55 protein-coding genes and 2 other annotated features (2 of these 57 running past the window's edge) are annotated in these 57,671 nt (G+C 37.3%); of the genes, 51 read left to right on the top strand and 4 right to left on the bottom strand.

What is annotated here, in order from left to right; translation table 11 throughout:
* The 11 genes from leuC to MKX78_RS17205 form a co-directional block, all read left to right on the top strand.
* On the top strand, positions 1 to 620 hold the end of the coding sequence (leuC, locus tag MKX78_RS17255) for a 3-isopropylmalate dehydratase large subunit (RefSeq protein WP_095372364.1). Its footprint begins 796 nt before the window's first position; only the last 620 of its 1,416 coding nucleotides appear in the window; the start codon falls outside the window, past its left edge; its stop codon occupies positions 618 to 620.
* A 12-nt stretch (positions 621 to 632) separates the two neighbouring features.
* Entirely contained in the window at positions 633 to 1,217 is a 585-nt protein-coding gene (gene leuD, locus MKX78_RS17250; RefSeq protein ID WP_307312701.1) for a 3-isopropylmalate dehydratase small subunit, read from the top strand.
* Positions 1,218 to 1,375: 158 nt separating this feature from the next.
* Positions 1,376 to 2,392 carry a tetratricopeptide repeat protein gene (locus MKX78_RS17245; protein WP_307312702.1) on the top strand — a complete coding sequence of 339 codons (1,017 nt, stop codon included), beginning with the start codon at positions 1,376 to 1,378 and terminating at the stop codon, positions 2,390 to 2,392.
* 158 nt (positions 2,393 to 2,550) lie between these two features.
* Positions 2,551 to 3,837, top strand: coding sequence for a trigger factor (gene tig / locus MKX78_RS17240; protein ID WP_095372367.1), 1,287 nt, complete (start codon positions 2,551 to 2,553; stop codon positions 3,835 to 3,837).
* Between the two features lie 448 nt (positions 3,838 to 4,285).
* The gene (clpX, locus tag MKX78_RS17235; RefSeq protein ID WP_095372368.1) at positions 4,286 to 5,551 is read left to right on the top strand and encodes an ATP-dependent protease ATP-binding subunit ClpX; all 1,266 of its coding nucleotides are present in this window, start codon (positions 4,286 to 4,288) and stop codon (positions 5,549 to 5,551) included.
* Positions 5,552 to 6,220: 669 nt separating this feature from the next.
* Positions 6,221 to 7,903 (top strand): ATP-dependent protease LonB, encoded by a 1,683-nt coding sequence (lonB, locus tag MKX78_RS17230; protein WP_095372369.1) that lies wholly within the window; start codon positions 6,221 to 6,223, stop codon positions 7,901 to 7,903.
* Positions 7,904 to 8,149: 246 nt separating this feature from the next.
* Entirely contained in the window at positions 8,150 to 10,477 is a 2,328-nt protein-coding gene (lon, locus tag MKX78_RS17225) for an endopeptidase La (RefSeq protein ID WP_095372370.1), read from the top strand.
* The gene (gene yihA / locus MKX78_RS17220; RefSeq protein WP_095372371.1) at positions 10,474 to 11,055 is read left to right on the top strand and encodes a ribosome biogenesis GTP-binding protein YihA/YsxC; all 582 of its coding nucleotides are present in this window, start codon (positions 10,474 to 10,476) and stop codon (positions 11,053 to 11,055) included. The genes lon and yihA overlap by 4 nt, the downstream gene beginning before the upstream one ends.
* A gap of 456 nt (positions 11,056 to 11,511) precedes the next feature.
* Positions 11,512 to 12,294, top strand: a complete 783-nt coding sequence (locus tag MKX78_RS17215) for a transporter substrate-binding domain-containing protein (protein WP_095372372.1) — start codon at positions 11,512 to 11,514, stop codon at positions 12,292 to 12,294.
* Between the two features lie 90 nt (positions 12,295 to 12,384).
* Entirely contained in the window at positions 12,385 to 13,035 is a 651-nt protein-coding gene (locus MKX78_RS17210) for an amino acid ABC transporter permease (RefSeq protein WP_095372373.1), read from the top strand.
* Between the two features lie 16 nt (positions 13,036 to 13,051).
* Entirely contained in the window at positions 13,052 to 13,789 is a 738-nt protein-coding gene (locus tag MKX78_RS17205; protein WP_307312704.1) for an amino acid ABC transporter ATP-binding protein, read from the top strand.
* 80 nt (positions 13,790 to 13,869) lie between these two features.
* Here MKX78_RS17205 and MKX78_RS17200 read toward each other — a convergent pair whose 3' ends face one another.
* Positions 13,870 to 14,352 carry a LiaI-LiaF-like domain-containing protein gene (locus MKX78_RS17200; protein WP_095372375.1) on the bottom strand — a complete coding sequence of 161 codons (483 nt, stop codon included), beginning with the start codon at positions 14,350 to 14,352 and terminating at the stop codon, positions 13,870 to 13,872.
* Positions 14,353 to 14,590: 238 nt separating this feature from the next.
* On the opposite strand from MKX78_RS17200, the gene hemA reads away from it, so the two are divergent.
* The 10 genes from hemA (at position 14,591) to MKX78_RS17150 (ending at position 28,102) form a co-directional block, all read left to right on the top strand.
* Positions 14,591 to 15,931: a glutamyl-tRNA reductase gene (gene hemA, locus MKX78_RS17195; RefSeq protein WP_322909645.1), complete on the top strand. Its 1,341-nt coding sequence runs from the start codon at positions 14,591 to 14,593 to the stop codon at positions 15,929 to 15,931.
* A 15-nt stretch (positions 15,932 to 15,946) separates the two neighbouring features.
* Entirely contained in the window at positions 15,947 to 16,780 is an 834-nt protein-coding gene (locus tag MKX78_RS17190; RefSeq protein WP_095372377.1) for a cytochrome C assembly family protein, read from the top strand.
* A gap of 37 nt (positions 16,781 to 16,817) precedes the next feature.
* Positions 16,818 to 17,753, top strand: a complete 936-nt coding sequence (hemC, locus tag MKX78_RS17185) for a hydroxymethylbilane synthase (RefSeq protein WP_095372378.1) — start codon at positions 16,818 to 16,820, stop codon at positions 17,751 to 17,753.
* Positions 17,750 to 18,511, top strand: a complete 762-nt coding sequence (locus MKX78_RS17180; protein ID WP_307312709.1) for a uroporphyrinogen-III synthase — start codon at positions 17,750 to 17,752, stop codon at positions 18,509 to 18,511. Before hemC ends, MKX78_RS17180 begins: the two co-directional genes overlap by 4 nt.
* Before the next feature lie 19 nt (positions 18,512 to 18,530).
* On the top strand, positions 18,531 to 19,511 hold the full coding sequence (hemB, locus tag MKX78_RS17175; protein ID WP_095372380.1) for a porphobilinogen synthase: 981 nt from the start codon (positions 18,531 to 18,533) through the stop codon (positions 19,509 to 19,511).
* A 16-nt stretch (positions 19,512 to 19,527) separates the two neighbouring features.
* A complete protein-coding gene (gene hemL, locus MKX78_RS17170; protein WP_307312711.1) occupies positions 19,528 to 20,814 on the top strand; it encodes a glutamate-1-semialdehyde 2,1-aminomutase in 1,287 nt (428 codons plus the stop codon).
* Between the two features lie 367 nt (positions 20,815 to 21,181).
* Entirely contained in the window at positions 21,182 to 22,285 is a 1,104-nt protein-coding gene (spoVID, locus tag MKX78_RS17165; protein WP_095372382.1) for a stage VI sporulation protein D, read from the top strand.
* A gap of 110 nt (positions 22,286 to 22,395) precedes the next feature.
* The gene (gene ysxE / locus MKX78_RS17160; protein ID WP_095372383.1) at positions 22,396 to 23,463 is read left to right on the top strand and encodes a spore coat protein YsxE; all 1,068 of its coding nucleotides are present in this window, start codon (positions 22,396 to 22,398) and stop codon (positions 23,461 to 23,463) included.
* 309 nt (positions 23,464 to 23,772) lie between these two features.
* Positions 23,773 to 24,009 (top strand) — a binding site (T-box leader).
* Between the two features lie 76 nt (positions 24,010 to 24,085).
* The gene (locus tag MKX78_RS17155; protein WP_341051693.1) at positions 24,086 to 26,731 is read left to right on the top strand and encodes a valine--tRNA ligase; all 2,646 of its coding nucleotides are present in this window, start codon (positions 24,086 to 24,088) and stop codon (positions 26,729 to 26,731) included.
* Positions 26,732 to 26,803: 72 nt separating this feature from the next.
* Complete coding sequence (locus tag MKX78_RS17150) at positions 26,804 to 28,102, top strand: bifunctional folylpolyglutamate synthase/dihydrofolate synthase (protein WP_095372385.1); 1,299 nt, start codon at positions 26,804 to 26,806, stop codon at positions 28,100 to 28,102.
* A gap of 126 nt (positions 28,103 to 28,228) precedes the next feature.
* Here MKX78_RS17150 and MKX78_RS17145 read toward each other — a convergent pair whose 3' ends face one another.
* On the bottom strand, positions 28,229 to 29,767 hold the full coding sequence (locus MKX78_RS17145) for a PilW family protein (RefSeq protein WP_307312717.1): 1,539 nt from the start codon (positions 29,765 to 29,767) through the stop codon (positions 28,229 to 28,231).
* A gap of 60 nt (positions 29,768 to 29,827) precedes the next feature.
* Here MKX78_RS17145 and MKX78_RS17140 point away from each other — a divergent pair, with 60 nt between their 5' ends.
* From MKX78_RS17140 to pheA, 29 genes are all read left to right on the top strand, one after another.
* Positions 29,828 to 30,193 (top strand): type IV pilus modification PilV family protein, encoded by a 366-nt coding sequence (locus MKX78_RS17140; RefSeq protein ID WP_307313720.1) that lies wholly within the window; start codon positions 29,828 to 29,830, stop codon positions 30,191 to 30,193.
* The gene (locus MKX78_RS17135; protein WP_307312718.1) at positions 30,184 to 30,576 is read left to right on the top strand and encodes a hypothetical protein; all 393 of its coding nucleotides are present in this window, start codon (positions 30,184 to 30,186) and stop codon (positions 30,574 to 30,576) included. Before MKX78_RS17140 ends, MKX78_RS17135 begins: the two co-directional genes overlap by 10 nt.
* A complete protein-coding gene (locus tag MKX78_RS17130; protein ID WP_307312720.1) occupies positions 30,573 to 31,742 on the top strand; it encodes a hypothetical protein in 1,170 nt (389 codons plus the stop codon). Before MKX78_RS17135 ends, MKX78_RS17130 begins: the two co-directional genes overlap by 4 nt.
* Before the next feature lie 13 nt (positions 31,743 to 31,755).
* On the top strand, positions 31,756 to 33,444 hold the full coding sequence (locus tag MKX78_RS17125; protein WP_307312721.1) for a GspE/PulE family protein: 1,689 nt from the start codon (positions 31,756 to 31,758) through the stop codon (positions 33,442 to 33,444).
* On the top strand, positions 33,410 to 34,450 hold the full coding sequence (locus tag MKX78_RS17120; protein WP_341051685.1) for a type IV pilus twitching motility protein PilT: 1,041 nt from the start codon (positions 33,410 to 33,412) through the stop codon (positions 34,448 to 34,450). The genes MKX78_RS17125 and MKX78_RS17120 overlap by 35 nt, the downstream gene beginning before the upstream one ends.
* On the top strand, positions 34,443 to 35,645 hold the full coding sequence (locus MKX78_RS17115; RefSeq protein WP_341051683.1) for a type II secretion system F family protein: 1,203 nt from the start codon (positions 34,443 to 34,445) through the stop codon (positions 35,643 to 35,645). Before MKX78_RS17120 ends, MKX78_RS17115 begins: the two co-directional genes overlap by 8 nt.
* A 109-nt stretch (positions 35,646 to 35,754) precedes the next feature.
* Positions 35,755 to 36,228: a prepilin-type N-terminal cleavage/methylation domain-containing protein gene (locus MKX78_RS17110; RefSeq protein WP_095372393.1), complete on the top strand. Its 474-nt coding sequence runs from the start codon at positions 35,755 to 35,757 to the stop codon at positions 36,226 to 36,228.
* Positions 36,229 to 36,246: 18 nt separating this feature from the next.
* Positions 36,247 to 36,990: a prepilin peptidase gene (locus MKX78_RS17105; RefSeq protein ID WP_095372394.1), complete on the top strand. Its 744-nt coding sequence runs from the start codon at positions 36,247 to 36,249 to the stop codon at positions 36,988 to 36,990.
* 22 nt (positions 36,991 to 37,012) lie between these two features.
* Positions 37,013 to 37,942, top strand: coding sequence for a type IV pilus biogenesis protein PilM (pilM, locus tag MKX78_RS17100; protein WP_157733923.1), 930 nt, complete (start codon positions 37,013 to 37,015; stop codon positions 37,940 to 37,942).
* Positions 37,943 to 38,506, top strand: a complete 564-nt coding sequence (locus MKX78_RS17095; protein WP_095372396.1) for a hypothetical protein — start codon at positions 37,943 to 37,945, stop codon at positions 38,504 to 38,506. It abuts the gene before it with no gap.
* A complete protein-coding gene (locus MKX78_RS17090) occupies positions 38,503 to 39,186 on the top strand; it encodes a hypothetical protein (RefSeq protein ID WP_095372397.1) in 684 nt (227 codons plus the stop codon). Before MKX78_RS17095 ends, MKX78_RS17090 begins: the two co-directional genes overlap by 4 nt.
* Before the next feature lie 149 nt (positions 39,187 to 39,335).
* Complete coding sequence (locus MKX78_RS17085; protein WP_341051680.1) at positions 39,336 to 40,274, top strand: SPOR domain-containing protein; 939 nt, start codon at positions 39,336 to 39,338, stop codon at positions 40,272 to 40,274.
* 247 nt (positions 40,275 to 40,521) lie between these two features.
* Positions 40,522 to 41,112, top strand: a complete 591-nt coding sequence (locus MKX78_RS17080; RefSeq protein WP_095372399.1) for a Maf family protein — start codon at positions 40,522 to 40,524, stop codon at positions 41,110 to 41,112.
* 18 nt (positions 41,113 to 41,130) lie between these two features.
* A complete protein-coding gene (gene radC, locus MKX78_RS17075; RefSeq protein ID WP_095372400.1) occupies positions 41,131 to 41,820 on the top strand; it encodes a RadC family protein in 690 nt (229 codons plus the stop codon).
* 163 nt (positions 41,821 to 41,983) lie between these two features.
* Complete coding sequence (locus MKX78_RS17070) at positions 41,984 to 43,006, top strand: rod shape-determining protein (RefSeq protein ID WP_095372401.1); 1,023 nt, start codon at positions 41,984 to 41,986, stop codon at positions 43,004 to 43,006.
* 98 nt (positions 43,007 to 43,104) lie between these two features.
* On the top strand, positions 43,105 to 44,001 hold the full coding sequence (gene mreC, locus MKX78_RS17065; RefSeq protein ID WP_341051678.1) for a rod shape-determining protein MreC: 897 nt from the start codon (positions 43,105 to 43,107) through the stop codon (positions 43,999 to 44,001).
* The gene (gene mreD, locus MKX78_RS17060) at positions 43,998 to 44,516 is read left to right on the top strand and encodes a rod shape-determining protein MreD (RefSeq protein WP_095372403.1); all 519 of its coding nucleotides are present in this window, start codon (positions 43,998 to 44,000) and stop codon (positions 44,514 to 44,516) included. The genes mreC and mreD overlap by 4 nt, the downstream gene beginning before the upstream one ends.
* Before the next feature lie 263 nt (positions 44,517 to 44,779).
* Complete coding sequence (gene minC / locus MKX78_RS17055) at positions 44,780 to 45,457, top strand: septum site-determining protein MinC (RefSeq protein ID WP_095372404.1); 678 nt, start codon at positions 44,780 to 44,782, stop codon at positions 45,455 to 45,457.
* A gap of 1 nt (position 45,458) precedes the next feature.
* Positions 45,459 to 46,262: a septum site-determining protein MinD gene (gene minD, locus MKX78_RS17050; RefSeq protein ID WP_095372405.1), complete on the top strand. Its 804-nt coding sequence runs from the start codon at positions 45,459 to 45,461 to the stop codon at positions 46,260 to 46,262.
* Between the two features lie 440 nt (positions 46,263 to 46,702).
* Entirely contained in the window at positions 46,703 to 47,485 is a 783-nt protein-coding gene (locus MKX78_RS17045; RefSeq protein WP_307312739.1) for a M23 family metallopeptidase, read from the top strand.
* Complete coding sequence (locus tag MKX78_RS17040) at positions 47,478 to 48,344, top strand: M50 family metallopeptidase (protein WP_095372407.1); 867 nt, start codon at positions 47,478 to 47,480, stop codon at positions 48,342 to 48,344. Before MKX78_RS17045 ends, MKX78_RS17040 begins: the two co-directional genes overlap by 8 nt.
* A 17-nt stretch (positions 48,345 to 48,361) precedes the next feature.
* Positions 48,362 to 49,804, top strand: coding sequence for an Rne/Rng family ribonuclease (locus MKX78_RS17035; protein ID WP_341051676.1), 1,443 nt, complete (start codon positions 48,362 to 48,364; stop codon positions 49,802 to 49,804).
* Positions 49,805 to 49,859: 55 nt separating this feature from the next.
* Positions 49,860 to 49,939: a sequence feature (ribosomal protein L21 leader region), on the top strand.
* A 13-nt stretch (positions 49,940 to 49,952) separates the two neighbouring features.
* On the top strand, positions 49,953 to 50,261 hold the full coding sequence (gene rplU, locus MKX78_RS17030; RefSeq protein WP_095372409.1) for a 50S ribosomal protein L21: 309 nt from the start codon (positions 49,953 to 49,955) through the stop codon (positions 50,259 to 50,261).
* Between the two features lie 12 nt (positions 50,262 to 50,273).
* Positions 50,274 to 50,603 carry a ribosomal-processing cysteine protease Prp gene (locus MKX78_RS17025; RefSeq protein WP_095372410.1) on the top strand — a complete coding sequence of 110 codons (330 nt, stop codon included), beginning with the start codon at positions 50,274 to 50,276 and terminating at the stop codon, positions 50,601 to 50,603.
* A 12-nt stretch (positions 50,604 to 50,615) separates the two neighbouring features.
* Positions 50,616 to 50,909: a 50S ribosomal protein L27 gene (rpmA, locus tag MKX78_RS17020; RefSeq protein ID WP_009333115.1), complete on the top strand. Its 294-nt coding sequence runs from the start codon at positions 50,616 to 50,618 to the stop codon at positions 50,907 to 50,909.
* 266 nt (positions 50,910 to 51,175) lie between these two features.
* Positions 51,176 to 51,718: a sporulation initiation phosphotransferase B gene (locus MKX78_RS17015; protein ID WP_095372411.1), complete on the top strand. Its 543-nt coding sequence runs from the start codon at positions 51,176 to 51,178 to the stop codon at positions 51,716 to 51,718.
* Between the two features lie 110 nt (positions 51,719 to 51,828).
* Positions 51,829 to 53,118 carry a GTPase ObgE gene (obgE, locus tag MKX78_RS17010; protein ID WP_095372412.1) on the top strand — a complete coding sequence of 430 codons (1,290 nt, stop codon included), beginning with the start codon at positions 51,829 to 51,831 and terminating at the stop codon, positions 53,116 to 53,118.
* Positions 53,119 to 53,143: 25 nt separating this feature from the next.
* Entirely contained in the window at positions 53,144 to 53,599 is a 456-nt protein-coding gene (locus tag MKX78_RS17005; protein ID WP_095372413.1) for an ACT domain-containing protein, read from the top strand.
* A 341-nt stretch (positions 53,600 to 53,940) separates the two neighbouring features.
* The gene (gene pheA / locus MKX78_RS17000) at positions 53,941 to 54,810 is read left to right on the top strand and encodes a prephenate dehydratase (protein ID WP_307312752.1); all 870 of its coding nucleotides are present in this window, start codon (positions 53,941 to 53,943) and stop codon (positions 54,808 to 54,810) included.
* Positions 54,811 to 54,873: 63 nt separating this feature from the next.
* On the opposite strand, the gene MKX78_RS16995 is transcribed toward pheA, so the two are convergent.
* A complete protein-coding gene (locus MKX78_RS16995; protein WP_095372415.1) occupies positions 54,874 to 55,419 on the bottom strand; it encodes a transcription repressor NadR in 546 nt (181 codons plus the stop codon).
* Positions 55,420 to 55,483: 64 nt separating this feature from the next.
* Positions 55,484 to 56,608 carry an IscS subfamily cysteine desulfurase gene (locus MKX78_RS16990; RefSeq protein WP_341051674.1) on the bottom strand — a complete coding sequence of 375 codons (1,125 nt, stop codon included), beginning with the start codon at positions 56,606 to 56,608 and terminating at the stop codon, positions 55,484 to 55,486.
* Between the two features lie 213 nt (positions 56,609 to 56,821).
* Here MKX78_RS16990 and nadB point away from each other — a divergent pair, with 213 nt between their 5' ends.
* Positions 56,822 to 57,671: the 5' portion of an L-aspartate oxidase gene (gene nadB / locus MKX78_RS16985; RefSeq protein ID WP_307312755.1), read on the top strand. It continues 722 nt past the right edge of the window; 850 of the gene's 1,572 nt are visible here — the first part of the coding sequence; its start codon is at positions 56,822 to 56,824; its stop codon lies beyond the right edge, outside the window.

Raw genomic sequence — 57,671 nt, 5'->3', positions numbered from 1 at the left:
CGGATGAAGATGCAACTTATGATCGTGTGATTACTATTGATGCAGCTAATATTGCCCCAATGGTTAGCTGGGGGACAAACCCAGCGATGACATCTAAAGTTACTGATTCAATTCCTACATCAAGTGATTATGAAACAGCCGTGGAAAAGAAATCACTTGAGAGTGCGCTTAAATACATGGGACTAAAGGAAGGACAGAAAATAGAAGATATTCAGATTCAACATGTATTTATCGGTTCTTGTACCAATTCACGACTAGAAGATCTACGTGAGGCTGCTTCTGTAATCAAAGGCAATAAAGTTCATCCTGATGTGCGTGCACTAGTTGTGCCAGGTTCACAAACGGTCAAGTCGCTTGCAGAAGAAGAAGGTCTGGATGAAATTTTTAGAGAAGCTGGGTTTGAATGGAGAGATTCGGGTTGCAGTATGTGTTTGAGTATGAATAATGATATTGTCCCTAGCGGTGAACATTGTGCTTCCACATCTAATCGGAATTTTGAGGGTCGGCAAGGATCTGGAGCGAGAACTCATTTAGTCAGTCCAATTATGGCTGCAGCAGCAGCTATTCATGGTCATTTTGTCGATGTTAGAAAAATGGTTGAAAGACAACCAGTAAGATAGGGAGCGGAGTAGATGACTGGATTTAAAACTTTAAAGGATAAAGCGATTGCTTTTGACCGTGCCAATGTAGATACAGATCAGATTATTCCTAAGCAATTTCTAAAACGAATTGAAAAAACGGGCTTTGGTCAATTTTTGTTCTATGACTGGCGTTATATGGCAGATGGTAGTTTAAACCCAACATTTGAATTGAATCAAGATGAAAATCAACATGCATCGATTTTAATTGCAAATGAGAATTTTGGTTGTGGGTCATCTAGGGAGCATGCACCATGGGCCCTCCTAGATTATGGGTTCAAAGTGATATTAGCACCATCCTTCGCAGATATATTTCATCAAAATTGCCTGAAAAATGGTGTGTTACCGATTGCGTTACCAAAGGAGCAAATTGTGCAATTACTTGAAAAAGGCAAACAACAGCCTTATCAATTAGAAGTGAATCTAGAGAAGCAAACGATTGGTGATGAAGCAGGGTTCCAAGTATCATTTGAAATTGATGCTTATTGGAAAACGATGCTAATGAATGGGTGGGATGAGATTGAAATTACCTTGCAATTAGATGATCACATCACTGCATATGAACAAGCATTAAGATAGTAAATAAATCATTACTTGTGAGCCCGTATGCATTGTATATAGGGCTCATTTTTTATGAAGTTTTTCCGCTGAACCTCTCAATCGCACAATCCTTTTGCATTTTTCTCTTTTCATGCTACACTTACCTCTAAATAAGGAATTAAAGGGACGTAGGCAAAATGACAAAACATAATCGTGATGACAAAAAAAATAAAGTGATTCCCTTTCCCTTTTTAGATAGACGTTTATTAGAGAAAGGGTTAGAGGCTTTACACCGTAGGGAGTTTCAAGAGGCAGTAGATTTCTTAACAGAAGCTTCAGAGCTAAATGATAAGGATGAAGATATTCAAACGGGTCTTGTGCTTGCCTTTTTTGAATCAGGTCAATTACAACATGCGCAAAAACAAGCGGAATACATGCTCCATAATGGGATAGGTGACTACCTTCAAGTGGTAGATATGTATTTGATGATTTTAGTACAATTACATCGCTACGATGAAATTGTGACCACTATTGAATACTTATTTGAAGAGAACAAAGTACCTCATGAAAAATTTGAACATTTTAGTCGGTTATTAGAATTCAGCCGTAGAATGGCTGAAGCAGACATAAAATCCAGTGAGGTAGAGGACGGCTCGGAAAATCACCTACAGCTTTTTGAAATAAAAGATCAACAAGAGCAGATGATGCTCGCTAAAGAATTGGCAGAAAAGAATATTGTGCATAATGTAAAAGAAATCCTTTCCTATTTACGATCTGAGGAGGGACATCCCTTTTTTAAGACATTACTTCTCGATGTGTTAAAACAGCATCTATATAATAAGGAAGTTATTGTTGAAAAAATGGGTAATATAAAAAGTTTTGTTCCTGCACACTTGCCTGACTTTGAGCATTTCCAACAAAGGATTGAAATGCTCAAAGTGTTAGAAGAGAAAATGGAGCAAGATGACCCCATTTTACTTGAACATGCTGCATCTCTTGTGAACCGTCATTTATTTCTCATGTATCCGATAGAATTAGAACCTTTTTCTATTGAAACATGGTCTGCAGCTTATCATACTCTTGCGATTGATTACCTAGGGATGGACCTTGCTGTGGATGAGATGCTTGAGAAATATTGTGTCGAAGAAGAGGATTATCATGCAGCTATTACTTATATTGAAGCAATAGAAGAATTTTCTTATCCTAAAATATAGTCTCATTGTTGAAAGCTAGAGACGTTATGTTATAATATAATGGTTGTATTATGTGGATAGAAAGCTGATTCACCTTATATAAATGAATAATCGATTAGACATATTCATTCTATTTGCTGTGAATGAAATGATCATAGATTTTGGAGGGAAATAATAGTATGTCTGCTAAATTTGAAAAGTTAGAAGGGAACCAAGGGGTTCTTACAATTGAAGTAGATGCAGAGAAGTTAAACGAAGGTTTAGACGCTGCATTTAAAAAAGTAGTTAAACAAGTAAATGTTCCTGGCTTCAGAAAAGGTAAAATGCCTCGCAGCCTATTTGAAAAACGCTTTGGTGTTGAGTCTTTATACCAAGATGCAGTAGATTTTCTTTTACCAGAAGCGTATGCAAATGCAATTGATGAAACAGGCATTGAGCCAGTTGATCGTCCTGAAATCGATGTAGAACAAATCGAAAAAGGTAAAGCGCTTATTTTCACTGCGAAAGTAACTGTAAAACCTGAAGTAGAACTTGGCGAATATAAAGGCCTTGAAGTAGAAAAATTCGATACAGAAGTAACGGATGAAGATGTAGAAAACGAATTAAAAGGCCTACAAGAAAAACAAGCTGAGCTTGTTGTTAAAGAAGAAGGTACAGCAGAACAAGGTGATACAGTTGTTATCGACTTTGAAGGTTTCGTTGATGGAGAAGCATTCGAAGGTGGAAAAGGTGACAACTTCTCATTAGAACTTGGTTCTGGACAATTCATTCCAGGTTTTGAAGAAGAATTAATTGGTGTTTCTGCTGGTGAATCTAAAGAAGTAAATGTTACGTTCCCAGAAGAATACCATGCTGCTGAGCTTGCGGGTAAAAAAGCAGTATTCAAAACGACTGTACATGAAATCAAAACAAAAGAACTTCCTGCATTAGATGATGAATTCGCTAAAGATGTAGATGAAGAAGTTGAAACATTAGATGCACTAAAAGAAAAAACGAAGAAACAACTAGTTGATAGTAAAAACCATGAAGCAGAGCACCATGTGCGTGATTCTGTAGTAGAAAAAGCAGCAGAAAACACAACAATTGATATTCCAGCTGCAATGGTTGATACTGAATTAGATCGCATGATGCAAGAATTCGAACAACGTTTACAAATGCAAGGTATGAACCTTGAGCTTTATTATCAATTCTCTGGACAAGATGAGTCTGCATTACGTGAGCAAATGAAAGTTGACGCAGAGAAGCGCGTGCGCATTAACTTAACTCTTGAAGCAATTGCTGCTGCAGAAAACATCGAAGTTTCTGAAGATGAAATAAACGAAGAAGTAAATAAAATGGCTGAAATGTATAATATGACAGCTGAAAATATTCAAATGGCGCTGGGTGGTAGCCTTGATGGTTTACAATCTGATATTAAAGCGAAAAAAGCAATCGATTTACTTGTAGAAAATAGTAAAACTGTTTAAAATGAATATAACAAAGTAACGGTAGCAACCCGGAACTTACACATAACAAGGCGCGATCACATCGTGCCTTGTTTTCTACAATTTAAGATATTACATAATAGCAGTACGGCAAAAGCAGGATACCTTATCACATACATAACTGCCTGAAAAAAATTCCACTTATGGATGGGCATAAAAATGGACATGCTTATGGAAGTACAAGTTTTATTGAGTGATTTCCTTCTGCGAATCATGAATAACGTATTACGTACATAACTTAGAGGTAAGTGTTATTATTTCCTGTCTTTTGCTGAAGTGTGTTACAATGCAATACATAACTTAAAGGTTAGTTTTTATCAAGCGTTTTTAATAAGAACTGGCGAGTGAATTGGCTCAAATATTTAGCTAATGATAAACAAAAGTTCGCAGAAGATATATCGCTTAGAAGTTTGATCAAGGGGTGAAGGATTTGTTTAAATTTAATGATGAAAAAGGTCAATTAAAGTGTTCCTTCTGTGGGAAAACACAAGATCAAGTTCGTAAGCTAGTAGCTGGTCCTGGTGTTTACATTTGTGACGAATGTATTGAATTATGCACCGAGATTGTGGAAGAAGAACTTGGAACAGAGGAAGAAGTTGAATTTAAGGATGTGCCAAAGCCGTCCGAGATTCGCGACATTCTCGATGAATATGTAATTGGTCAAGACCAAGCAAAGAAAAACCTAGCTGTGGCAGTTTACAATCATTACAAACGAATTAATTCGAACAGTAAAGTAGATGATGTAGAACTGGCAAAAAGTAATATTGCAATGATTGGGCCAACAGGAAGTGGTAAAACATTACTAGCCCAAACATTAGCAAGAATTCTAAATGTACCATTCGCAATTGCAGATGCGACTTCGTTAACAGAAGCAGGTTATGTTGGTGAAGATGTTGAGAACATTCTCCTAAAGCTTATCCAATCTGCTGACTATGACGTGGAAAAAGCTGAAAAAGGAATTATTTATATCGATGAGATTGATAAAGTGGCCCGTAAGTCAGAAAATCCGTCGATTACAAGAGATGTATCTGGTGAAGGTGTGCAACAAGCATTATTGAAAATTCTTGAAGGCACTGTTGCCAGCGTACCTCCACAAGGTGGAAGAAAACATCCGCATCAAGAATTTATTCAAATTGATACGACGAACATTTTATTTATTTGTGGTGGTGCCTTCGACGGTATCGAACAAATCATTAAACGCCGTTTAGGTCAAAAAGTGATCGGTTTCGGTTCGGATAATAAGCAGAAAGAACTTGAACAACATGAGTTACTATCTAAGGTTTTACCAGAGGACTTATTGCGTTTCGGTTTAATTCCTGAATTTATTGGTCGTCTACCGGTTATTGCAAGCTTAACACCATTAGATGAAGAAGCATTAATTGAAATTTTAACAAAGCCGAAAAATGCTTTAGTAAAACAATTCCAAAAAATGCTTGAATTAGATGATGTTGAGTTAGAATTCGAGGATGAAGCACTAATTGAAATTGCTAAGAAAGCAATTGAAAGAAAAACAGGTGCCCGTGGATTACGTTCAATTATTGAAGGAATTATGCTTGATGTCATGTTTGATTTACCTTCTCGTGAAGACATTAAAAAATGTATCATTACAAAAGATACAGTCCTTGAGAATGGTTCACCAAAGTTATTACTTGAAGACGGTACAATTGTGAAAGAAGAAAGAAAAACGTCTGCATAAGTTTGAAAGGAACTAAACTACGGTTTAGTTCCTTTTCTATTACCTCCAGCAAAAAGGTTGAAGGGATAGAGAAAAAAGATAAGTGATTTCGCCCCATTATGGAGTAAACGGTAGTTGCTCGTAGTTGTAGAGTGGAAATCGCAAAGATAGCAGGGGTAAGTCGATTAGCTCGTGTAGAAATGTTCAAAGATAGCAAAACAAAGTCAATTAGCTCGTACATCCAAAAAGAAAATACCAAAGATAGCAGAACAAAGCCGATTTCCTCGTACATCCAACGTGAAAACCACAAAGCTAGCAGAGCAAAAACAACTCACTCGAAAAAGAGGACCCCAAAAATACCTTTCAGTCAAGATAAGCTGTGTGTTCTTTTAACGTAAAATAGGAATTCATCAAAAATAGTAAAACTTGTTAATTATCGTACGATTGAGGTTTATTACTCTAGGTAAAGTAGAAGATGAAAACAACCACTTTTTTGTGTAGCTCAATCACAGCTTAACAAAAAGTAAAACTTATTTTCATTGATTTCCTTTTTTACTAAATAATTCGTCTATAATAAATGCTAAAACAACCATAAGCTTCCTCTTATTGAATTTAAAATTCTTGTTTATTCCAACTTTGCGCAGGAGATACTATCCATTAACAGCAAGAAAATGTTCAGGAGGGAATAGGATGAGTTGGACGGGAATTGCATTGTTTGTACAGCTATTTTTTGGGATTGTTATTGGGCTTTATTTTTGGAACTTACTTAAAAACCAACGTACTCAAAAAGTCTCTATTGATAGAGAGTCTCGTAAAGAAATGGATCAATTAAAGAAGATGAGGTCAATTAAACTGTCAGAACCTCTGTCAGAGAAAGTTAGGCCAGCGACCTTTGATGATATTGTAGGTCAAGAAGATGGCATAAAATCACTTAAAGCGGCACTTTGTGGACCAAATCCCCAGCATGTCATCATTTATGGGCCTCCTGGAGTAGGTAAAACAGCTGCAGCCAGATTAGTATTAGAAGAAGCAAAGAAAAATCAAAAATCACCATTTAAACCATCCTCCGTCTTTATTGAACTAGATGCGACAACCGCTCGTTTTGATGAGAGAGGAATTGCAGATCCACTTATTGGATCTGTACATGATCCCATTTATCAAGGGGCAGGAGCGATGGGGCAGGCAGGAATCCCACAACCAAAACAAGGAGCAGTCACAAATGCCCATGGTGGGGTCTTGTTTATAGATGAAATTGGAGAGTTACATTCTATTCAGATGAATAAGTTGTTAAAAGTGTTGGAAGATCGCAAAGTATACCTCGAAAGCGCTTATTATAATGAGGAAAATATGCAAATTCCTTCTCATATACATGATATCTTTAAAAATGGTTTACCGGCAGATTTTCGGTTAGTGGGTGCCACTACAAGAACACCTAACGAATTGCCTCCAGCTATTCGTTCACGTTGTATGGAAGTGTTTTTCCGGGAATTAACAGAAGAAGAAATCGCAGAAGTTGCTAAAAAAGCAGCCGATAAAGTGAACTTAAAAATAAGTGAACAAGCTTTACAAACATTAGCATCTTATGCAAGAAACGGTCGTGAATCAGTCAACTTAGTACAAACGACAGCGAGTCTAGCAATACAAGAAGAGCGCGATTATATTAAGGACGAAGATGTCGAGTGGGTGATTCAATCAAGTCAGTTAGTGCCGAGAATGGAAAGAAAAATCGGAGAAACAGCAAAGGTTGGTTTAGTTAATGGCTTGGCTGTTCATGGACCTAATTCTGGTGCTTTATTAGAGATTGAAGTTACTGTGATTCCTGCTAAAGAAAAAGGATCAATTAATATTACAGGAATTGTAGAAGAAGAAAGTATTGGCGGACAAGGAAAATCGATTCGAAGAAAGAGTATGGCACGTGGCTCAATTGAGAATGTGATTACAGTTCTTCGCTCAATGGGCGTACCTGCAGATGATTATGATATTCATGTGAACTTCCCTGGTGGTGTACCGATTGATGGCCCATCTGCTGGGATTGCAATGGCTACAGGTATATATTCAGCTATTTATAAACATCCGATAGACAATACAGTGGCAATGACAGGAGAAATTAGTATTCATGGTGCCGTTAAGCCTATTGGCGGCGTATATCCAAAAGTAAAAGCTGCTAAAAAAGCTGGAGCAAAAACCGTTATTATCCCTGAAGAGAATATGCAATCGATATTAAATGAAGTGGAAGGAATTCATATTGTTACCGTTAAAACGTTGAATGAGGTGTTCGAGTGCGCCCTCCACAAAGAATATCAACATGAAAAGCCGTTAATTTCACCACTAGATGCGTCAACGATTGATCTTGCTAAAAAGGAAAGTATGTAAGGTAATAACTTCGGCAACAACTGCCGGAGTTTTTATTCCTTTCGTTTTAAAGTCCTATAAATAGGGAATGAAATAAGTAATTGTCAAGCGAGAAATGAAGAAAACAAACAAAACGGTTGTACTTTTTAACTCTTTTAGCAAAGGAACTAGATTAAAAAAGTCGACACTGTGAAGTAAATAAGATAAAATTGTACAAAGAAAATGAATTGAAATCTTGATACATATGCATTTTGGAGGTGCAAGTATATGACGAATAAGAAAGAGATCATCGTCCCCCTCCTGCCGCTTCGAGGTTTGCTCGTTTATCCTACAATGGTCCTGCACTTAGATGTAGGTCGTGATAAATCAGTACAAGCACTTGAAAAAGCAATGGTAGATGACCATTTAATCTTTTTAACAACACAAAAGGACATTTCTATAGATGAGCCTGACAGCAATGAATTATATCATTTAGGTACTCTTACTCGGGTAAAACAAATGCTCAAATTGCCAAATGGTACGATTCGTGTACTAGTAGAAGGACTTAAACGTGCAAAAATAGCAGAGGTTTTAGATGATGAAGACTATTTTTCAGTAAAAGTGGAAGCATTCGAAGAGCCTGAATCTCGCGATGTAGAAGACCAAGCATTAATGCGTACTCTTTTAAGTCATTTTGAACAATACATAAAAGTATCTAAAAAAATATCAACAGAAACATTTACATCTGTTACAGATATTGAAGAACCCGGTCGTTTAGCTGATATTATTGCTTCTCATCTTCCTTTAAAACTTAAAGAGAAACAGGAAATCTTGGAGACGATTAATATAAAAGATCGTTTGAATCGTGTGATCAGCATTATTCATAACGAAAAAGAAGTGCTTAATTTAGAAAAGAAAATCGGTAATCGGGTAAAGAAATCGATGGAAAGAACGCAGAAAGAATATTATTTGCGTGAACAGATGAAAGCCATTCAAACCGAATTAGGCGATAAAGAAGGTAAAACAGGAGAAATTGCAGATTTAAAAGCGAAAATCACAGAAGCAAATATGCCTAGTAATGTAGAAAATACTGCATTAAAAGAGTTAAATCGTTACGAAAAGGTTCCTTCTAGTTCGGCAGAGAGCTCTGTTATTCGTAATTATATCGATTGGTTATTAGCTATACCTTGGTCTAAAGAAACGGTCGATGATTTAAACATCAACAAAGCAGAGAAAATCCTTGATCGAGATCATTATGGTTTAGAGAAAGTAAAAGAGAGAGTGCTTGAGTATTTGGCGGTTCAACAGTTAACGAACTCTTTAAAAGGCCCTATCCTCTGTCTCGTTGGACCTCCGGGTGTAGGGAAAACAAGTCTCGCGAAATCAATCGCCTCCTCACTCAACCGTAATTTTGTCCGGGTATCTTTAGGCGGTGTCCGTGATGAATCAGAAATTCGCGGCCATCGAAGAACATATGTTGGTGCAATGCCTGGTAGAGTGATCCAGGGAATGAAAAAAGCAGGAACAGTCAATCCAGTATTTTTATTAGATGAGATTGATAAAATGTCTAATGATTTTCGTGGAGACCCTTCATCAGCAATGCTTGAAGTATTAGATCCTGAGCAAAATCATAACTTCAGTGATCACTATATTGAAGAGACGTATGATTTATCGAAGGTTATGTTCATTGCTACGGCTAACAATTTAAGTACAATTCCAGGACCATTATTAGATCGCATGGAAGTTATTTCAATTGCTGGTTATACAGAACATGAGAAGCTTCATATTGCCAAGGACCATCTTCTGCCAAAACAAATTAAAGAGCATGGTCTTTCGAAATCTCAATTGCAAGTGAGAGATGATGCTGTTCAAGGTGTTGTCCGTTATTATACAAGAGAAGCTGGTGTTAGGAGTTTAGAACGTCAACTGGCTGGTATTTGTAGAAAAACGGCAAAGATTATTGTATCAGAGACGAAAAAAAGAGTTGTAGTTACGGCGAAATCCCTTGAAGATTTCTTAGGTAAGAAACGTTTTAGATACGGCCAAGCGGAATTAGAGGATCAAGTCGGTATCGCTACAGGACTTGCTTATACAACTGTAGGCGGAGATACACTTCAAATCGAAGTCTCTTTATCAAAAGGTAAAGGCAAGTTAGTCTTAACTGGTAAACTTGGTGATGTGATGAAAGAATCCGCTCAAGCAGCTTTTAGTTATGTGCGTTCAAATGCGAAGGAATTAGGGATTGATGAGAATTTTCATGAGAAATTCGATATTCATATTCATGTTCCAGAAGGGGCTGTCCCTAAAGATGGTCCATCTGCAGGAATCACAATGACTACTGCACTTGTTTCAGCATTAACCGGTGTACCAATTAGAAGAGAAGTAGGAATGACAGGTGAAGTAACGTTGCGTGGTCGTGTCTTACCTATCGGGGGATTAAAGGAGAAATCACTAAGTGCTCATCGAGCGGGATTAACGAAAATTATCTTACCGAAAGATAATGAAAAGGATATAGATGATATTCCAGAATCGATTCGTGAGGAACTTTCATTTGTGCTTGTATCCCATGTAGATGAAGTGCTTAAAGCAGCGTTAGTAGACGGGGTGGAACAATGAAGGTTGTAAGTTCAGATATTGTCATCAGTGCCGTAAAGCCTGAGCAATATCCAGATGTAGAATTACCAGAATTCGCATTAGCAGGTCGATCGAATGTAGGGAAATCTTCTTTTATTAATAAAATGTTGAATCGTAAAGGATTAGCAAGAATATCTTCTAAGCCTGGTAAAACGCAAACATTAAACTTTTATCTTATTAATGAAATCTTACATTTTGTTGATGTACCAGGATATGGCTATGCAAAAGTGTCAAAAAAAGAAAGGGAAGCATGGGGGAAAATGATTGAGACATACCTCACTTCTCGAGATCAATTACGAGCGGTTGTTCTGATTGTGGATTTAAGACATCAGCCTACTAAAGATGATGTTATGATGTATGAATTCCTTAAACATTATGAGATTCCTTGTATCATTATTGCCACAAAAGCCGATAAAGTGCCAAAATCAAAATGGCAGAAACATATTAAAGTGACGAGAGAAACCCTTGATGTTGACTCTAGTGACTCCCTTATCTTATTCTCTTCAGAAACAGGAAAAGGGAAAGAGGAAGCATGGGCTGTTATTAAAGGATTGATGTAATCGGGTTCAAGGTTAAAATCAAACAAACATTTAAAAAGGCGAACAAACCGGACAAAGCCGGATTTGTTCGCTTTTTTTGTTAAAGATTTAATTCGCTATATCTTTCATCTTGGTAGTATTAATGGTTATCAAAATAAGTTAAAAGTTAATCATTTTTTGAGAAGTTTACGTTTATTTTTCTGAATTTAGGGAAATTAGACTATGTACGTGAATTTCGGTTTACATAATTTCACTTGTGAATCAAGTGAGCCCTTTTCCCGCTATACTTAGTAATAGAGATGATATAGGAGGATACATGTTTAATAAGGAGGATAGAGTATAAGAGGGATGTGTGAGACTTTCTTACAGTTTTATATCTCAAAATATCATAAAATATGAATTTTGAGAATAATTTGTAAGAGTGGTAAGGTTGATAGCGTATATGAAAAAAGAACATACAAGGGGGATATTTTACTAGTGAAAAAGATACTTAAAGGAATGATTGTTGCTGCATCTGTAGCTGTATTAGCTGCATGTGGCTCAAATGAAGAAGCGAGTAGTGGAGGAATGGATTTAGCAGAGGAAGGGAAATTCACTTATGCTTCATCGGGAGAATTTAATCCATTTAGTGTAACGCAAGATGATGGTTCAATGACAGGTTTCGACATTGAAGTAGCAGAAGCAGTTGCAAAAGAGCTAGGACTAGAACCAGTGCAGCAAAAATTTAAATTCGGTGGAATTGTTGAAGGTGTAAAATCAGGACGTTTTGATGCCGCTGTTGCTAGTCATACAATAACAGAGGAAAGATTACAAGCTGTTGATTTCTCGATTCCTTACTACTATTCAGGCCCACAAATTTATGTGAGACCGGATAGTGATGTAGAAACATTAGAAGATTTAGAGGGTCTTGAAGTAGCTGTAGCTAAAGGAACAACGTATCAAAAAACAGTATCAGAAGTTACAGATAATATTAAGTTTTATGATAGCGATGTCGTAGCACTCGAGGCTTTATCTAGTGGAAAGCATGATGCTGTAATTACCGATTTTGTTACAGGTAAAGAAGCGATCGGTGCGGGTATGAATATTGAGGGAAAACAGCTTTTAGAAAAAAGTGAGCAAGCGATTGCTGTAGCCAAAGACAATGACGAGCTACTTGAAAAAATTAACGATGCATTAGAGAAGCTTCATGAAGATGGAACCTTGACTGAAATTAGCAAGGAATATATCGGCGAAGATATTACTGTAGAATCAGAAGAATAATTTTCTGTTGGCGAATGCATCTCCGTTTATTGCGTGTGCATTCGCCTCTTCTATCTAAAGAGAAAATACATTTTACCTTAAGGAGGAAATATGGACATACTAACAACGTTTGTTGACACCTTCCCAATGTTTTTTGAGGGAATGCTCCTAACTTTTCAATTAACAATAGTCTCAATTTTTATTGCTATTTTTATCGGTCTCTTTTTTGCAATGTTAAAGATATCTAAAGTGAAAGTATTAGAGTGGGTTGCGGACCTCTATATCTTCTTAGTCAGAGGAACACCTCTCGTTGTGCAAATTTTTATCTTTTATTTCGGTTTAACTTCATTAAATATTTCCGGTTTTTGGTCCGTTGTTTTAGGTTTAGCCTTTCATAATGGTGCCTATATTGCAGAGATTTTTAGAGGAGCCATTCAATCTATTGAAAGTGGTCAAATGGAGGCAGGTCGATCCCTAGGGATGAGTGCAGGCTTAACAATGCGAAGAATTATTTTACCACAAGCAAGCAGACGTGCTTTGCCACCACTCGGGAACCAATTTATTATCGCGTTAAAGGATTCTTCACTAGCTTCGTTTGTAGGTGTCTATGAGCTCTTTAATATTGCCACAACACAAGGATCAATCAATTATGATTATATGACTTACTTATTGATTGTTGCCGTCTATTATTTAGTGCTTGTTCTTCTATTTACAGTTATTGTGAACCTTGTTGAGAAGAAAATGTCTAATAGTGAGCGATAGAAAGGGATGAATGTAGATGAGTGAATCAGTTATGATTAGTATAGAGAAATTAAATAAGTCTTTTGGTGATCTTCATGTATTAAAAGATATTGATTTTACAGTAAAAGAAAGCGATGTTGTTTGTCTAATAGGTGCCAGTGGTTCTGGTAAAAGCACATTACTAAGATGTCTTAACTTTCTAGAATTAAAAGATAGTGGAACAATTACATTAGAGGGTGAAGTAATAGAAAAGGACTCTCATGACTTAAATGAAATTAGACAGAGAGTTGGAATGGTGTTTCAGCACTTTCATCTTTTCCCTCATAAAACAGTCATACAAAATATAATGGAAGCACCGATGCAAGTGAAAAAATTATCGAAAAAGGAAGCAGAGGAACAAGCGTTAGTACTCTTAGATAAAGTTGGCTTATCGGATAAGAAAGATGTTTATCCATCTAAACTATCGGGTGGTCAAAAGCAGCGTGTTGCCATTGCGAGGGCATTAGCGATGAAGCCGGATGTAATGCTGTTTGATGAACCAACTTCTGCACTAGACCCAGAATTAGTTGGTGAAGTGTTAGCAACAATGAAAGAACTTGCTGAAGAAGGAATGACGATGATTGTCGTCACGCATGAAATGGGATTTGCGCGGGAAGTAGCAGATTGGGCAGTGTATATGCATGATGGTAAAATCGTTGAAGTCGGTCATCCTGAAGAGTTATTTAATCATCCAAAGGAAGAAAGAACGAAAAGCTTCCTAGATTCTGTTCTTTAAAAAGAGTTAATAATTAAAACGAAAAAACGAACATTTTCTTTGCAGATATGTTCGTTTTTTCAATGGAAGTTTCTAATAGATTATTTTCTTTTAATGAGGAAAAAGAGGCCAATGATAATAAAAATAGCAGGCCAGAATTTCGTTATGTATGAAATGATCTCACCGTAGCTACCTGCATATTGCGAAATTTTTTCATAAAATAATAAAGTAATGGCTAATACTAACATAAGAAACCCTTGCAAGAGGCCGTTGCCTGTTTTTAAGTAATATAATAAAAAGGCAAGGGCAATAATAAGGACAAAGGCACCAATATGATTAGGCCATATGCTTAAACGATCAACAATGATGAAATGTAAACCAAACCCAAAGAGAATCACACCGGGAAATATAGCATTATATTCTTTACCGCTATATGCTTGGATTAAAAAGGCCAAACCTGTAATAGCTAGTAATACTGGCCAGGTCAATAACGATTGTAAACTCTCAACCTGTAATTGCTGGATGAGAAAGAAACAGCCGTAGCCTACTAAGATAATACCGGCAAATAGTCGTTGACTTTTCATTTATTCACCACTTTCAGTTAGGTACACTTGAATATTAGGCAGATTTTTGGTATTGTACATAGTGGAGTGTTTATGATAATAAATATCAAATTATAATAGTTCTAAAGTAATCATATACTACTCAAATATCATATCATATGTGTTCATACTCTGTTCACATTTTTTCGAAAAAGCTTGTAAAGATAATGTTATAATATATGTATGTAATTATGCAATTTTTTTGGGGGGTCTACTAAAAATGCATATCGTGGTCGTTGGTCTAAATTATAAAACAGCCCCTGTGGAAATTAGAGAGAGATTAACATTCGATCCTTCTCAATTGGGTGAAGCAATGCAAGCATTGCAACAAAAGAAAAGCATCTTGGAAAATGTAATTCTATCCACATGTAATCGGACCGAAATTTATGCGGTTGTTGATCAACTGCATACAGGAAGATATTATATTAAAGAATTTTTAGCCGATTGGTTTCAAATAGATCAAAATGAATTTTCGCCCTTTCTTTTTATTTATGAACATGATGGTGCGATAGAGCATTTATTTAAAGTCGGTAGTGGATTAAACTCAATGGTTCTAGGAGAAACTCAAATTTTGGGCCAAGTTCGCTCTAGCTTTTTGCAAGCGCAAGTTGAACATACAACTGGAACAATTTTCAATCAATTATTTAAGCAGTCCATTACATTTGCTAAAAAAGCACATTCCGAAACAGATATTGGTGCAAATGCTGTATCTGTCAGTTATGCTGCAGTTGAGCTTGCTAAGAAAATATTCGGTCTAATTACGAATAAGCAAGTACTTATTCTTGGAGCAGGTAAAATGGGCGAATTAGCGATACAACATCTTCATGCAAATGGTGCGAATGTTACGGTTATTAATCGTACTTTTGAGAAAGCGAAAAATTTAGCACACCGCTATGAAGGGCAAGCGAAATTAATGCAAGAATTACAATGTGCATTAGTGGAAGCCGATATCGTGATTTCTTCTACAGGTGCAAACAGTTATATGATTACAAAAGAGATGATGGCAGATGTAGAAAGATTGCGGAAAGGTAAGCCATTATTTATGGTCGATATTGCTGTCCCACGTGATTTAGATCCAGCACTCGCTGATTTAGATAGCGTTTTCTTATATGATATTGATGATCTAGAAGGTATTGTTGAAGCGAATTTGCAAGAACGTAAAAAAGCAGCGGCGAAAATTCAATTATTAATCGAAGGAGAAATCGTTGAATTTAAACAATGGCTTAAACTTCTAGGTGTTGTACCTGTCATCTCTGCTTTAAGAGAGAAAGCTCTTGCTATTCAGGCTGACACAATGAAAAGTTTGGAAAGAAAGCTTCCTAACCTAACAGAACGTGAAAGAAAAGTGGTTAGCAAGCACACGAAGAGTATTGTGAACCAAATGTTGAAAGACCCTGTATTACAAGCAAAAGAATTGGCAGGACATAAAAATGCTGATAAAGCATTAGAATTGTTCGTGAAAATATTTAATATAGAAGATCTTGTTGTCCAGCAAATCGAAAAACAAGAACAACCAAAATCAGATCGTGTAAAGGTGCAACAGACATCCTTTCAATCATAAAAAGGGGTACTGTCCATGTTTGATATCTATATGGCACGCCTGCATGAATTTACTGTCGTTCTTTATGCAGCGAGTGTACTTCTCTACTTTATTGACTTTTTAGCAAGTAACCGGAAGGCCAATCGTGTCGCCTTCTGGTTACTTGCATTTGTATGGGGATTACAGACGGTATTCTTATTACTCTATATGTGGAATACGGGTAGATTCCCTGTATTAACGATATTTGAAGGTTTATACTTCTACGCATGGGTACTTATTACATTTTCTTTAATTATTAATCGCATTATGAAAGTCGATTTTATCGTTTTCTTCACAAATGTACTTGGTTTTTTTATTATGGCTTTACATACATTTGCTCCTATTGAGATTGAATCAGATGTGCTGGCGAATCAATTGATGTCTGAGCTCCTCTTTTTTCATATTATTGGTGCGATTCTCTCATATGGTGCTTTTTCATTGTCATTTGTATTTGCTCTTTTATATTTGATTCAATATGATTTGTTGAAGAGGAAAAAGTGGGGTTCAAGGCTTATTCGAATTGCGAATTTATCACAACTAGAAAAAATGTCTTATCTATTTGCTAGTATAGGGGTGCCTATGTTAGTGATTAGTTTAATATTAGGGATACAATGGGCTTATATGAAATTACCAAATATGGTATGGTTGGATTCAAAAGTGCTTGGTTCCTTATTGGTACTCATTTTGTATAGTATTTACTTATATTTAAAGGTTGGCAGAGGAATGAGTGGTAAATCACTTGCTACTTGGAATGTGGCTGCTTTCCTTGTTGTATTAATTAATTTTTTCTTATTTGGAAGGTTATCGTCTTTCCATTTCTGGTATGAATAAGAAAAGGAATATGTTTTTAAAGAATAGGGAGGCTGTCATGAGAAAAATAATTGTCGGTTCAAGAAGAAGTAAGCTTGCGTTAACACAAACGAATTGGGTGATTGATCAGTTACGCCGTTTGAATCCTGCAGTTGATTTTGAAGTAAAAGAAATTGTGACAAAAGGAGATAAAATCCTGGATGTTACCCTTTCAAAGGTAGGAGGAAAAGGCCTATTCGTTAAAGAAATAGAACAAGCGATGTTAGATAAGGAAATTGACATGGCTGTACATAGTATGAAGGACATGCCAGCTGTCTTACCTGAAGGATTGACCATTGGTTGTATTCCGGAAAGAGAAGACTATCGAGATGCACTTATTTCCAAAGGCCATGTGAAATTAGCTGACTTAAAACCAGGTGCAATTGTCGGGACAAGTAGTTTAAGAAGAGGTTCACAAATTTTAGCTAAAAGACCAGATTTGGAAATTAAATGGATACGAGGGAATATTGATACACGTCTTGCTAAACTAGAAACAGAAGAATATGATGCCATTATTCTTGCTGCTGCCGGCCTATCAAGAATGGGATGGACGAAGGAGATCGTTACAGAATTTATTGATCCAGATATTTGTTTACCAGCTGTTGGTCAAGGTGCACTCTCTATTGAATGTAGAGAAGATGATCATGAACTAAGAAGGCTTTTAGATGCATTCACTTGTGAGGAAACGAAAAGAACAGTGCTTGCCGAGCGTGCATTTCTTCATAAAATGGAGGGCGGTTGCCAAGTGCCGATTGCAGGCTTTGCACGTTTAACTGAGAATGGTGAAGTAAGTTTGACTGGTTTAGTTGGTTCTCCAGATGGTCGTACGATTTATAAAGATATGGTTGTTGGTGATGATCCTGAGACAATAGGGTATCAAGTAGCAGAAAACTTATCGGAATTAGGTGCAAAAGCATTAATTGATGCTGTCAAAGAGGAGTTAGACGAAGGATGATTCATGAGGACAGTGCCTTACATGGAATGTCTGTCCTTATTCCCCGAAGTAAAGATCAATCGGAGGCTAGTGGTGATTTGGTCAGATCCCTTGGTGGACATCCAGTAATTATCCCATTAATTTCGTTTAGAGAAACAACAGAAGCCCATTCTTTAAAAACCCATGATTTCACACAATACCAATGGATTATTTTCACAAGCAGTGTGTCAGTTGAGGTGTTTTTTACATATGTGTCACAGAAGACAAACTTACCGAAGTTGGCCGTTATAGGAAAGAAAACAGCTGAAAAGTTATCAAAATATGACTTGAAAGCTGATTTCATACCAACGGAATTTGTGGCTGAAACTTTTACCCTTGAATTTTTAGCAATTTTAGGGGATGAACAAAATATATTCTTGCCTAAGGGCAACTTGGCCCGAGATTATATTAAGCAAAAGCTTATGGAAGCAAAGCATAGAGTGACTGAACGAATCGTTTATGAAAATTTTTTTCCTGATGAGAGTAAACAATTATTAACGGGTCGCTTATTGAATGATGGCATTGATATACTATTATTTACCAGCCCATCAACGATTGATCACTTTATGGAAATCGTAGAGGGTCATGATTTGAAGAATCAAATAAGTAAGAGTATCATCGGTTGTATAGGACCAATAGCTGCAAAAAGAGCAGAATTTTACGGTTTGAAGGTACATGCTGTACCAACTATATATACATTTAAACATTTAATTAAGGAAGTAGTAAAAGTCATTTCTTAATCAAGTTGGAGGTAGTACAATGGATAGTCAATTTAATCGTCATCGCCGTTTACGTCGGACAGCTAATATGCGCAATTTGGTAAGAGAAACACATCTACATGTGGAGGATTTTATTTATCCAATTTTTGTTGCAGAAGGACAAGACATAAAAAAAGAAATTCCTTCTATGCCAGGCATTTATAATTTATCATTAGACCATTTAACTGAAGAGATGGATGAGGTTGTATCTCTAGGTATCCAATCTGTTTTATTATTTGGTGTTCCTCTTGAAAAGGATGCTTGTGGTACGCAGGCGTATCATGAACATGGAATTGTCCAAGAAGCAACAAGATTAATCAAGGAAAAGTATCCAGAAATTTTGGTCGTTGCAGATACTTGTCTTTGTGAGTATACTGACCATGGTCATTGTGGTTTGATTGAAAATGGCGAAATATTAAATGACGCTTCATTAGAATTACTTGTGCAAACAGCAATTAGTCAAGCAAAAGCAGGCGCAGATATTATTGCTCCTTCTAATATGATGGATGGATTTACAATCGCTATTCGTGAGGGCCTTGATGAGGCAGGCTTTGAACATATACCTGTTATGTCTTATGCAGTTAAATATGCGTCTGCTTTTTACGGACCATTTAGGGATGCTGCTGGCAGTACACCACAATTTGGTGATCGGAAATCATACCAAATGGACCCTGCAAACCGCTTAGAAGCAATGAGAGAGGCAGAATCAGATTTAATGGAAGGTGCAGACTTCCTCATTGTAAAGCCTGGGATGCCTTATCTTGATATTGTTCGCGATGTGAAAAACAATATTAATTTACCACTTGTTACTTATAATGTAAGTGGCGAATACTCGATGGTAAAGGCCGCTGCACAAAATGGCTGGATTGACGAAGAAAGAATCGTGCTTGAGATGTTAACAGGGATGAAAAGAGCTGGTAGTGATTTAATTATTACTTATCATGCAAAAGATGCTGCCAAATGGATGAACTCACACAAATAAGAAAAGAGGGATGTTTATGCGTTCATATGAAAAGTCACAAGCCGCATTTAAAGAAGCAGTTAAATTGATGCCTGGTGGAGTAAACTCCCCAGTGCGTGCTTTTAAATCGGTTGATATGGATCCGATTTTTATGGAGAAGGGCCAAGGGTCAAAAATCTATGATATTGATGGTAATGAATATATTGATTATGTCCTTTCATGGGGACCACTGATTTTAGGACATGCTAATGAAAAAGTTGTTTCTGCGGTGAAGGAAGTTGCCGAAAATGGCACAAGCTTCGGGGCGCCAACGTTGATTGAAAATGAATTAGCACAGCTCGTCATCGATCGTGTTCCTTCAATTGATGTGATTCGTATGGTTTCATCAGGTACAGAAGCAACGATGAGTGCATTAAGATTAGCTAGAGGTTTCACAGGACGCAATAAAATAGTTAAATTTGAAGGCTGTTATCACGGTCATGGAGATTCTCTCTTAATTAAAGCCGGTTCTGGTGTAGCTACACTTGGATTGCCTGATAGTCCTGGTGTGCCTGAAGGTATTGCAAAGAATACGATTACAGTTCCATACAATGATCTTGAAGGTGTTAAATACGCTTTTGAACAATTTGGTGAAGATATCGCTGCCATCATTGTTGAACCTGTTGCTGGTAATATGGGAGTTGTCCCACCAGTAGAAGGATTTTTACAAGGGTTACGTGATGTGACAACTGAATACGGTGCCATTCTTATTTTTGATGAGGTAATGACAGGTTTCCGTGTTGATTATAACTGTGCCCAAGGTTTCTTCGGCGTTACACCTGATTTAACTTGCTTAGGAAAAGTAATAGGTGGTGGACTGCCTGTTGGTGCTTACGGTGGTAAACGAGAAATTATGGAGCAGGTTGCACCAAGTGGCCCCATTTATCAGGCAGGTACATTATCAGGGAACCCGCTTGCGATGGCTGCCGGTTATGCAACATTAAGTCAATTAACACCGGATACGTATGCTAACTTTATTAAGAAAGCTGATAAACTCGAATTAGGCTTGAGAACAGCAGCAGAAAAATATGAGATTCCACATACAATTAACCGGGCAGGATCGATGATTGGACTATTTTTTACAAATGAAGATGTCATTAATTATGATCAAGCGAGAACGTCTAATCTTGACTTCTTTGCCTCTTATTATCGTGAAATGGCGCTTCAAGGCGTATTCCTTCCACCATCACAATTTGAAGGTTTATTCCTGTCTACAGCATTAACGGATAAAGATATTGATCAAACAATTGCCGCAGCAGAAAAGGCTTTTGCGAAATTGAAATAAGTTTTTAGCGAACAATTCCATTCCGGAATTTGTTCGCTTTTTTATTCTCGATCGAAAGATGCCAATCTTTTTGAGAGAGGGGCAAAGAGAAGAACAACGGTAGCCAGAATGAAAAAGAAAAAGGCTCACATCGAAAAAATAGTCAAAGTGGATATAGTCACTTATGTAGAAAATAATTCTCTGTTGGAAAAGATGTGAGATTTTAAATTCACAACCCCTAAATTAATCTATTCCTCTTTAACAATATAGTTATTCTATCGAAGACGTGCTCCTTTCTAAGTAAAGTAATCATAATTCACTTTTCCTCCTCATAAAGTGTAAGAGAAAAGATGTTATTGTTTTTGATGATATGGGAGGAGGAGTCGATATGTCTCAAGGAAATCCGTCGAACTTGCGGTTTTCATTAGAGGAATCCGTTTGGTTTCAAAAAGGACAGGAAGTATCACAATTACTTTCGATTTCACTTGATCCGAATATAACGATTCAGGATAGTGAGCAGTATGTAACGATTCAAGGTGCACTAGAACTAACAGGCGAATATCATCGTGATGAATCAACCGAGGACAGTATGAATGAACCGCCATCAACATTAAGGTTTATCCAATCTGTGGAAGAAAGGGAAGAGGGGGTATGTGAGTTTACACACTACTTTCCTGTAGATATTACGATCCCGAATAACCGTATTGAGAGATTGGATGATATTGATGTCCAAGTAGAGTCATTTGATTATATGTTTCCTGAAAGAAGTTGCATGAAACTCCATGCTAATTTGACGATATCTGGTTTGTATGGTGACCAACAGCATGTGGCATATACTGAAGATGAGAATAATGTGCTTGAACTTGATACGGTAGAACGTTCAACGGTTCAGGATCAAGAAGAAGAAGACACAGACACCAGTCGTGAAGAAGAACAAACAACAGAAATTAACTTCTCCCTACCAGAGGAGAATGAAAAAGATGAAGATGTGTTTGTTGCTGAAGCGAAGCAGGAGCCAGAAGTGGTTGAAGAAGAACCGGTATTAAATCGCTCCTTACCTATTCTTGAGCCCCAAGAAGAAGAACCCATTGATATGCCAGAGGTTTCTTTTATAGCTAATCGATATGAAGAGAAAAAGCAGGAAGCAGAAGAGATTTTTGAGGTTAAGCAAGTAGAAGAAACAAAACCAGTTCAAGAGCTTGAAGAATTGAAAGATGAGCTTGAATCCTCTTCAGAAGAAGTGAAACCACAAAAGAAAAAAGTAAAGGGCAAGAAAAGCATGAGTTTGACGGAATTTTTTGCTCGTAAAGAAGATGAAGAACAATTGACGAAGGTTAAGGTATGTATTGTCCAGCCTAATGATACGATTGATCTTATTTCAGAAAGATATGATGTGACACCACAAACATTAATGAGAGCCAATCAACTAGAATTGAATCAAGAAGTGCATGAAGGCCAAGTTTTATATATCCCTGTAGCTGTTACGAACTAGCGGATAAGGGGAGTACATTAAGAGCAGATCTCATCGGTCTGCTCGCATTTTTATCAGTGTCACTTGTTTACTTACACAGTTTAGGTAAGCGAGGAAAGTGAGTGGTCTAAGTGGCAAAGGAAAATAGATTAAAAAAATATGGTCCGATCTTAAAACACTATGCACTTGAGCCAAATTTCATCGAAAGTTTTGGTAGCGTTCAAAAGGTTTACTCTAGCAAAGGTGTTTTTTCTTTAAAAAAAATAAAAGCAAATCATGGTGCGGACTTCATTCGTTATATTCAGCAATTATACCAAATGGGTTATAACCGGATCGTCCCGATTTATCCGACGGTTGATGGTAGGTATGCCGTTTTACACAACCAAAAGCTGTATTATTTAATGCCTTGGCTAGCTAATGAGATTAAAGAAGATCAATTTGAACGGCATCAACAAATGTTTAGAGAACTTGCTCGCTTGCATGTCTTAAGTACGAAAGAAGTGGAAGTCTCCAAAGAAGAACGTGAAGAGCATTATGAAAATACGTTACTAGAATGGGAAAAGCAGAGTGAATTTTTGGATGGTTTTATTGAAACATGTGAATCTAGGGAATATTTATCTCCTTATGAATTGATGTTTACACAATATTATAATGATATCGCTCAAGCTTTAACTTTCTCAACGAAGAAATTAAAGGATTGGTACGAAAAAACGAAGGAAGAGGAAAAAGTTCGTACAGCTGTTATACATGGAAAAATTTCTACCGAACATTTCTTGTATGATGAGCGCGGATATGGCTATTTTTTGAATTTTGAAGAAGCGAAGAGAAGTTCACCTATGCATGATCTTCTTCCGTTCTTATCAAGGTCATTAAAAACCTTTCCGAAGCGTGCGGACGATGCTGTCGATTGGATTTACACTTATTTTAAGCATTATCCGTTTAGAGAAGATGAAATGCTGTTATTTCAAAGTTATTTTGCTCATCCAGGGCCTGTCATTCGCGCAGCAGAAAAATATCATAATGGTAAGTCAAAAAAGAATGAAAGAAAGCATGTAGAGCATATACAAAGGCAATTTTGGTTATTAAAAAATACGGAATATGTGGCTATGAGGATTGATGAAATTGAGCGTCAGAAAAAACAAGCACAAGAAGCAGCTGAGAAGGCGAATGCAGAACAAGAAGGAGCCCAAAATGGATAAAACCTGGGCTCCTATATTCATTTTAAGAGAATCCAAATGGTAAACAAACTCACTCAGTAAAAGCAAGTTTTATATCTTAGGGTATACCTTTCTACCCCTCCTCGAAAGTTTACATTTAGGTAGTGGATTTCTCTTTTGCATCCTCATCCTGCGCATATTCCCTCATACATAGGCAGGCTCAAAATATGAGCAATTTTTTTTACAGGTTTGTTCCCTTTTTTTATTATCATGTATATAATAAAAAAAATTGGTCATCCTTATTGACTATAGTGACTATTTTTAGGTAGTATTACTTTATATTCAAACAAATGAAAAGCTTTGATAGGGAAGAGTACATTGGCGCTTTGCTTTAAGAGAGGAAAATCAATTGCTGTGAGATTTTCTAAGCGAACCCATTGGAAGGTCGCCCTGGAGCTTCTTTCGTGAACGTAGTTCTATTATTAGCGAAAGACGGGAACGCCGTTATCCATTCGAGAGTCAATTACTAAAGTTTATGGTAATTGAAAAAAAGGTGGTACCGCGGAAGCAACTCCATTCGTCCTTTTTGTGACGAGTGGAGTTTTTTATTTTGCTTTTGTTTGATTGTTAACGATAAGCGAATGTGAGAAAGGATGAATAGGCGATGGAAGAGAATAATATCACGATGCCAACAAAATATGACCCTCAGTCTATTGAACAAGGTCGTTATGATTGGTGGTTAAAAGGAAAATATTTTGAGGCAAAAGATGATCCGGAGAAAAAACCTTATACAATTGTGATACCGCCACCAAATGTAACGGGAAGGTTGCATCTTGGTCATGCATGGGATACAACGCTTCAAGATATTTTGACGAGAATGAAGCGCATGCAAGGGTATGATGTTTTGTGGTTACCTGGTATGGACCATGCAGGTATTGCTACTCAAGCAAAAGTTGAACAAAAACTGCGCGAAGAAGGAAAAAGTCGTTATGATCTTGGTCGTGAAGCGTTTGTAGAGGAAACGTGGAAATGGACGAATGAATATAAAGGACATATTAGACAACAATGGTCTAAGCTTGGTCTCGGTCTAGATTATAACCGTGAACGCTTTACACTAGACGAAGGGTTATCAGATGCTGTACAAGAAGTTTTCGTTGCTTTATACAATAAAGGTTTGATTTATAGAGGCGAGTATATTATTAACTGGGACCCTTCTACTCAAACAGCTTTATCAGATATAGAAGTGATCCATAAAGATGTTCAAGGGGCGTTCTATCATATGCGCTATCCATTAACAGATGGTAGTGGTCATATTGAAATTGCGACAACAAGACCTGAAACGATGTTAGGTGATACAGCGGTTGCCGTTCACCCTAAAGATGAGCGTTATCAACACTTGATTGGTAAAACGGTGAAACTACCTATTACTGGAAGAGAAATTCCGATTGTTGCAGATGATTATGTTGACATGGAATTTGGTTCAGGAGCAGTAAAAATTACACCAGCTCATGACCCAAATGACTTTGAAATTGGTAATCGTCATAACCTAACAAGAATTCTAGTAATGAATGAAGACGGGTCAATGAATGAGAATGCTGGCAAATATCAAGGGCTAAATCGTTTCGAATGTCGTAAACAAATCGTTAAAGATTTGCAAGAAGAAGGTATTCTTTTTGAAATCGAAGAGCATCTTCATTCTGTTGGTCATTCAGAACGTAGTGGAGCAGTTGTAGAACCTTATTTGTCTACCCAATGGTTTGTAAAAATGCAACCACTTGCGGATGCGTCTGTTGAGTTACAAAAGGGTGAAGATAAAGTCAACTTCGTTCCAGATCGTTTTGAAAATACGTATTTACGCTGGATGGAAAATATTCGTGACTGGTGTATTTCTCGTCAACTTTGGTGGGGCCATCGCATCCCAGCTTGGTATCATAAGGAAACAGGTGAAGTATATGTAGGAACAGAAGCACCGAGTGATAGTGAGAACTGGAAACAAGATGAAGATGTGCTTGATACATGGTTTTCATCAGCGTTATGGCCATTCTCTACATTAGGTTGGCCGAATGAAGAAAGTGCTGATTTTAAACGCTATTATCCGACTGATGCGTTAGTAACAGGCTATGATATCATTTTCTTCTGGGTATCTAGAATGATTTTCCAAGGTATTGAATTTACTGGTGGCCGTCCATTTAAAGATGTACTTATTCACGGATTGGTTCGTGATGCGGAAGGTCGTAAGATGAGTAAGTCACTAGGTAATGGTGTTGATCCAATGGATGTTATTGAGAAATATGGTGCAGACTCTTTGCGCTATTTCTTATCAACAGGAAGCTCACCAGGTCAGGATTTGCGTTTCAGCTTTGAAAAAGTAGAATCTACGTGGAATTTTGCCAATAAAATATGGAACGCTTCTCGATTTGCCTTAATGAACATGAATGGATTAACTTATGATGAAATTGATTTAACCGGTGAAAAATCGGTTGCAGATAAATGGATTTTAACGCGCTTAAATGAAACAATTGAAACGGTAACAAGGTTGTCCGATCGTTATGAGTTTGGTGAAGTGGGCAGAATCCTCTATAACTTCATTTGGGATGATTTCTGTGACTGGTATATTGAAATGGCAAAACTGCCATTATACGGTGAAGATGAAGCGGCTAAACAGACAACAAGATCTGTTCTCGCTTATGTATTAGACCAAACAATGAGATTATTGCATCCATTCATGCCGTTTATTACAGAGGAAATCTGGCAAAACCTCCCTCATAAAGGAGAATCGATTACAGTTGCCTCTTGGCCGACTGTGAATGAAGAGCTTTCCGATAAAGTAGCAGCAGAAGAAATGAAACTGCTTGTGGAAATTATTCGTTCTGTACGTAATATTCGTGCAGAGGTAAACACACCATTGAGTAAGAAGATTGATATGCTCATCAAAACAAAAGATGAAAATGTACAGAAGGTTTTAAGTAAAAATGTTGGTTATATTGAACGCTTCTGTAACCCTGAGCAATTAACTATTGCGATTGATGCAAAAGCACCTGATAAAGCGATGACAGCAATTGTTACTGGAGCAGAAATTATTCTGCCATTAGCAGGTTTAATTAATATTGATGAAGAAATTGCTCGTCTACAAAAAGAATGGGATAAGTTAAATAAAGAAGTGGAACGTGTTCAGAAAAAATTAAGCAATGAAGGTTTTATTAAGAAAGCACCTGAAAAAGTAATCTCTGAAGAAAAAGCGAAAGAACAAGATTATAGCGAAAAACGTTCAGCAGTTGAAGCAAGAATGAACGAATTAAAAGGTGAATAAGGTATAATAGGAGAGGAGGCGAAATATCGTCTCCTCTTATAATGGTTATATTAATAAAGGTGGCAGATAGAAATGTTTACAACATATGAAGAAGCAATTGGTTGGATTCATTCTCGTCTTCGTCTTGGGATCAAACCAGGATTACAAAGGATGGAATGGATGATGGAAAAGTTGAATCATCCAGAAAGAAGACTGAAGGTTATACATATAGGGGGAACGAACGGTAAAGGTTCGACACTTGCTTATATCCACTCGATCCTTGAAGCAGAGGGGATTATGGTAGGTACATTTACTTCTCCATATATAGAGCAATTCAATGAACGGATTACATTAGGCGGCAAGCCGATTTCTGATAAAGATATTGTCCAGCTAGTGAATGATATTTATCCACTTGCAGTAGAGCTCGAAGGATCAGAACTAGGAGAGCCATCTGAATTTGAAATTATAACAACAATGGCGATTCATTATTTTGCCCATATTGAACCGGTTGATATTGCTTTGTTTGAAGTAGGATTAGGTGGCAGACTAGATTCAACAAATGTCCTTCATCCCCTATTATCTATCATTACAAATATCGGTCTTGATCACACAGCGATATTAGGTGATACGATTGAGAAGATTGCCTCTGAAAAAGCTGGGATTATAAAGCCTGGAACACCAATTATTACTGGTGTTAAGCAAGATGAGGCAGTGGCTGTTATCGAAAAGACAGCAAAAGAAAAACATGCAAAAGTTTATCAAGCAAATAAGCAATTCCAAGCGGAGCATATCGTATCGACAGAAGTAGGTGAGGCCTTTTCTTTTCAGAATACATTTAGGCAAAGAGACTATTTAGAAATATCGATGTCAGGTGTTCATCAAGTAGAAAATGCTAGCTTGGCGTTGATGGCGGTCGATTTTCTGAATCAATATTTTTCCTTTGTGATTTCAGAAGTAAGCATAGAGAGAGGCTTGAAAAAAATGTATTGGCCTGGTCGTTTTGAGCGCGTGGCAACAGCACCACTAACGATTTTAGACGGAGCACATAATGAAGAAGGAATGGCTGCTGTTTGTGACGAATTAGAAAAGCGCTATCAAGATCGTGATATTTATTTTATTTTTGCAGCATTAAAGGACAAACCACTGCAAGGCATGATTCAAAGAATGGAGGATTGTGCGAAAGCGATTACTTTTGTAGGGTTTGATTTCCCTCGTGCGGCAACAGCTGAGGAACTGTCTGCAATCAGTCAAAAGAATCATCATTTAGTTACAGCTGATTGGCAAGAAGCAATAAAAGAAACGAAGGAAATGATGCGTGAAAATGATGTTTTAGTGATTACAGGTTCCCTATACTTTATTTCCGAAGTAAAGCGTTTTTTTGCTCATCAATAATGATTGGTTACGATGGATATTGCTTGTAGCCGTATAAGTAAAGGGCGTCAAATACTTTTAGAATCGCCCTTTACTTTTTAGTTGACCAACATGAATAGAGCAATTGGCGTTTTCTCATTATGTGTCTTATTCAAGAGGGAAATCCTTTTCTTGAGCAAAAAAATCACTAATCGGGATATAGTTCACTGTTGTTCCCCCACTCATAAGGTAAACGCCATTTTTAGCAATGATACTGCCATTAAATTCTCCTCCATAAAAGGTTACACTTCCATATGGAGCAAATACAACTCCGCTAAATCGTTCAATCCATTGACTTTGTGAACCGATATATACATCACCGGTAGCAATAATTACTGCTTTTGAAAAGGAGTTTATATAACGGTATTTTTCGTCAAGATATGGAGAAATGGTAATATCTTCGCCAAATAATTTCATATTTTCACTTTTTACTGAGGAACCATAGCCATTTGCTTCATACCATCCTGCTGGTTTGGTTTTAAGAAGAGGGTAAGAAGGGATGCTACAACTCGTTAACTTTTCTAAAGATGATCCTTTTTGATAAGCGGATAAATCTATATTATTCGGATGATACAATTCTCCAACATATGTTGCTAAAGCGGAAGGAGAAAAGGATGGAGTCCAATCAACCGTCAAGTCTTGATGAGAAAAAAGCGCCTTCTCAAAGTAAGCATCTTTGATGTATGTGTCACCACCAATATGTACGTTATCTTTATATGTTCCTCCAGGTAACACTGCATCCTTCATTATTGTTAAAGGTTGATAAAAAGTCGTATCCTTAATATTGGCCCTTCCATTCACAACGGTATGACCATAAATAGAACGTCCACCTGAGGCTGAAAAGTCGCCGTTAATACAAACTTGCCCTGGCTTAGAAGCTGATCCTAACCCTGCACTACCTCCTTGTAAATTTACATCTCCATCTATAAATAGATTAGAAACACTACTTAAGGCGCCGCCATTGATCTGGGCAGTTTTTAATGAATCTCCAATATATATGGTGGCATCGCTACCATTGATTCGGTTACCATGAAAGGCAAATGAGGAACCATGGAGAAATAGTTGACTTTCTATCATACATTGATAAAAGCTGTCAGAGCAAGTAGAATTCTCTCCTTCATCAGGGTCCTCGCCATTATCTTCTCCGTCGCCGGGATTCTCCACGTTTCCGGAATCGTCCTCTTTATCTCCTATCAGCAGTTTGTTTATTTTTGTATGAACACCGAAAGTATCTTCTCCGCCTGCAAGAGTGAATTGAACATCAATAACATCACTAGAAATGAGGCAATCCTCAAGAGGTTTCACATCATCTTCATGATAACTACAATAAGGATCTGCTGTGCTTTGATTAGCAGGTTTAATCGAGATGTCTTTGAAGTGAATATCATTTCTTAATAGTAAAGAAGGTAGCGATAAAGAATATTGTGGCGTTGTTGCATATTTTACTTGATGTAAGTCTCTTAAATAAGCCATAATGAGGTTAGATTCTTGCCTTAAATTGACAGAAGTAAAAGTCTTACTTTTTGTTTTCTCTATTGAAATAAAAGTACCATAAATGACAGAACTAATAATTGAAAGGATAGCAATGGTCGCTAGTACTTCAATTAATGTCATACCTATGTTATTTTTATAGTTATATTGACCCATTTCTTTATACCCCCTTCATACCTTTATTTTACATAATAATTACCTGGAGGTGAATGAGGAATTTTTAAACTATTAAAAAAACAAAAGGGGTTAACACTCATTGAAGTCATTGTTTCTCTTTTGTTAATCACGATTGTACTTACTGCGTTTATTTCTGTCTTTATCAATGCAAACGGACAAATAACAAGAGCGGAGAATGATTTTACTGCATTACAACTAGCAGAGAAAGCATTAATAGAGGGAAAGTGCGGTCAAGAAACTGTTGATATAAACGACCAAGAATATGTTATTAAGGTGATTCAGAAGATGGTAGAAGAAAAAGCAATACTGAAGGTTACTGTCTCTACTGGAAAGGAAGGAGATGAGCCTTTAGAGGAACTCTATGGTATATCACAACTTGAAGGTGAGGGTTCAAGGTGCGAGTAAAGGAAAATGGCGAAAAGGGGTATGCACTTGTTACTGTTCTCTTGCTTATATTGTTGCTATTTATTATCATCCCACCGCTTTTGTTAGGTGTCCTTCAATCAACCAAACAAATCACACAAAGTCAATTTGATATCCAACATCGTCGTTTGATTGAAGTAGGAGTAACCCTATTTGCTACCCAAGAAGGGAACAAGGCGATCGCGCTATCTGACCATCACTGTGTGGTTTTCGCTACAGATACATCTTGGGTTGAGATAGAGGATGAGACGAGTGCTTGTAAATGTGACAATGCATTGGATATAGAAGGGTTAGGTATAATCCCTATTTATAAAAATAAGTGCGGATCTGCAATGGCATTCGTACATGAAGGTGAAGAAAAATGAAAGCAAGAATAATTCTAACAAGTATTGTACTAATTCTTCTGCTCATCATCGTTTGGCAGTATGTTGCTCATGCCACTCCTCCTTCTATTCATTCAAGCAAAACGAAAGTGGCAGATGTGGTCATTAAAGGTTTAAGTGAAGGAGAAATAAAAAGTAAGTTACTGCAAAAAATAGAACAATGGCGAAATAAAGCACAAATAAAGGTTGCCTACCTTGATGAAGAATGGATACTTGACCCGCAATTATTTCGCTTTAACGTGGAGGATACTGTTGAAGAACTAACAGAAGGAACAAATAATCCACTTTTTGTTGAATATGATAAGCAATTATTTTATGAGCGTGTAGAAGAATTATTTTCACAATTGACGTTGAATGAAGAAGAAATGAATAAAATCTATGAGGACATTGTAGATAAAGTTAGTAGATTAGAAACATCCTATAATGTGCAAATAGAGGAATACTTACCTGTAACACTTGTACAAGAACCACTCGCTCAAGTTGTACTACAAGTAGATGCTGATTGGAGTGGCTATACCCAATCCATTGCTATCGATAATCGTTCCCTTTTCTCTGTGTTAGATCAATTCGGTGAGGAAAATGATCTACATATAATAGCAACAGGCATTTATCAACTTACCTTACATACGAATTTTTCCATTGAAGAAAGATACATTCAAAATAAGCAGCCAAGCTTTACTGAGGCAGGATATGAAGCTTACGTGGACAAAAAAAGACAACATGATTTCAAATTCTACAACCCTAATACTGTCAATTATACAATCAAAATAGAAGAGAACAGGGGGAGGATGTATTTTACTTTAATGGGGCCACCATTTATTTATGATTATGAAGCCGTAATAAAAGAGACGGAGCAAATTGAGCCACTGACAAAGGTATATAACCAAGAAGGGTTAGAAGACGGTGTGAAAATGATTGAAGAGGGTGCCGTAGGTATACGGGTTGTCATTGAGCGCCAGAAGCGAAAAGGTATGTTTATAGAGACATTTGCTAGATTGAAAGATTATTATCCCCCCATATCTACAATTGAATGGAGAGGTGACGGTAGGGAAGATGAAGAGAACAAAAAAGTAACAAAGGATTCTAATGAAGAAAGTGAACCGCGTGATGATTTATGGGGGATAGAGGGCGAAAAAATGGAGAAATAAAGGAGGAAATCTCTTGCGCAAAAAATTAGGTGAATTATTAATAGATGCCGGTGTTATCACCCATGAAGCATTAGAGAAGGTATTACGGGAAAAGAACAAGAGTCAAAAGCTCGGGGATGCCTTACTACAAAGCGAATTAATAACGGAGAAACAACTCATTCAAGCGCTCGAATGGCAATTGGGCATTCCTCATGTGGACTTAACGGCTTATCCAATCAATCCCTCAATTTTGCAATTTATCTCAATGGAAGTGGCGAAGAGAAATCTTGTCATTCCTTTAAAGCTTGAGGGTGACCATCTCCTCGTGGCGATGGCGGACCCACTAGATTACTATACAATTGATGATCTTCGATTAACAACAGGGTATAAAATTCATCCAGCCATTGCTGCTAAAGATGATATTGTTCGTACGATCCATCGCTCTTATCGAGATGAACCTAAAGAAGAAGTGGCAACTGGGAATGAAAGGCAAGGAAAGCAACGAAGTAGAAGGAATGCACCGATTATCCAGTTAATAGATCAATTATTAAGTAGTGCCATTGCCATGAAGGCTAGTGATATTCATATAGATGCACAAGAAAGCAGTGTTGTTATTCGCTTTCGCGTTGATGGGTTATTACGTCGAGAGAGGGAATTACCGAAATCAATCCAAAATGAACTATTTTCAAGAATTAAAATCATGGCAGAGATGGATACAACCGAGCAAAGAATAGCACAAGACGGACGTGTCAAAATACCAATTGATTATCGCACGGTCGATATAAGGGTGTCTATTATTCCGACGGTTCATGGGGAAAAAGCGGTATTAAGAATATTAGATCGGCAAGAGCGGCTTATGAAGTTTGAACATCTTGGCTTTCAAAAAGAATATTTAATACAAATAAGGCAGATGATTCAGCAACCGGCAGGTATTGTACTAATTACAGGACCAACTGGTGCCGGAAAAACATCTACCTTATATGCCGCCTTGCATGAAATGAATAAAGAAGAAGTCAATATTATTACGATTGAAGACCCTGTTGAACAAATTCTAAAAGGAATCAATCAGCTACAAGTTCATAAGCAAGTGGGGATGACCTTTGCTAGTGGATTGAGATCTATATTAAGGCAAGACCCAAATATCATCATGATCGGTGAAATAAGAGATCAAGAAACAGCTCAAGTCGCTATAAGGGCAGCTTTAACAGGGCATCTCGTTTTAAGTACTCTCCATACAAATGATAGTGTGTCAACGGTGATGAGGTTAATCGATATGGGAATTGAACCTTTCCTAGTGAGCTCAGCATTAAATGGTGTGGTTGCTCAAAGATTGGTACGCAAAGTCTGCCTTGAATGTAGGGAAACCGTTACACCTACTTCGTATGAGCAAACGGTATTTGCTAGCAAAGGAATTGAACCTGAAAACTTACAAAGAGGGAGAGGGTGCAGTCATTGCCAGATGACAGGGTATAAAGGGAGAATCGCTTTACATGAAGTTTTTACATTAAACGACGTTTTGCGAAAAATTATTACTACTGATGATGATACTACTACATTAAAAATCGCAGCCAAGAAAGCTGGGATGAGAAGCTTATTAGAAGACGGATTGCATAAAATCTCTCAAGGACTGACGACTTTAGAGGAAGTGTTAAAAGTAACGATGTTAGAGGAAGGGGGGAGTTTGGGAAATGAAAATGATAGATTTGTTAACGAGCGCGTATAACAAACAGGCATCTGACTTACATATTAGTGTAGGGACTCAACCGATTATTCGTATCAATGGTGTGCTAGAAAGAATCACAGAGGAAATATTAACACCACAGGCGACAGAGGAGATGGCTAAAGAGATCATTCCTATTCACCTTTGGCAAAAGTTTAAAGAAAAAGGGGAATTAGATTTCTCATATGGCATTCCTGGTTTATCCCGTTTTAGAGTCAATGCTTATCATCAAAGGTCATGTATAAGCCTCGCAATTCGTGTTGTTCCAGTCAGCATTCCAACATTGAATCAGCTTTCTTTACCGCCGGTGTTAGCTAAATTAGTTGAGCAACCACAAGGGCTTTTCTTAGTGACGGGACCAACAGGTAGCGGCAAATCAACAACATTAGCAGCTATTATTCAACAAATGAATAAAACTTTTTCTAAGCATATTATCACTTTAGAAGATCCGATTGAGTATTTACATAAACATCATCGGTCAATTATTAATCAGAGAGAAGTCGGTTTTGATACACAAAACTTTGCCAACGGGTTGCGGGCTGCATTAAGACAAGACCCTGATGTCATATTGGTGGGTGAAATGCGTGACCTTGAAACGATTCAAACAGCGATTACAGCTGCTGAAACGGGTCATCTCGTTCTAGGCACATTGCATACATCTAGTGCTCCTTCAACAATTAATCGTATGATTGATGTTTTTCCGGCTGACCAACAAACGCAAATTCGCTTTCAACTTTCATCCGTCTTAGTAGGGGTTTTTTCACAGCGACTCTTGCCTTTAAAAACGGGTACCGGTCGAACGGTAGCTACTGAATTATTAGTGAATACAGCAGCAGTAGCTAACCTTATTCGTAACGAGAAAATCCATCAGCTCATCAATGTGATGCAAACATCAAGAGAGATTGGCATGCATACACTAGAGACAAGCGTAACGAAATTATTACAAAAACAGCTCATCTCTCCGGAGGTGGCTTCTCCTTTTATAAAAGAAAGGAGACGTCATGGCTAGATTCTCCTATGTCGCTAAAAGCTTAAAAGGAAAGCGGACAGGAATCATTCATGGCTGGACAAAAAAAGAGGCGGTCACTAAATTAGAGCAAAAAGGATTTCGGGTTATCGAATTAAATGAAGTGAGAGAAACATTCTGGACAAAAGATATTGCCATAAAAAAGGGATTAAAGACAAGTGTGCTTGTAGTGTATTTGAGGCAATTCGCTGCCCTTTTACAAGCTGGAATTACAGTAATTGAGGCAACAGATATGTTAGCAGAGCAGACGGAAAATAAACGTTTAAAGCAAGCATTATTAAGTATGAGAGACACTTTGGATGAAGGAAAGCCTCTATCGGAAGCAGTAAAAGAACACCCTGATTTGTTTCAGCCTTATATGATTCATATGATACATGCTGGAGAAGCCGGGGGGATGCTAGATGATGTCGTACGCCGTCTGGCCGAATATTACGAAAAACAAAATCAGCTAAAAAACAAGGTTTTATCTGCCCTAGCCTATCCTATTGTTGTCAGCATCATTGCTATTTTTGTTGTTCTATTTTTAATGCTACAAGTGGTGCCGACATTCGTTCAAATGTTCGCAGGCTTCAATGCAGAACTTCCAGCCATTACGATATTTGTCCTTCGTATTAGTGACTACCTTACGATGAACTGGTATATGATTCTCTTTTTCTTATTCGTGCTTGTACTCACGATTTTACTATTTCGTGATCATAAACTCCTTAGAGGTTGTAGAGACTGGTTATTGTTACGTACCCCATTTATCGGAAGAATGCTTATTATTAAAGAGGTCGCTTTATTTACGAGAACATTATCAAGCTTGTTAATCAGTTCTGTATCGATTGTAGAAGCACTTAAAATAGTGGAAAGAATGGCTTCCTTAACGGTAATAAAAACTATTCTACAAGATGCAAGTCTCAGTATTGAGACAGGAAGATCATTAGCGAAGCCGATGAAGAATCGTCTGCTACCTCCATTGCTTTCACATATGATTGCCGTTGGTGAAAGAAGTGGTTCCTTAGATGAGATGCTTGAAAAAGTAGCTGATTTATATGATAGTGAAATCGATCAGACAACCGAACGGATGAAAGCGCTGCTTGAACCGCTTATGATTATCATCTTAGCACTTATCGTCGGTACAATCGTTATCAGTATCGTTGTGCCTATGTTTGATATTTTTAATCATGTTGAATAATATCTACCATTTAGAGGAAAAAATATCTATTTATTTCACAGAAAAATAGGTATAATATACTTAGGTAATTATACCTATTTTAAATAAAAAGATAGAAAGGTAGATGAACATGTTGAAAAAATGGAAAAAACAGTGTAAAAATGAGCGAGGGCTAACGCTTGTTGAATTATTAGCAGTTGTTGTCATCCTTGGTATACTAGCTGCCATTGCTGTGCCTAGTATCGGAGGATTGATTGATAATAGTAAAAAGGATGCTCACGTCGCCAATGCAAGGCAGATGATTAGTTCAGCTAAATTAATGGTAGCTTCAGAGGATGTTATTCAAGAGAACAATGGAAATAAAATAATATACTTAGCTGATATAGAGGAATCTGGTTATTTGGAAAAGATGGATGATCCAGATAAAGTTAAAAATGGATATAAAAGAAATAAAAATAAAAATGGTTCCTATGTTGAAGTTGAAAAAGATAAAAGCAATATCACATACAAAGTTTTCTTAACAAACGGAGAAAGATCAGTTTCTGATGGAAATAATGAAGCCGTTCTAGAATCTGACTTATCTAGAGAAAGTGTTAAGGAATAAAGTTAGGAGGTCAATCACATACTACTAATCTACTTATTTATCATAGGCCTCATCCTCGGCTCCTTTTACAATGTTGTCGGTTTGAGGGTACCTGTGAAAAAATCGATTGTAAAACCGCGGTCAGCTTGTACTGACTGTGGCCATAACTTACAAGCGTATGAATTGGTGCCAGTGTTATCTTATTTATTTCAGCGCGGGAAATGTCGTCACTGTGGTGTGAGGATCTCGCCCTTATATCCTATTGTTGAACTGTTAACAGGGCTGTTATTCGTGCTTGCGCTTGTCACGTTAGGTTGGACGCCAGAGCTTTTGTTTGCTCTAACGTTGATATCTTTATTTATGATTATTTTCGTTTCGGATATTCAATATATGTTAATACCGGATCGTATTTTGCTAAGTTTTGCAGTCATTTTTATAATAGAACGATTGATTTGGCCACTTTCACCTTGGTGGGATAGTTTAGTAGGTTGCGCTATTGGCTTCTTTTTGCTTCTTGCCATTGCAGTTGTGAGTAATGGTGGGATGGGCGGTGGTGATATTAAACTGTTTGCGTTATTAGGGTTTGCTCTTGGTGCAAAGCTTGTCTTGTTAACCTTTTTCCTTGCGACGATTTACGGCGCTGTATTCGGTTTACTAGCTATGCTAGTAGGCAAAGTTAAACGAGGCAACCCCATCCCCTTTGGCCCCTTTATTGCAGCTGGAGCGCTTTCTGCTTACTTTTTCGGCAAAGAAATATGGCTGTATTATTTACAAATCTTCTAGTTTAGACAAAGGAGTTTAAATGATGGCTTTATCTTTCTTAAGAAAAAGCTTTTGTAATATAGTCATAGAGGATGATTGCATTCGCTATTGCCAAGTGAACAAGCGGCAGTTTCCCTATGGTACAAAGCTAGCAGTGAAACCTATTGCAAAAGGAATCATTGAAGAAGGAAAAATAATAGATGAAACGGGGTTATCCTTAATCCTCCAAAGCTGTGTGGAAGACTGGCAGCTTCATCGGAAAAAAGTTAGATTTATAGTTCCGGATGGACAAAGTGTTGTAAGGTCAGTAGTTATTCCTGATGAAGTGCCTGCAAAGCATATTCATGGATATTTGGATATGGAAATAGGGGCTAGCATTCATTTACCATTTCAACAACCAGTATTTGATTATCACCTCATGCCTAATAAAGAGGTGAATGAAGAGAAACGTGTGTTGTTAGTTGCTGCGGAGGAGACGCTCGTTCATCAGTTTGAACAAGTAATCGCTCAAGCTAATGTTTACCCAGAAGAAGCAGAGATCACAGCATTATCTTTATGGAGGTTGAGCGCCTATTTAGGATTAGCAGAGGATAATGAGAGTGTTGTTATCATTCATTTTGAAAAACAAGGTGTTCATATCTCTATCATTCATCATGGCATTCCTATGCTTGTTCATTATTTACCCTATGATGACAATATAGAATTAACCAATGATGATTATTTATTTACCGAAGTGTATCGTGAAGTGGATCGATTACAAGATTTTCATTTTTTCACCCTTCAACAAACCAATCATGCAACTACAAGTGTTTTATTAAGTGGTGAAAATATTATACATAGTTTTCAGTTGTTTTTAAGTAGTAGAATGACAAGCCGTATAGCTATTGTTGACGCTAGGAAAATAATGGATGATGAAACGATTGTACCTTCGATGAATAAGGTGCTGGGGTTAGCGTTAAAGGATGTGCTTTAAATGACGGTCAATATAAATTTGTTGCAAAAGCAAAAGCCTTTAGTTAACCCAACTTTTATAGTTATCTTGTTGGTCATCCTGCTGCTACTCTTAGCTTCGATTTTCGTAGGAGCCTACAAAATAAAAAGAAGTATCCAATCAAGTGAGGAAGAATTAGCGTATATACAAGTTGAAATAATAGAGCAAACAGAAATGTCGAATGAGAGAGAGCAATCACAATCGCTAGAAGAGTTAATGAATGCAACAACTTGGCTAGAACAAGAACGCGTGAATATCACCGGGTTTTTATCTGAATTAACAGCTCTTTTGCCAACAAGAGGCTATATTCTTTCGCTGCAGCTATCGAACAAAAATGAGGTTGAGATGCTTGTTCAATTTGATACACAAAGAGAAGCAGCTTATTTATTGCACAGTATTAAACAAGCTGATTGGTCTATAGATGCGTCTTTAGCAACGATTAATGAACAACAGGCAGCTGAAATGGAACGGTCTCGTTTTGAAGCAAGTTACTCCTTCACGTTTGATCCCTCTTATTTCTCAATTGTAGAGGAGGAAAAACGTTGACTGTGTTCAAAGGAAGTAAATATTGGTTGTTGGTAATTGTTTTATCCATGCTTATAACAGTTGTATTAACCTACGTTCTTTACTTATACCCACTCAAGTTAGAGGAATCGGCCATAAAAAAAAGAGTCATTACAGAAGAAGCACGGTTAAATAGCTTAAAGGAACAAGGCTCTTCCGCAACGGTATCACAGACAGAACAATGGGAAGATGCTCAACTACATCTACCTATCGAGCCATTAGAAGAACAGTTTTTATTATTATTAGATGAAGCGGCAACGGTCAATAAGATTCAGCTTACACAAATGGCCATTAATGTTGAAAGAGTTCATTCGGATGAGACGGCAAATAGTGAAACAATCAATGATATTTCGACAACATCAGAAGAAGGTATTGTTGAAGTAAAGTTGCCCAATGGATTAGAAAAGACCGTCATTAGCATGCACTTGCAATCTCAAAGCTATGAGGATTGGCTTTCATTCACAGAGGAATTACAGCATCTAGAGCGGTATACAACCATTGAATCAATCGAAATCACCCAGGTGAAAGATGGTATAAGAGATTACACTATGGTTGTATCAGTTTATCATTTTCCTACCGCTATTGATTTAAAAGAAAATGATCCTAAAATCGTCAATGATCAAGCTGCTGGCAAGTCCTATCCTTTTGAAGATAGAGACTGATGCCTTTCTTTGACAAAGTTTTTATCCATGATGGAATTTGACGAAATCATTCTGTAACAAGACGACAAAAGTCTTGTTATTTTTTTTTTCTCCTATGATAAAGTGATGAAAATAATAGTAAAAGGTAAGAGGGAGGGAAGTGGACAAAGATGGACAAGCATAATGGAAAGGCGAGAACAATCACAATAAAATTAAATCAGGACGGGCAACCGAAGCATAAAGAAGAAGGTGTAAAGGAGCAAGCGGCCACAAAGGAAAATGAAGCGGAGGATCAATTTGATTGGATTTTACCAAGTGGAGAAGAAGAAGTAGATTGGGAGAAAGAACTTGCAGATAGAGAAAAAGTGACGAAAAAGAAAAACAAATACTGTAAAAGCACAGCTAAGAAAAGTAGTTTTAAACAAATGAAATATCAATTAAACCCGTCGATGTTTTTTACCATTCTGTTTGCTGTTGTTATCGGAACGGGATTTGGGTTGGTAATGTTAAATGTTCTCGATAAAGGGGAAACGGCAGAAGGAGGCGCAGCAAGTTCCCAAGTAGGTGCATCAGGAGCAGTAACTGCGGGTAGTGAGACGGCAGAATTACCTGCTTTAGATACGTTTATCGTCCAAGGAGGTGTTTTTACTACCAAGGATAGTGCAGAGGGTATCGCTGCTTCGTATAAGGAAAAAGGCATTCCTACATTTATCCACCAGAATCAAGAACAATATACACTTATCATCGGAGTAGCAGCTACAAGTGAAGCGGCTAAGACTATGAGTACCCAATTAGAAGGTCAAGGTGCAGAAGTGTTTGCTAAAGAGTATACGATTGATGGTGCTAAGGTAGAAGGTTTAACTGCAGAAGAAAAGAAAATCTTAGAGCTCTCACCCCAAGTGTATCAATTATTGACAGGTGAAGCGTCCCCTGAACAAATTAATGCATATTCAAGTACGCTAAATGAGATTAATCAAGGACTGAACCATGAAGACCTAATAGCATTAAAGGATAAAATGCTTACTGCTCTAAAAGCTAATAACGGAAAGGACGCTCAACAGGCAGCCTTAAATTTCCTACAATCATATACGGTCATCGTTCAAACTTAAAAGTTTCTTAGTATATTATTTTCTGGGGAATAATTTAATTTTATTTCTAATTGAATCTATGAAACACTGATTTCACTGTCTATATTTATTTTTAGCAGATTACCTCTCTTTAGCTCGATTTTCTTCGGGCTATTTTTTGTGGGAAATTCATATTATTAGATGATTTAAAATTGTTAATAGGTGGATTGTTTGATACGATAGAGAAGTATCTCCCAATTTGAAATACGATGAAAGTAAGGTGAACCACATGCAAACACAAACCCTCATACTCGCTTCCACTTCTCCTCGTAGAAAACAGCTACTTGAACAAATAAATTTATCTTTCAAAGTAAAAGGCAGTCATGTTGATGAGCAGTTTGAAGCCAATTTAAAGCCGGATGAAATTGTGCAAGAATTGGCGGAACGAAAAGCGAGAGCAGTCTACAATAACGAAAGTGATACTTTTGTTATTGGCTCAGATACGGTTGTTGTCCAAAAAGGCGAGGTTTTAGGCAAACCGATTGATGAAGATGAAGCGTATCTTATGCTTAAGAACCTATCGAACGGTACACATGAAGTGTACACAGGTGTAGCGATACTAACAGCTAATAAAATAACTCGTTTTTCTGTTGTTACAAAAGTTGAATTTTGGCCGCTTTCAGAAGAAGAAATCTATGCCTATATCCAAACGGGTGAGCCTTTTGACAAAGCGGGGGGCTATGGGATCCAAGGAATTGGTGCAACACTTGTTAAACAAATACACGGAGACTATTTTGCTGTGATGGGATTGCCTATTTCACAAACGATTAGAGAGTTGCGCAAAATGGGCTATTCACTTCCTCACCATTTGTTTGGATAATGAAAAAGGAGGAAAGGGATGCATACGGAAAGCTTAATGATTAAAGACTTCCCTCAAGATGAAAAGCCGAGGGAAAGGTTAATGCAGAGTGGACCAGAGAGCTTATCCAATCATGAACTAATAGCTATTTTATTGCGGACAGGGACAAAAAATGAATCTGTTTTGCAGCTGTCCAATCGCTTGCTAACAAAGTTTGATGGATTGCGTTTATTAAAGGATGCTTCCCTTAGCGAAATTACCGAAGTGAAAGGTATTGGCCAGGCAAAAGCCATTCAAATCATGGCAGCTGTAGAAATCGGCAGAAGAATGGCTAATTTAACCTTCGATGAAAGATACAGCATTCGTTCACCAGAAGATGCTGCTAATTATGTGATGAACGAAATGCGTTTTCTATCTCAGGAACATTTTGTTTGTCTTTATTTAAACACTAAGAACCAAGTTTTAAGCAAGCAAACCATTTTTATTGGTAGCTTAAATGCCTCTATTGTTCACCCACGAGAAGTGTATAAAGAAGCTTTCAGACAGTCTGCCGCCTCGATTATTTGTCTGCATAATCACCCCTCTGGCGATCCGACTCCAAGTAGAGAAGATATTGATGTGACGAAAAGGCTAACTGAATGTGGTAAAATAATTGGGATAGATATTCTCGATCATATTATCATTGGTGAAAAGAAATTTGTCAGTTTAAAGGAAAAAGGTTATATCTAGCACTATGTTTTTATTTGACGATACGATATAATATTGTTTATGATTTTTTAGGGGAAGTATAGTATTTTACCTATCATTTTTTTAAGAATGAGGGACTGTCAGATGCCCTATTAAATAAACCTTATTTTAAAAATCGTATAGTATCAGAAAGGGAGATACAGGAATGTTTGGATTTGGTACAAAAGACCTTGGGATAGATTTAGGAACAGCAAATACACTTGTGTATGTAAAAGGTAAAGGAATCGTTGTTAGAGAGCCATCGGTCGTGGCACTTCAAACTGATACGAAACATATTGTTGCCGTTGGGAATGACGCTAAAAATATGATTGGTCGTACACCGGGAAATATCGTGGCATTAAGACCAATGAAAGATGGCGTAATTGCTGATTATGATACGACAGCAACAATGATGAAATATTATATGAAACAAGCGAATAAAAATAAGGGCATTTTTTCAGGTAAACCGAATGTTATGGTCTGTGTACCATCTGGCATTACTGCAGTAGAAGAAAGAGCTGTAGTAGATGCAACTAGACAAGCTGGTGCAAAGGATGCATTTACCATTGAAGAACCATTTGCAGCAGCAATTGGTGCGAATTTACCTGTATGGGAGCCGACAGGAAGTATGGTTGTGGATATTGGTGGTGGTACAACTGAAGTGGCTATTATTTCTTTAGGGGGAATAGTTACAAGCCAATCAATCCGCATTGCTGGGGATGAAATGGATGATGCAGTCATTAATTATATCCGTAAAACTTATAATTTAATGATTGGTGACCGAACTGCTGAAATGATTAAATTAGAAATTGGTTCTGCTAGTGAAGCGGAAGGTGTAGAAAACCTTGAAATCCGTGGGCGTGATCTTTTAACTGGATTACCAAAAACAATTGAGATTACAGGTGATGAAATTTCAAAAGCATTAAAAGATACGGTATACTCTATTGTTGATGCTGTAAAAGTAACATTAGAAAAAACACCGCCGGAGTTAGCAGCTGATATTATGGATCGTGGCATTGTTTTAACAGGTGGAGGAGCGTTGTTACGCAATTTGGACAAAGTGATTAGTGAAGAAACAAAAATGCCTGTTCTTATTGCTGAAAATCCACTGGATTGTGTGGCGATTGGTACCGGTAAAGCATTAGATCATATTCATTTATTTAAAAATAAATCTAAAGACTCTCGTTAAGAATAGTGACCTACAGAAAAATTAGGCATTAGTGGCTGTCATTAATGCCCTGTTTTTCAAGTTTTTTTGCATAAAATATAACAATCGAGGTGTTTAGCATGCCACAGTTCTTTCTGAATAAACGCCTGATTATTTTGCTTGTAAGTATCATTATTCTCGTATCGTTGATAGGCTTTTCTTTAAGAGAGAGAGATAGTGTTACATGGCCAGAACAGTTTTTGAAAGATATGACAGGATGGGCGCAGAACATTGTTGCTGGTCCAACACAGTACATTGCTGGTTTCTTTGAAAATGTTCAAGACTTGCAAAATACATATGAAGAAAATAAAGAACTGAAATCTAGATTAGATAAACTAGCATTTTTAGAGGCAGAGGTACAATTGTTAGAAAAGGATAATGCTGAGCTTCGTGAAATACTAGAAAAAGAAGATAGTTTAACCGACTATGAACCTATACAGGCTACAGTAATCGGTAGAAATCCTTTAAGGTGGGAAGAAAAGCTTACCATAAATAAAGGAACCAGAGACGGCATCGAGGCAAATATGGCGGTTATTACAGCCAATGGACTGATTGGTAAGGTGAAAAGTGCACAAACCTTCACGTCCACGATTCAGCTGGTGAGTTCTAAAGATCCAACGAACCGTATTTCAGCTGTTGTTCAAGATGATGAGAAAAAAGAAGAAACTTTTGGTTTAATTGAAGGCTACGATGAAAAAACAAAACGTTTGCTTATGACGAAGATACCTTATGATGCAAAAGTAGAAAAAGGGCAAATGGTAGTGACATCTGGTTATGGTGGAGTATTCCCTAAAGGCTTGCCAATTGGAAAAGTTGTTGAGGTTACACCTGCGGAATATGGCCTTACACAAACTGCTTATATTGAGCCGAATGCGGACCTATATGACATTCAACATGTGATGGTAACAAAACTTAACAGCATTAATCCAGAGATTCAAGAAGAGCTTGAAGAATTAAATGAGGAGGAAGAAAGTTGAGAAAATATCTTCTCCCTCTCTTATTTATTTTCTTATTCGTCATTGAAAGTACATTTGCCCTTATGGTCGCTCCAACAGAGATGTTTGCAAATGAGAGATGGCTTATCCCGCATTTTTTACTTGGAGCGATTATGCTTTTAGTTATTTTTGGCTCGAGGAAGCTAGGTTTACTTTATGCTTTTATTTTTGGATTGCTGTTTGACATTGTTTATACTGAAATTATCGGTATTAACCTATTTTTATTTCCAGTTGTCACTTATATTGTGTATCAACTAATGAAGATCTTACAGAATAACCTTATTGTGACGACAATCATTACTCTTTTTGGTGTAGCATTAATGGAGCTAGGATCTTTCGGGGTCAACTATATTATTAGTATTACAACAATGGGATTCTCGGATTTCATCTTTATGAGATTCATTCCAACACTTATATTGAACCTCATTTTTATCGTCATAGTCATTTTTCCATTGAAGAAATATTTTGAAAGATATGTTGAACGACTATCGTTATAATGTTAAGTCTGTTCTAGTCAATAATGAAGGAAAACGAAGAAATAAAGTTGAATGACTGTTTGCAGGCAACTTTAGAAACCGGTTATCCGGTTTCTTTTGCCATATAATTATTCTTTTCAACCAGAGTGAAGATTGAGTTTGCAAGAAAAAAGGATTTTGCAAACTGATGTCGAATTTATTCCTACAATATGTATTGAGAATCAGAATGAGGCGAGATAACAGAATGGATCTGTTCTTGTCTTTCTTGAGGTGAACATCTTGAAATGAATAAAAGACAAAATGTAACGATGAAGGGCACAAAGGATGGGATTACACTCCATCTTGATGATGCCTGTTCTTATGAGGAACTTAAAAAAGAGTTAAATCATAAATTAATAGAGAGTAGTAAAAGTCAAGAAGATAAATTGATATCTGTCCTTGTACATACAGGTAATCGCTATTTAACCTCCTCTCAAGAGGAAGAGATAAAAGAGTTAATCAGGCAAAAGAAAAATCTTGTTGTGGAGTCTGTGCTTTCTAATGTACTGACAAAGGATGAGGCTGAAAAGCAAAAGCAAGCAAATGAAATCGTCTCTATAACAAAAATTGTTCGGTCAGGTCAAGTGATTGAAGTCCCGGGGGATTTATTGCTCATTGGAGATGTAAACCCTGGAGGAACAGTAAGAGCTGGTGGCAATATTTTTATTATGGGCGAGCTAAAAGGAATTGCACATGCGGGTTACTATGGTAACCAGGAGGCTGTGATATCAGCTTCTATTATGAGACCGACACAGCTTCGAATTTGTGATAGTATCACTCGTGCGCCTGATGAAAAACAAGATGAGAACAGTCGCGAAATGGAATGTGCTTATATGAATGAAGAGCAGCAGATCATTATCGACAGACTACAAGTATTGGTACATGTAAGACCAAATATATCGAATTTGCAAGGGGGATTCTAGAGTGGGAGAAGCGATAGTCATTACATCCGGAAAAGGCGGCGTTGGTAAAACAACAACATCTGCAAATATTGGTACAGCATTAGCCCTGCAAGGAAAAAGAGTGTGCCTTGTGGATACAGATATTGGACTAAGAAATCTTGATGTTGTTATGGGCCTTGAAAACCGTATTATTTATGATTTAGTGGATGTAGTTAAGGGGCGTTGTAAGATGCAGCAAGCCCTTGTGAAGGATAAACGCTTTGATGATCTTCTTTATCTCCTGCCTGCGGCACAAACAAGTGATAAGAACGCGGTTGACCCGGACGAAATGAAAATATTAATAGACGATTTAAAGCAGGATTTTGATTATATTATTATTGATTGTCCTGCGGGAATTGAACAAGGCTATCGTAATGCCGTTTCAGGAGCAACAAAAGCGATTGTTGTAACTACACCAGAGGCAACAGCGGTACGCGATGCCGATCGCATTATCGGGTTGTTAGAGCAAGAAGATCATATCGAACGTCCAAGGTTAGTCATTAATCGTATCCGACCACAACTCATGAAAAACCGTGATACGATGGATATTGATGATATTACGAGACATCTCGATTTAGAATTATTAGGCATTGTAGCGGATGATGATCAAGTGATTCGGGCGACAAATCAAGGAGAACCCATCGCAATGGATCCAAATAATATCGCATCTATTGCTTATCGAAATATTGCCCGCAGAATTCTTGGCGAATCTGTACCACTTCAACAACTTCAAGAAGAGAATACCGGTGTTTTTACAAAGATAAAGAACTTCTTCAAAGTAAAATAACAAAAGAAATCCTTAGTGAACTGTTGTCACTAAGGATTTCTTAATATTTGACATGGGAAAAGAAATAGGACTATGGAATATTCTGCTGATAGTAATAAGTAGTACAGCAAACGGTCCAAATGCACCATCCATGAATAAGCCATTCAATTGCAGAAATGTAAGCTTTTCATCAAAAAGCGACGTATAGTCAATTACCCCTGTTAGTACCCCTATCTTCTTCTATAGAAAGCACTCTAAGAGCACGATCATTCATAATAAAAGGATTCACTATCAATAGTCTAAGAGTAAACACAGATATAATGATCATTTATAAGTAGGTAGCTTTCCAACTGCATCTAGGTGTTTGACAACATAAAAAATACTTCTCCCTTATCTATCTGTCATACTTAAAAACCTCACATCATAGACTTGTACAAATGCTGATGAATAGGTGGGAAGTTATGATGAGCTCAAGAGCTGATGATATAAGAAAACGGATGGCTAAAAGAAAAAAAGAGATGGAGAAGAATAAGCCTGTTCAAAAAAAATCGAAAAAAATGAATTGGTTGCAAGATGAGGAGAGGCATGGATTTGACCAACTTCCCTCATATGATAGTCCACCTCCTAAAGATTCAAATACGAATCACCCTTTATTTAAAAAGGAGGTTTTTCTATTTAAAGTGCTCGTATCAGCCTGCTTATTCCTCATAGTAGCCATTATGTTTAAAAATGATGGAGCAATTTTTGAAAAGCCGAAAGCCTTTGTTGTAGAGGCAATGGATAAGAATTTTCAGTTTGCTACTGTTATTAATTGGTATGAAGAGCAATTCGGACAAACCTTTGCCCTTTTGCCAAAGCAGAAACAGACAGAAGAATCTGTTGAGGAAGCGCAACCAAGCTTACCAGCAACAGGCAAGGTATTACAAGCGTTTGAGCAAGATGGACAAAAAATTTCGATTGAAACAAACATGGGTGAAAAAGTAGAGGCTGCAAATGGAGGAGTCGTTGAATTTATTGGCGAAAAACCTGGGTTTGGACAAACCGTTATCATTCAGCATGCCGATCAAAGTCAATCTTGGTATGGCAATTTAGCTGAAATTGATGTAAAGGCATATGACTATGTTGAAAAAAGTGCAGAAGTAGGAGAAGCGGCTACTAAAGAGGATGGGAAAGGCTTGTTTTATTTTGCCATTAAAAAAGGGGATGACTTTGTTGATCCTTCACAGGTGATTCCTTTTGAATAAATGGATATTACTTTTTAAGCAGATACGTATCCATCCTTTACTCTGGTTGGTAGTCGGATTAGCTGTTATCACTTCTCATTTCAACGAGCTTTTTCTTTTACTATTGATTATTTTTGTTCATGAAATAGGACATGCTGTGGCCGCACAGTTTTTTTCTTGGAGAATAAAAAGCATTGTGTTACTTCCATTTGGCGGTGTGGCAGAGATGGACGAACATGGTAATCGCCCATTAAAAGAAGAGTTAATGGTAATTTTAGCAGGACCTATACAGCATGTTTGGATGATTGCTGCTGCCTTCCTATGTTTTGAATGGCAGCTAATCACACCTGAGTACTTTTCATTGTTTGTCCAGTATAACTTGATGATCTTACTTTTTAATTTGCTTCCGATTTGGCCATTGGATGGTGGGAAATTAGTCTTTTTGTATCTGTCTTATTTTTATGCATTTGGTGATGCACATAGGAAGGCGTTGCAGCTGTCTATTTTTATGCTCATATTGTTTTTAATTGCTTCTCTTTGGATTCTCCCTTTTAATATTAATATTTGCATCATCCTTGCATTCTTACTTTTTTCCTTATACTATGAATGGAAACAGCGCAGATATATATTTATGCGGTTCTTATTGGAACGATACTATGGAAAGCATAGTGAACTACGTAAATTAAAACCGTTAGTCGTTCAAGAATCTGAACCAATCATGAAAGTGCTCGAGAAATTTCAACGAGGTTGTAAACACTCGATTATTGTTGAGACGGGGAATAAAGAAAAGAGTGTGCTAGATGAAAATGAGTTATTACATGCGTACTTTGCGGAAAAGAATGTGTCAGCTCAAATAAGTGACTTAGTGTATGTTTATTAGAAGCGAGGAAAGTAGAATTGAAAAGATTAGTGATCAATACAATAAATAGAGAAAAAAGGTATGCCTTGCTCGATCAAAATGAAGTTGAAGAATTGTATATTGAACCATTACAACTCGAAACAAAAGTAGGGAATATCTATCTAGGCATAGTTGAAAAGGTTATGCCAGGGTTAAATGCACTCTTTGTCAATATTGGTGAAGAAAAGAGTGGCTTTTTGCATAAGGATAAATTGCAAAGTTATGCACTTGAAGATGATGATAAGAAGGAAAAACGTAACCTTTCTTCTTTTGTCCATCAAGGGGAAAGGTTACTTGTACAAGTAGAAAAGGATCAAACGGGAACGAAAGGACCAAGGTTAACGGGGATCGTAGAATTGCAAGGCAATTATATGGTCTATTTGCCGTATGGGAACTATCTTGCTGTATCGAAGAAAATTACTAATCAGAGTGTCAGAGAACAGTTAAAGCAAAACTTTGCGAGGTTGCTCGAAGCCAAGGAAGGGCTAGTAATTAGGACTGCTGCGAAAGATGTTGATATGGCTGTACTTAAAAAAGAATTAACGCAATTGCGTGTAAAATATCAGCAACTCTATGCCGCCTCTCTCTTAATAAAAAGACCCGGTGTTATTCAAACGGAAGATCAATTTTTACATAAAGTACGTCAAGTCATACAAAAAATGAAGAGTGGGGAAGTAATTGTGGATGATACTACTGTCAAAAAGCAGTTACAGCCTAAAGACAATGTCACATTTCACCTTCATACGGATCAAGAAGCTATCTTTACTTCCTATGGTCTTGAACGTGAAATTGAAAAAGCATTAAAAAGAATTGTATGGTTAGATAATGGTTCTTATCTGATTTTTGATGAAACAGAAGCGTTAGCTATTATTGATGTGAACACAGGTAAATTTTCTGGAAAACACCAATTGCAAGATACGGTCTTAAAAACAAATGAATTAGCGGCAAGGGAGGTAGCGAGACAAATACGTATCAGGGACCTAGCAGGAATGATACTAATTGATTTTATTAGTATGGAAAAAGAGCAGGATAGAATACATATTTTATCTGTGATAAAAGAGGCGCTAGCTACCGATGAAAGACAAATAAAAGTAATTGGATTTACACCTCTTGGTATTTTACAATTGACGAGAAAGAAAACGAAGGTGTCTCTTTCTGAAGCTTTACAGGAGAATTGTACAGTTTGTCATGGGACGGGTAAGGTATTGCGCGCAGAAACGGTTGCCTTTCGCTTAGAGAGAGAATTGTGGTCGTATCGCACCCGTGATGAGGAAGCGGTTCTTATAGAAGTGACAAGGGATGTCGTTGCTGTATACACTAAAGAGGAGTTACAGCAATTAGAAGAGAGCTGTGCGAAACACCTTGTTTTCGATTTCATCGATCGCCCAAAACCAAGCTATCAAATAAAAAGATTTGGTCCATTGAAAGAAATGCAAGTGTAATCGTATTGACAGTACAGTATGTGTATGATAACATTTTGATGTTATGTTTGTAGCGCCCATGCTACAACCGCGCAGAAAAGGTCATTAAGCTTCTGCTTTGGCAGAACACCTGGGATGGCGAGTCTTAGTCTTAAGAGGAGGTGCAGTTATGTACGCAATTATTGAAACTGGTGGTAAGCAAATCCGTGTAGAAGAAGGTCAAACAATCTACATCGAAAAGCTTAACGCAGAAGCAGGCGAAACAGTTACTTTTGAAAAGGTTCTTTTCGTAGGTGGAGACAGTGTGAAAGTTGGAAGCCCAGTTGTTGATGGTGCTTCAGTTACGGCTAAAGTTGAAAAACAAGGTCGTGCGAAGAAAATCACTGTATTCAAATACAAAGCAAAGAAAAACTATCATAAGAAACAAGGTCACCGTCAACCGTACACTAAAGTCGTGATTGATAAAATCAACGCATAAGGTTGATGATTGATGATTGATGTAAGCATTCATCGTAATCGTTCTGGACTCATACAATCATTTGAAATAAGTGGTCATGCCCTGTTTGCTAATAATGGTGAGGACATTGTCTGTGCAGGTGCATCAGCTGTTTCAGTTGGGTGCGTTAATAGCATCCATCAGTTAGCGGGAGTTACTCCGCATATTCAAATGGAATCTGGACTATTATCCTGTATTCTTCCGAGCAATCTTGCTCAAGATATAGAAGAAAAAGTCCAATTATTGCTTGAGGGTATGGTTGTCTCATTGCAAACGATCGTTGAGAACTATCCGGAAAATATAAAAATAACCTTCAAACAGTAGGAGGTGGATTTCATGCTATTAAAATTAGATCTTCAGTTATTCGCATCTAAAAAAGGAGTAGGTTCTACAAAGAACGGACGTGACTCAATCTCTAAACGCTTAGGTGCTAAGCGTGCAGATGGTCAATTCGTTACTGGTGGTTCTATTCTTTACCGTCAACGCGGTACGAAAATTTACCCAGGTGTAAACGTGGGTAAAGGTGGAGACGATACTCTTTTCGCGAAAGTGGACGGAGTTGTAAAATTTGAGCGTCTTGGACGTGACCGTAAGCAAGTTAGCGTATACCCTGCAGCTCAAGAAGCATAAGATTGAGTGGAGAACTCTAACCATTAATGGTTAGAGTTCTCTTCATGTCATTCATCCCACATATATCTCCTCAAACTGTCCTCTTTTGATAAAAGTCCGCTACTTTTTATGCATTTCTATTGATGGAACCTTAAATATAGGGGCAGATTTAAAAATTCTTACCTTTCTTTTTGCTAAGATACATACGGCTATGGTTTTTTTTTGTTATACTAACACCATATCAATGTAATGGCTGAGGACCATAAAAGAAGATGTAGGAGTCAATTATGGAAAAAGATTGGGATATTGTTGAAGTGCTACGTCATGCAAGGCATGATTGGTTAAATAAAATACAACTAATTAAAGGCAATTTAAGCTTAAATAAGGTGGAACGGGCAAAAGAAATTATTGATGAAATTGTTGTGGAGGCGCAACAAGAGGCAAAGTTATCAAACCTACAAATGCCTCAATTTGCTTCACTTTTATTTACGTACAATTGGCGAAATCCAAAATTTCAATTAGAGTATGACGTTTATGAAGTATTCAAATGTGATCAACTGGATGATAAAAGTTTAACTGATTGGACAAGATCTTTTTTCTCTTGCTTAAATGATGCTGTACAGCCATTTGCTGATAATCATTTATCTATATCAATTAATCCAGAAAAGCAGGGTGTCCGTTTCTTTTTTGATTTTAGTGGAACAATTACTTATATGCAGCAGATTCGCTTATTTTTACTAGAGCAATCAACAAGTATGGGGCTTACAGTGAGACGCTTAACAGAAGATGAAATATCATTTGATTTCTTTGTTCTTTTTGAAGAGAAGTAAAATGGATTTATTTAATAGTAAAAAGCTAGTCAGTAAAAGATATTATAAACAGCGAGAGTCAAGGGTGTTCATATTCATGTGCATCTTTTGAATAGGAGGAAGTAGATCTTATGTTTGTCGATCAGGTCAAGGTGTATGTAAAAGGTGGCGACGGTGGGAACGGAATGGTAGCCTTTCGTCGTGAAAAATATGTTCCTAAAGGCGGTCCAGCTGGTGGGGACGGTGGTAAGGGCGCGAATGTTGTCTTTATTGTTGAAGAAGGTTTAAGAACGTTAATGGATTTTAGATATAAACGACATTTCAAAGCGGAACGTGGTGAGCATGGAATGTCTAAAAATCAGCATGGCAGAAATTCGAAGGACATGATTATAAAAGTACCGCCGGGAACTGTGGTTACAGATGCTGAGACTGGTGAAGTAATTGCGGATTTAACTGAGCATGGCCAACAGGCAATTATAGCAAAAGGTGGCCGTGGAGGTCGTGGAAATTCACGGTTCGCTACACCTGCCAATCCTGCACCGGAATTATCAGAACATGGAGAGCCAGGTCAAGAGAGAGAAGTTATGCTTGAGTTGAAATTGCTTGCAGATGTAGGGCTAGTTGGATTCCCAAGTGTTGGTAAGTCGACTTTACTTTCTGTCGTTTCTGCTGCTAGGCCGAAAATTGGCGCGTATCATTTTACGACAATCGTTCCTAATTTGGGTATGGTAGAAACAGAAGATAATCGTAGTTTTGTCATGGCTGATTTACCTGGGTTAATTGAAGGTGCTCATTCTGGAGTGGGCCTGGGACATCAATTTTTAAGACATATTGAACGTACACGAGTAATTGTTCATGTGATTGATATGTCAGGAATGGAAGGCAGAGATCCTTACGAAGATTATGTGACGATCAATAATGAATTACAGGAATATAATTTACGTTTAACAGAACGTCCACAAATTATTGTAGCTAACAAGATGGACATGCCTGATGCAGAAGAACACTTAGCGGCATTTAAGGAGCAGCTTGAAGAAGAGTATCCAATTTTCCCGATCTCTGCAGTTACAAGGTCTGGATTACGTGAGCTACTATTTGCGATTGCAGATAAGGTAGAAGAAACACCAGAATTCCCACTTGAACATGAAGAAGAGGATACAGGAGTTCACCGTGTACTTTATAAACATGAAGCAGATCAAGTAGAATTTACGATTACAAGAGATTCAGCTGGTGACTTTATTGTGTCTGGTGATGCAGTTGAGAAATTATTTAAGATGACTGATTTTAGCAGAGATGAATCGGTTAGACGTTTCGCCCGTCAATTAAGAGGGATGGGTGTAGATGAAGCATTACGCGAAAAAGGTGCAAAAGACGGGGATATCGTCAAGTTATTAGATTATGAATTTGAATTTATTGACTAACCTTAAAATATCAATGAGGTGAAAGATGAAACAGGATAAATTAGATAAAAAATTCTTCCTTGTCCGAGAAGATGTATTGCCTGAGGCTATGAAAAAGACTTTGGATGCAAAAGAAATGATTGAAAGGGGAAAAGCAGAATCTGTCTGGGACGCTGTCCATAAAGTAGATTTGAGTCGCAGCGCATTTTATAAATATCGCGATACTGTTTTTCCTTTTCATACAATCGTGAAGGAAAGAATTATTACATTGTTTTTTCATTTGGAGGATCGTTCGGGCACATTGTCACAATTATTAAGTATTGTGGCTGGATCAGGTTGTAACGTATTAACCATCCATCAAACCATTCCGATTTTAGGTCGTGCCAATGTCACCTTGTCACTAAATGTTGCTGATATGGCGGTAGGAATCGATCATTTATTATCCGATTTAAGGAAACTAGAATTTGTAGATAAAGTAGAAGTATTAAGTTCAGGCGCATGAGTTAAAACTCTTGCGTCTTATTCATTTTAAAAAAGAGGGTTATTATACCTAAAATGAATCACTCAAACAGCTTAGTAAAATAAAATGGTGAAGTTTCAAACATACATGTAGAAACGAGTCAGGGGCAATGAAATAATAGGCAAGTCAAACCGTATTTGTTTACTCATCGACAGCTCATATAAACTATCTCGATTTTAATAAGAAAGATATCTTATAAAAAAAGATAAAAACCTCTTTTACATCCATAAACTAAAGTGTTAAAGTATAGTATAATGAGTTTTTTCATAATTCAAATTTGTTGTGGCTACATAGAATGAAGCTACTGATGAAAGGTGTTCACAATGAAAAAAATAGGCTTCTTAGGACCAGTTGCTACTTTTACAGATATAGCCGTTCGCGGCTTATTTCCAGAAGATAGAGCAATTCCACAAGCAACCATTCCTGCTTGTTTAGATTCTTTAGCAAATGATGAAATTGATTTAGCTGTTGTACCAATTGAAAATGCATTAGAAGGATCAGTTAATATTACTTTAGATTATTTAGTTCATGAGGCACTTTACCCAATTGTGGGTGAAATGACCATCCCTATTAGACAACATTTACTTATTCATCCTAGCCAAAAACTAGAAGATATTCAAACGGTATATAGCCATTCTCATGCGATTGCTCAATGCCATCGCTTCCTACATTCGACTTTAAAAGCTGTTGAACTTGTTAATATGACATCAACGGCTGCAGCTGCAAAATATGTAAGTGACCATCCTGACGAAAAGGTTGCTGCAATAGCCAATGCTTTAGCAGCAGAAGAATATCAATTAACCATTGCTCACCAAGATATTCATGATTATTCACATAATCATACACGGTTTATTGTAGTGGCAAAGCAAGATTGTCACCTCAAGACAGCGCAGAAGTCAAAAGGATATAAGACAACTGTTATGGTCTCGTTACCTGATGATCGTGCTGGAGCGCTTCACCAAGTGCTATCCGCCTTTTCATGGAGAAATTTAAATTTATCAAAAATCGAGTCAAGACCAATGAAAACAGGATTAGGGAATTATTTCTTTATTATTGATATCGACCAGAAAATAGATGATGTCCTTATTCCGGGCGTAAAGGCGGAATTAGAGGCATTAGGTTGCAAAGTGCAAATTTTAGGTAGTTATCCTTCATATCAACTCGGGAAAATAGAAGAATTGACTCATAAATAACAAAAAAGAAAGTAGAGTACATGCTCTACTTTCTTTTTATAAAGTACCATTTCCTAGCAAGTATTATGTATCTATTTCGATAAGAAATCCTGATTTTTTCAATGCCTCTTCTGCTTCGTCAAGCTTTGCTTCACTGCTGCTCGTAATCGTGTGTAAATGAATCCCACCTGTTAATTCTGATAAATAACTAGATTGAGTAGAATGAATTTTCTTCATAAACTGTTTTACTTCTTTGCGGTCAGAAACCATAATAGATGCTGTCAAATCACCATATACTGGATGCTCGATTGTGACATCTTTTACGGTGACCCCATGATCAACAAGTAAGTTTAACTCTTCTTCAGTTTGTTCAGGTGAATGGTTACTAGCTATTGTTCTTGTAGCTACCGGATGTGGTGAAGTATGATTTAACCTTAAGTATCCTTGACTTGTGGCAATAATTGGTTCGCTTCTTGCTTTTAACAGTGTAATATCACCAACGATTACTTGTCTGCTTACATGGTACTTTGCTGCTAGTTCACTACCTGTAATAGGCTCTTCACTTTCCTTCAATAATTGTAGTAGTTTCATCCGTCTGTCTTCTCCAAGCACCTTTTTTTGTTCGCTCATTCTTAATCCCCTCTACTATAACCATAATCAATAATTTTACCATAGGAAACCAGTATAAATAAAGTTATCCCATGCTTTCCTTTATTGTTGCTAGCAATTCGGCAAGTGCGATTAATTGTTCTTTCGAGGTTTCTGTTCCAGTAGATATTCTGAAAAATTCTTTCGCCGCTTTTCCATTAACACCGATGGCAGACATAGCTGAGGATGGCAATTGCGCATTGGTCGCACAAGCACTACCAGTAGCAATGCAAAAGCCTTTTCGGTTCGCTTCTAACATCACATACATTCCCTCAATTCCAGGTATTCGCATCCCTATAGTAGATGGGATTTGTCTTTCTTTTGGTGCCTCATAAATAATAGAGTCAAAATGGACACAATGAGTGATGAAAGCTTGGCGAAGGATTTGTGCGTGCGTTCTTGTTTGTTTCCATGTTCTCATACTTTCATCTGCAGCTATTGTCATAGCGACTATAGCTGGTAGATTGACTGTACCTGGCCTCAATCCCTTTTCATGTGAAGTATTTGGTAGTAAGCCACGAATGGGATGTGCAGGATGTATATAGGCTAAACCGGCTCCTTTTGGTCCGTAAAATTTATGGGCAGATATTGCAAGACTATCAACGACTTGGCTCACAGGAGTGATATCTACTTTCGTAAAGGAATGGACACAGTCACAATGAAGGTAGATTTGATGAATTTTACATAATGCGCTTATTTCCTCGATTGGTTGGATTGAACCAAGTTCACTATTGGCATGTTGAATAATAGCAAGAATGGTATCTGGCCTAATAGCGGCCGCGAATTGTTTAGAATCAATTTGACCATTATGATCAAATGGTAGATAAGTCACCTCATAACCATTATCTTCAAGTATAGATAAAAAGTTAGAAATAGAAGAATGCTCAGCTAATGTGGTAATAATATGTCCTTTTGTATTCGTTAAGGTTAAAAGAGATCGGATACAAATAAGGTTACTTTCCGTCCCTCCACTCGTAAAATAAATTCCACTACTCGGTACATGTAGAAAAGAAGCTAGCGTCAAACGGCATTGTTCCAGTAAATCATGTGCCCGACTGCCTATATCATGAAAGCTTTCTGTGTTTCCATAAAATTCAGTAGCAGTTCTTACATATGCATCAGCCGCTTCTTTTGATAAGGGGCAAGTGGCGGCATAGTCTAAGTAAATCATAAATGGCTTCATTCCTTTGTTTTTGAATAGAAGGGGATGTATGAAGGTCTTATCCATCATCATCTGTATTCATTTCTAGGCTTTAACCTAATTATTACAAGTAGGGAAATAAATATTGTTAAAAACTCTTGTCATCAGTTTAAATCTGTGTAAATATAAGTGTCAAGACATATGTTAATTTTACCTGTATAGTTTACTGTCAGGAGGATCACAATGAAAAGTTTAGATGTGGTTATTATTGGGAGTGGTGTAGCTGCTCTTCAATTAGCACAAAAAATTCGTAATGATTTGCATGTGATAATTATCACAAAGTCAGATATGAGAAGTAGTAATTCTTATTTAGCACAAGGAGGGGTTGCTGCTTCGCTCAGTAAAGAGGATGATTGGGCCCTCCATTTACAAGATACTTTGAATGCTGGATGCTATCACAATGAGGAACGGGTTGTGGAAGCTTTAACAAAGGAGGCACCTGATTTAATTCATGAGTTAAGTGCACTAGGCTTTCCATTTGATGAGAATACAAACGGGGAATTATCACTTGGGTTAGAAGGAGCGCATTGTAAAAAAAGAATTGTGCATAGTGGCGGCGATGCGACGGGGAAGCATCTTGTTGATTTTATGATCAGTCAATTACCTAAACATATTGAAGTAATAACAAATGCATTTGTTTATGAGCTTCTCGTTAAACGAAAAATTTGCTATGGCGTAAAAGTGAAAAAAAAAGACGAAACCCATATCATTTTCGCCAAACATGTGGTTTTAGCAACTGGTGGGTGTGGTCAGTTGTTTCAATATACATCTAATAGCCCTGTTGTTACCGGTGATGGTTTAGCTCTTGCACATCGGGCAGGGGCTATATTAACGGATCTTGAATTTATTCAATTCCATCCGACTTTATTATACGTGGGTGGTGAAACGAAAGGTCTTATTTCTGAAGCTGTTCGTGGGGAAGGTGGCGTTTTAGTTGATGAACAAGGAATTTCGATAATGAAGGGAGTTCACCCACTTGAGGATTTGGCTCCGAGGCATATTGTCGCTCAAGAAATTTATCAAACTATGAAGC

It is taken from the genome of Cytobacillus sp. FSL R5-0569 (assembly GCF_038007265.1).
GTDB lineage: Bacteria > Bacillota > Bacilli > Bacillales > Cytobacillaceae > Cytobacillus > Cytobacillus kochii.
This window is presented reverse-complemented; position numbering and strand designations above follow the sequence as displayed.

Excerpts from the sequence above, each read along its gene's own strand:
- leuD (WP_307312701.1), top strand. The coding sequence starts at position 633 with ATGACTGGATTTAAAACTTTAAAGGATAAAGCGATTGCTTTTGACCGT.
- MKX78_RS17245 (WP_307312702.1), top strand. The coding sequence starts at position 1,376 with ATGACAAAACATAATCGTGATGACAAAAAAAATAAAGTGATTCCCTTT.
- tig (WP_095372367.1), top strand. The coding sequence starts at position 2,551 with ATGTCTGCTAAATTTGAAAAGTTAGAAGGGAACCAAGGGGTTCTTACA.
- lonB (WP_095372369.1), top strand. The coding sequence starts at position 6,221 with ATGAGTTGGACGGGAATTGCATTGTTTGTACAGCTATTTTTTGGGATT.
- lon (WP_095372370.1), top strand. The coding sequence starts at position 8,150 with ATGACGAATAAGAAAGAGATCATCGTCCCCCTCCTGCCGCTTCGAGGT.
- yihA (WP_095372371.1), top strand. The coding sequence starts at position 10,474 with ATGAAGGTTGTAAGTTCAGATATTGTCATCAGTGCCGTAAAGCCTGAG.
- MKX78_RS17210 (WP_095372373.1), top strand. The coding sequence starts at position 12,385 with ATGGACATACTAACAACGTTTGTTGACACCTTCCCAATGTTTTTTGAG.
- MKX78_RS17205 (WP_307312704.1), top strand. The coding sequence starts at position 13,052 with ATGAGTGAATCAGTTATGATTAGTATAGAGAAATTAAATAAGTCTTTT.
- MKX78_RS17200 (WP_095372375.1), bottom strand. The coding sequence starts at position 14,352 with ATGAAAAGTCAACGACTATTTGCCGGTATTATCTTAGTAGGCTACGGC.
- hemA (WP_322909645.1), top strand. The coding sequence starts at position 14,591 with ATGCATATCGTGGTCGTTGGTCTAAATTATAAAACAGCCCCTGTGGAA.
- MKX78_RS17190 (WP_095372377.1), top strand. The coding sequence starts at position 15,947 with ATGTTTGATATCTATATGGCACGCCTGCATGAATTTACTGTCGTTCTT.
- hemC (WP_095372378.1), top strand. The coding sequence starts at position 16,818 with ATGAGAAAAATAATTGTCGGTTCAAGAAGAAGTAAGCTTGCGTTAACA.
- MKX78_RS17180 (WP_307312709.1), top strand. The coding sequence starts at position 17,750 with ATGATTCATGAGGACAGTGCCTTACATGGAATGTCTGTCCTTATTCCC.
- hemB (WP_095372380.1), top strand. The coding sequence starts at position 18,531 with ATGGATAGTCAATTTAATCGTCATCGCCGTTTACGTCGGACAGCTAAT.
- hemL (WP_307312711.1), top strand. The coding sequence starts at position 19,528 with ATGCGTTCATATGAAAAGTCACAAGCCGCATTTAAAGAAGCAGTTAAA.
- spoVID (WP_095372382.1), top strand. The coding sequence starts at position 21,182 with ATGTCTCAAGGAAATCCGTCGAACTTGCGGTTTTCATTAGAGGAATCC.
- MKX78_RS17155 (WP_341051693.1), top strand. The coding sequence starts at position 24,086 with ATGGAAGAGAATAATATCACGATGCCAACAAAATATGACCCTCAGTCT.
- MKX78_RS17150 (WP_095372385.1), top strand. The coding sequence starts at position 26,804 with ATGTTTACAACATATGAAGAAGCAATTGGTTGGATTCATTCTCGTCTT.
- MKX78_RS17145 (WP_307312717.1), bottom strand. The coding sequence starts at position 29,767 with ATGGGTCAATATAACTATAAAAATAACATAGGTATGACATTAATTGAA.
- MKX78_RS17130 (WP_307312720.1), top strand. The coding sequence starts at position 30,573 with ATGAAAGCAAGAATAATTCTAACAAGTATTGTACTAATTCTTCTGCTC.
- MKX78_RS17120 (WP_341051685.1), top strand. The coding sequence starts at position 33,410 with ATGAAAATGATAGATTTGTTAACGAGCGCGTATAACAAACAGGCATCT.
- MKX78_RS17115 (WP_341051683.1), top strand. The coding sequence starts at position 34,443 with ATGGCTAGATTCTCCTATGTCGCTAAAAGCTTAAAAGGAAAGCGGACA.
- MKX78_RS17110 (WP_095372393.1), top strand. The coding sequence starts at position 35,755 with ATGTTGAAAAAATGGAAAAAACAGTGTAAAAATGAGCGAGGGCTAACG.
- pilM (WP_157733923.1), top strand. The coding sequence starts at position 37,013 with ATGGCTTTATCTTTCTTAAGAAAAAGCTTTTGTAATATAGTCATAGAG.
- MKX78_RS17095 (WP_095372396.1), top strand. The coding sequence starts at position 37,943 with ATGACGGTCAATATAAATTTGTTGCAAAAGCAAAAGCCTTTAGTTAAC.
- MKX78_RS17085 (WP_341051680.1), top strand. The coding sequence starts at position 39,336 with ATGGACAAGCATAATGGAAAGGCGAGAACAATCACAATAAAATTAAAT.
- MKX78_RS17080 (WP_095372399.1), top strand. The coding sequence starts at position 40,522 with ATGCAAACACAAACCCTCATACTCGCTTCCACTTCTCCTCGTAGAAAA.
- radC (WP_095372400.1), top strand. The coding sequence starts at position 41,131 with ATGCATACGGAAAGCTTAATGATTAAAGACTTCCCTCAAGATGAAAAG.
- MKX78_RS17070 (WP_095372401.1), top strand. The coding sequence starts at position 41,984 with ATGTTTGGATTTGGTACAAAAGACCTTGGGATAGATTTAGGAACAGCA.
- mreC (WP_341051678.1), top strand. The coding sequence starts at position 43,105 with ATGCCACAGTTCTTTCTGAATAAACGCCTGATTATTTTGCTTGTAAGT.
- minC (WP_095372404.1), top strand. The coding sequence starts at position 44,780 with ATGAATAAAAGACAAAATGTAACGATGAAGGGCACAAAGGATGGGATT.
- MKX78_RS17045 (WP_307312739.1), top strand. The coding sequence starts at position 46,703 with ATGATGAGCTCAAGAGCTGATGATATAAGAAAACGGATGGCTAAAAGA.
- rplU (WP_095372409.1), top strand. The coding sequence starts at position 49,953 with ATGTACGCAATTATTGAAACTGGTGGTAAGCAAATCCGTGTAGAAGAA.
- MKX78_RS17025 (WP_095372410.1), top strand. The coding sequence starts at position 50,274 with ATGATTGATGTAAGCATTCATCGTAATCGTTCTGGACTCATACAATCA.
- rpmA (WP_009333115.1), top strand. The coding sequence starts at position 50,616 with ATGCTATTAAAATTAGATCTTCAGTTATTCGCATCTAAAAAAGGAGTA.
- MKX78_RS17015 (WP_095372411.1), top strand. The coding sequence starts at position 51,176 with ATGGAAAAAGATTGGGATATTGTTGAAGTGCTACGTCATGCAAGGCAT.
- obgE (WP_095372412.1), top strand. The coding sequence starts at position 51,829 with ATGTTTGTCGATCAGGTCAAGGTGTATGTAAAAGGTGGCGACGGTGGG.
- MKX78_RS17005 (WP_095372413.1), top strand. The coding sequence starts at position 53,144 with ATGAAACAGGATAAATTAGATAAAAAATTCTTCCTTGTCCGAGAAGAT.
- pheA (WP_307312752.1), top strand. The coding sequence starts at position 53,941 with ATGAAAAAAATAGGCTTCTTAGGACCAGTTGCTACTTTTACAGATATA.
- MKX78_RS16995 (WP_095372415.1), bottom strand. The coding sequence starts at position 55,419 with ATGAGCGAACAAAAAAAGGTGCTTGGAGAAGACAGACGGATGAAACTA.
- MKX78_RS16990 (WP_341051674.1), bottom strand. The coding sequence starts at position 56,608 with ATGATTTACTTAGACTATGCCGCCACTTGCCCCTTATCAAAAGAAGCG.